Consider the following 56,040-nt stretch of genomic DNA (forward strand, 5'->3'; position numbering starts at 1 on the left):
TATCCGGCCATCGCCCAGAGCTGGCGACGGGCCTGGGGCGAGGTGGTCCCGTTCTACGCCTTCCCCGGCGAGGTGCGCCGGATCCTGTACACGACCAACGCCATCGAGGCCCTGAACGCCACGCTGCGCCGGGCCGTGCGCGCCCGCGGGCACTTCCCGACCGACGAGGCCGCGCTGAAGCTGCTCTACCTGGTCTTGAACCGCTCCGAGAAGGCGTGGAAGATGGGCCCGCGTGAGTGGGTCATGGCCAAGGCGCAGTTCGCCGTCATCTTCGGCGAGCGCTTCACCCGGGCCATGGCGGCCTGATGTTCAACCCGCCGCCCGCACACGGAATTCCTGACAGTCCCATCAGTCCTTCAGCAAGCCCGCTTGGCTCGGCGAGGAGGTGACCGGCGACCTGCGGTTCCGCCAGTCCACCCTGCTCCACCTCTGCCGCGAGGCCGGCCGGCCGATCACGATGGACGACGTGCTGCGGCTGCCGGTGGCCGCTTAGCGACGCAGCCGCGCTCAGCCCGTGCTGCGCAGGGTGCGGTCGAACAGGGCGCTCATCGCCGCCCAGCCGCGCTCCGCGCCTACGCGATCGTGGACGGGGAAATCCGGCATCATCCAGCCGTGCGCGGCGGGATAGGTCTCCGCTGCATACCGGACACCGGCTCGCGACAGCGCCGTCTCCAGCCGCTCGGCCATCGCGGACGGGTAGCTTCCGTCGTTCTCGGCTGCCGCGATATACACCTCGGCCCTCAGCGCGGGTGCCAGACGATGCGGGCTCGCGGGTTCCTCGGTCGCGAGATTGCCGCCGTGGAAGCTGGCGACGGCGGCGAACCGGTCCGGATACGTGCCGGCCGCCGTGATGGCCATGCGGCCGCCCATGCAGAAGCCCACCGCCCCGACCGCGCGCCCCGCGACGTCGTCGCGCGTGTCGAGATAGGCGAGGAGCGCCGCTGTATCGGTCGCGGCCTTGAGATTGTCCGTCGTCGCCATCAGCGGGCCGAGGATCGCTCGGAAATCGCCTTTGAACACGTCCGCGGGGACGAAGGGGCCATAGGGCCCGTAGCGGTAGAAGAGGTCCGGTAACAGAACGAGATAGCCGCCGGTCGCGAGCCGCCGCGCCATGTCGACGAGGGCCGGTCGGATACCGCCGGCATCCATGTACAGGATCACGGCCGGCCAGGGCCCCGCGCCGTCCGGCGCGACGACGTGCGTCCCGCATACGCCGTCCTCGGTCCGGATCGCGACGTGCTCGTTGACCATGCTCGGTTCCTCGACGGGGCGCCCACACGTTCTGCGCCCGCCTTCGGAAAATCGCCAGGCCGTCGACCGCACCCCACGTCTCGGGCCGCCGGTCGCCATGAGCGAGGTGAAGGCCCGTGACCTGATCCGGTCCGGTGGTGCTGCGGCGACGGTCCTCGCCTGCGACCGAGCTATCCCGGTCGCTCCGCCGCGAAGCCAGCGGTCTGACGCGTTCCCGGCGCGGTCCGGTTTCGGTTTGTGGGCCGGACGGTATACGGGTCGCCACGGCGGCCCGCGCGGTGACGGCCCCGTCGCCCGCGCCGGTCTCCGGTCTCCCGATTTCACGATCCGCCGGGGGCGCCGGCCTCCTCCGAGAAGGCTGCTCATGGACCAAGCGAAACCCCGGCGCGACACGACGATCGCGCGGGCGGGTGCGGGGCGGACGGGCTACGTCACGGTCCGGGGCGCGCGGGAGCACAACCTGCGCGACATCGACGTGGAGATGCCGCGCGACGCGCTCGTTGTGTTCACGGGCGTCTCCGGATCCGGCAAGTCCTCGCTGGCCTTCGGCACCCTCTACGCGGAGGCGCAGCGCCGCTACTTCGAATCGGTCGCGCCCTACGCGCGGCGGATGATCGACCAGGTCGGCGTCCCCGACGTCGACGCGATCGAGGGCCTCCCGCCCGCTGTCGCGCTCCAGCAGCAGCGCGGCACGCCGAGCGCGCGCTCGTCGGTCGGCAGCGTCACGACCCTGTCGAGCCTCGTGCGCCTGATGTACTCGCGCGCCGGCACCTACCCGCCCGGCCAGCCGATGCTCTACGCCGAGGATTTCTCGCCCAACACGCCGCAGGGCGCCTGCCCGTCCTGCGGCGGCCTCGGGCGGGTCTACCAGGCGACGGAAGCCTCGATGGTGCCGGACCCGTCCCTTACGATCCGCGAGCGGGCCGTCGCGGCCTGGCCGCAGGCCTGGGGCGGCCAGAACCTGCGGGACATCCTTGTCAGCCGGGGCGTCGACGTCGACACGCCCTGGAAAGCGCTGCCCCGGAGGCTCCGGGACTGGATCCTTTTCACGGACGAGCAGCCGCAGGAGCCGGTCTATGCCGGCCTCACCCCGGAGCAGACGCAGCTCGCCCGCCGCCGCGGCCTGGAGCCGAGTTACATGGGCACCTTCACCAGCGTCCGCCGCCACGTGCTCGGCACCTTCACCAACTCGCAGAGCGCGCTGATGCGCCGCCGCGCCGCGCGCTACCTCGTGAGCGAGGATTGCCCGGCCTGCCACGGCAAGCGGCTGAAGCCCGAGGCGCTTTCGGTCACGTTCGCCGGGCTGGATATCGGCGCGCTCTCGCGCATGCCGCTCTCGGCGCTCGCCGAGGCCCTGAGGCCGGCGGCCGAGGACCGGCAGCCCGAGGCCGACGCCGCACCCGCCACCCTCGACCGCGCGGTGGGCCGGAAGGACCGCGCCGAGCGTGCCGCGTCCGGTGGCTCGGCCCATGCGGGCGCGCCGGACGTGCGCGTCACGCCGAACCTGTCGATCGAGAAGCGCCTCGCCGCCCAGCGCCTGGCCTCGGACCTCATCGCGCGCATCGGGACGCTCGCGGATCTGGGCCTGGGCTACCTCTCGCTGGACCGTGTCACCACGACCCTGTCGTCGGGTGAGCTGCAGCGCCTCCGCATCGCGACCCAGCTGCGCTCGCAGCTGTTCGGCGTCGTCTACGTGCTCGACGAGCCCACGGCCGGTCTGCACCCCGCCGACGGGGATGCCATGCACGACGCGCTGGCCGGGCTGCTCGCCGCGGGCAATTCGCTCTTCGTCGTCGAGCACGACATCGGCACCATGCGCCGCGCCGACTGGCTGGTCGACGTCGGGCCGGAAGCGGGCGAGAACGGCGGCACGATCCTCTATAGCGGGCCGCCGGAGGGCCTGCGTGACGTCGCGGCGTCCCGGACGCGGCTCTACCTGTTCGGGCTGGTGGAGGCGCCCCCGCGGCCGTCGCGGGAGCCCGCGGGGTGGCTGCGCCTCGAAGGCATCGTTCGCAACAACCTGAAGGGCGTCTCGGTCCCCTTCCCGATCGGGTGTCTCACCACCGTGACCGGCGTCTCGGGCTCCGGGAAGTCGAGCTTGGTCAGTCAGGCCCTGCTCGAGCTGGTCGGCGAGCGTCTCGGCCGGCCGGTGAAGACCGAGGACGAGCCGGACGATCCCCTGGACGAGGTGCCGGGCCCGTCGGAGGGCCGCATCGCCGGCGGCATGGACGGGATCGGGCGCCTGGTGCAGGTCGACCAGAAGCCCATCGGGCGCACGCCGCGCTCGAACCTCGCCACCTACACGGGCCTGTTCGACGCCGTCCGCAAGCTGTTCGCCGCGACCCCGGAGGCTCGGCGGCGCCGCTACGATGCGGGCCGCTTCTCCTTCAATGTGGCCAAGGGGCGCTGCCCGGCCTGCGAGGGCGAGGGCTTCGTCAGCGTCGAGTTGCTCTTCATGCCGAGCGTCTACGCCCCCTGCCCGACCTGCCACGGCACGCGCTACGCGCCGGAGACGCTGGCGGTGACGTGGAACGGGCTGAGCATCGCGGACGTGCTCGCGCTGACCGTCGACCGGGCCTGCGCGGCCTTCGCGGACGAGCCGTCCGTGCTGCGGCCGCTCACCGTGCTGCGCGATCTCGGCCTCGGCTACCTGCGGCTCGGCCAGCCGGCGACCGAACTCTCCGGTGGAGAGGCCCAGCGCATCAAGCTCGCCACCGAGCTGCAGCGCGGGCAGCGCGGCGGCACGCTCTACGTCCTCGACGAGCCGACGACCGGCCTGCACCCGACCGACGTCGACCGCCTCATGGTCCAGCTCAACGGTCTGGTCGACGCGGGCAACACCGTCGTCATGGTCGAGCACGACATGCGCGTCGTCGCCCGGGCCGACCACGTGATCGACATGGGCCCCGGCGGCGGCGACCAGGGCGGCACCGTCGTGGCCGCCGGCCGGCCCGAGATCGTCGCCGCGGCCGCGGCCGGCCGCACGGCGCCCTATCTGCGCGAGGAATTCGCGACGGTCCGCACGCGGCCGCCGGGCTGAGGTCACCCACCGCGGCCGGCACAGGGCTCGGAGGACGAAGGCGTGCCGCGCGCACGCGTCACGCGCCGGGTTGCCGGCAGTGGTCCGACGGTCTGGCCGGTCGATCGTGTTCCGCGTCTTGCGCGCCGGAGAACGCGCTGCGGTGCAGTATCGATTAAAGTGAGGTTTGCGGGATCAGTACTGAGTCGCCGGAGTTTCCACCGTTACTGCTGAATTCTCCGGAGGATCGCCATGGGCCTCACCGCGTTCGCCGTGTTCGTCATTCCGTGGGTCCTGCTCGCGGTGTTCCTCACGCGGTCCCCTTCAACGCTTCGCCTGGGGACCGCTTCCGCGCCGTGGCGGTCCATCCCGACCCACAAGGAGATGGCCCGCGCCAACCGTCACGCGCTGCACCCGCATGGGCAGCGGGCGGGCGAGACGGACGGAGTCTCGGGCCGGGACCAGCGCGGTCGGACCGATCCGCCCGCGGGCGGTGCGCTGGGCACGAGCGTGGAGCCCACGGAGCCCGACGACAAGCTCAGCTAACAGATCCGCGCCGGGCATTCCGGCCGGACGTCACCGGCCGATCCAGCACCGTCGGCATGCCGCGCGGCGAGTGGATGATCATGCCCCGACCCGTACCGCGCTGCCGCGGACCCGACTTTCAGCGTGGCCCCCGTGCGGGCCACGGCACCCCGCCGAGCCCGGAGAAGCGCCGGTCACGCGCCCACGGTCGCGTGCGGCCTGCAGTAGCTGTCGCGCACCGCGGGAATGTCGTCGTAGCCGTCGACGGTGCAGAAATACGTGCACACCAACCAAGCGGCCAGGGCGAGGCAGAGAACGCCGTTGTAGACCCACAGGCCGATCACCCGCCGGCTCGGCAGGTTCGGCAATCCAACGACGGAGCCCGGTACCCAGTCGACCGCGAACACGATCGTGCAGAAGGCCCCCAGCACGCCGGCCATCATCACGGCGAGAGCGGTGGACGTCATGTCCCCTCCCGATCCCGCTCTCCGCCGGACATGCAGGGCGTTACGCCGACGCGACCGGCGCGGGCACGACACCTTGGGGCGGACACGCGCAGCCGAACTCCTGTCACAGCTCCCTCCTGACCCTCCGATCCGTGTCACACCAGCTAACCGGGACGGCGCCCCCACGTCGAGATCGGAAAACGCGCCGCACCTTCGTAGGACGCGCCGAAGGCAAGAAAGGTTGGCGGAGTACGCTGCCGAGCGGTTCGGCCATGGTCCTCGAAGGCTCGGTGGGCGCGCTGGGGTTCGAACTTCGGACCCGCTGCGTAAGAGGACGACGCTCCGGGCGCCGAGACACGCATGTTCTGCTTGCCGGCGTCGCCGACAGCTCGAGCGCGCTCTCGAAATCAATGGACCCGCCGATTGTCCAACGCTGGGCACTGTTGAAATCGCTCCGCCTGTGTGCCGGAATGCGCCTCGCCGATCAGACCGCTGCCGCCGCGAACTCTCGGTCGGAATAGAACGCTTGATCGTGTTCGATTTCCCTGGCTTCGGCCTGCGCGTCGGCGCGGGCGGCTCGCGGCAGCGGATCGTCCAATACCGCAACGCGATCGGTCAGACCAAGCGGGACACCCTCGGCCGGGTCGTGCTGCTCGACCGATGCCTGGCGAGCGGCGAGCGAGCGGCCGGCGCTGGCCAAGCTCGGGTCGGATTCGCCTGACGAGGAGCATTTCGCCGAGGCGCGGGCCACCGTGACGTTCGGATCGAAGACCGAGCAGCCACCGGGAAGCTGCGCGAGTCGCTTCACGCTGTGAGCCGGGCGACAGTCGCCGAGCGCCTCGGGGTGATCTTGAAGGAGAACGAGCCGGACGCGGCGAAAAGGGCGCGGGCCACGCTCTCAGCCATCTTTGGGTGGCTGATCGGGAACGGCAGGGCCGAGCCCAACCCAGTAGTCGGCACGATCGAGACGGCCCAGGAGGAGAAGCGCTGCCGGGTTGCTCGCGCCCGACGAGATCAAGGTTGCGTTGAAGGCTTGTCGGGATGACGACTTCGGCCGCATCGTCCGCTCGCGAACGCGGACCGGTCAGCGCCGCGAGGAGGTGGCGGGCATGACGCGGGCCGAGCTTGATTTGGCGAGCGGCATCTGGCGACTACCGGGCCAGCGGACCAAGAATAGTCTGCTGCTCGACGTGCCACTGTCCCGCGCCTCGACCTGCTCGCAAAGGTCCAGCCCAGTGCTGGCTGGCCGCTCCTGTTCGGTGGGGGCGCCGCCAGGTTCTCGGGATTCTTGAACGCGAAGGCCGCGACAAACAAGCGGTCTGGCGTCACGGAGTGGCGGTTGAACGATCTGCGGCGGACGGTGTCCACCGGCATGAACGAGCGGGGCGTGCTGCCTCACGGTGTCGATGCTTTGCTCGACCACATCTCGGGATCCCGAGATGTGGTCGATGTCTACAACCACACCCTCTATAATGTTGAAAGGAGGGTGGCGCTCGATCAGGAGTCGAATTTCTCTCGGCCACACAATCGTTGCGGACCGCTCAGTCGGTTATTTCGAAGCTCCATTGGCAAATGAGCACAGCACTGTTTCCGAAACTGGGGGCTATTACGGCTAGATTTAGAATCTTTGTCACGTAGAGCCGAACATTCGATGGCAATTGAAAAATAATGAAATAATTTTCCTACGCGGTGATGTGGGATTGAGCCGAAAATGGATAGCTGAGACCAAAAATTACTTTTCTTGATCTGAATTGGCCGCCAGCAAATCTTCAGTGAAATTCCCCGTATCCGTATGGGTGATATTTGCCGTATTTGCAGTCGAAGATAGATTCAGATGCGGATGATTCGCGGCTGGGCCCCCGGGGTTTCAGTGGCTGAACTGGGAGCCGACAGATGGGTGGCAAGAAGCTCGCGATCATTGTCAACTGTTATAATTACGAGAAATATATAGTCGAAGCGATCGAAAGTGTGAGTTTACAGCTCCTTGATGGCTGTGAACTGGTGGTCGTGGACGATGGATCGACAGATAATTCGTGGACTTTGATTCAGGGCACTGGGGTAAAATGTCTACGTAAGGAAAACGGTGGTCCTGTAAGCGCCTGCGTACTCGGCTTAGATAATACGACAGCGAGGCACGTTCTGTTCTTGGATGCTGACGATAAGCTTTCTTCAGGGTCTTTACGGAAAATTGTCGGTGCATTAGATGAAAAATACTCTAAGCTTCAGTTTCCCTTGTCAATAATCGATGAAAAAGGGGACGAACAAGGTAGAATTTTCCCTGATCTGAGCGCTCAAAAAACCAAAAATTCCTACATTCAGGACATATCTGAAACAGGAGCATATGTTTCGCCTCCGACCTCCGGGAATTTTTTTCGAAGAGATGTGTGCGATCTTCTTCGGGAGGCATCCTATGATACGGTGGACGGTGTAATCCTTATCGCGGCTCCGTTCATGGGCGAAATCTACACGTTCAATGAGGCGCTGGGCTACTATAGGGTTCACGATAAAAATATGTCCTCGACCGGGCGCTTGCCTTCAGTCGAGCGGCTTCAATACAGTCAAGAACGATTTTCCAATCGTTTGGAACATTTGAAGCACATACTTTCCGCTAGAAAAATTGACCATGACATTATTGGGAGTCGCAGAAATTATATATACTTGAGAGACCAGATATACATCAATATTGTCTCTGGGGAAAAGCTCACGTTGAAACAGGTAGTCGAGCTGGCGGAATATTTTCCGAAATGGTACGGTTCGGCGAGGAGATTGATGACCTTGAGCGCGGCGATCTCCATGATCTTCTTACCTAATCGTGTATCAAAACTGATACTTCGTGTCAGGTTGAATGGTAGAACACTGCTCGCCAGAACCGCAAAATCTATCCTCAGTTACGCCCGTGGCGCCATCATCAGGCCGGGGCGCAAGGCTCTCCATGAGTGAAACTGAGCTAAGGTTTCGGCCTTCGAGCGTCCTGTCGATATCGGCTGTGCATGGGTCTTCGACGTCGCAATCCAGGCGTCAAGGTTGCCGCGGCGGATGCCGGACCAGCGCACACTGAGCTGTCGCGGCGGTGGCGCATTGCCTGCCCGGCCGATCCGGCCGCGCTCAAGCCTGACTCCCGGCACAGGCGCTCTTGACGCCGATGGTCAGGATTATCATCGGCAATCGCACCGCGCCGAAGGATCCGCCCGCCCCCCCCGGCTGACAGGAGCCGCGCCGCCCGCGCGCAGACTATGCTCTCATCCCTGAGCCGACCTCAGCCCCGCCGGCATTCGTCGCGCGGGACTTCGCCGAATCCGTTCTGAGATATGTCACACTGCGGACGGACCACATCCGGATCGACCCCTGCGCTGGGGCGCATGAGTGGCGTGCGAACCAACCCGTCGACTTGTTGATAACTATTCTTCCCAGCAGAGGAGCATGAAAGGCCATCAAATCAGTTTCCGTGCCAGATCAGTCTGACCTCCTGTCGCGGAGAGAGCACAACGGATCAAAAAGCGCTGTCTCGAGCCCGGCGATCACCGATTAGGCGACGCTGCATCCTCGACTCCGAGGGCCTACAGGCGCCACGCTGACGGCAAGCACCCGCCCGCGCAAGATTGCGGATGACGGGTAGATGCGGATGGTTGGGAACGCGGCGATGTCGGGCGGTCAGGGCGGGAGCGGCGCAGATCCGGTCAACGGCACCGGCGGTTAGCCCGGGGCGGACGAGGTGGCGAACGGCACCGGCGCGGCCGGTGGAAACGGCGGCGCTTCTGCCCAGGGGAGCGGCGGAGGTGCGGGCGGTTCCGCAGGCTCGGTCGGAGGCGCCGGCGGTAACGGGGGCGCGGCGGCTGGTGGAACTGTCACCAACACGTCGGGAACGGGTGGCGCCTACTCGACCAACACGGGCTCCAGCTTTTTCGGGGGGGCTGGCGGGGCTGGCCTTGCCGGTCCGAATCCCGGCGACGGCGGCGGCGGCGGCGGCGGCGGCAGCCACGGCCAGTACCTCTCCAACACGGGGAATGGCGTAGGCTTCACCTTTTCCCGGACCGGCGGCACCGGTGGAACGGGCGGTGCCGGCAACTGGACGGGCGGAGGTGGCGGCGGCGGCAGCGGTGGTTACGGCTTCGTTGAGCCTGGCCCCGGATCCTTCATCGCCAGCGCTCAGATCACCGGCGGGAACGGCGGTGCCGGCGGTGCCGCCGGCGGTCCCGGCGCTTTCGGCGGTTCCGGCGGTGAGGGCGGCATCGGACTTTTCCTCTACGGGAGCACGGGCACCAACACCGGCCAGATCACGGGCGGAAACGGTGGTCTGGGCGGGGCCGCGAATGGTGGCACGGCGGGCATCGCGGGCCAGGGGGGAGCCGGTCTGTCCGGCGCGAACATCGCCATCACCAACACCGGCACGATCTCGGGCGGCTTCACCGGCGGCAGCACAACCGTCCGGGCCGTCGCTATCAACGTCACGGGCGGCACCAACAGCCTGACCCCCAGCACGGGAACGCTGAACGGCGGCCTCGGGATCGCCGGCGGCGCCACGACATTGCGCGTCCTCGGCAACGCTCCCAACAATCTCGGACCCGTAGCCAACGCCGGCACGTTCGACATCTCGGGGACGACGGCCGGTGCCTCGATCACCACGCTCTCGGGCACCGGCGGGACGACGCTCGGTGCGCAGGCCCTGACCATCACCAACGGTTCGACCAGCTACAGCGGCGCGATCTCCGGTACTGGCGGCGTGGCGGTCACCGGTGGCACGCAGACGCTGACAGGGGTCAGCACCTACTCCGGCGGCACCGCGATCGGTTCGAACGGCGGCGCTGTGTCGAGCACCCTTCAGCTCGGCGGTCCGACCTCGGCCGGCACGGGGACGATCACCTTCGGCACGATGTCGGGGACGGCGACAGCGCGCCTCGGGCTCAACGTGGCCGCTCAGCCGACCAATGGTGGCACCTTCGCCAACACCATCTCCAATTTCGGTTCGGGCAACGAGATCGCGCTCGCCGGGCTGACCAACTCCAGCGTCAGCTACAACAGTGCGAACAGCTCGATCACCATCACCGGCACCCGCTCCGGTGGCGGCCAGGTGAGCGAGAACTTCGTGCTGTCGGCCCCCCGCACGACCAGCTTCGCGGCGGTGTCGGACGGCCAGGGCGGCACGATCGTGCGCGCCGCTACGGCCCCGAACCCCACGAATCCCACGAACCCATCTCAGCCGGCCAACCCTGCACCCTGCTACGTGACCGGGACGCGGATCCGTGTCCTGCGCGATCGGGTCATCTCGGACGTGCCGGTGGAGCAGCTCGCGGTGGGCGATCTCGCCATCACGGTTGCCGGTACGCCGCGCCCGATCCGTTGGATCGGCACCCGCGCGTACCGGGGATCGATGGTTCCCCCGGCCGAGCGCCCCGTCCGCATCCGGGCCGACGCACTGAGCGAGGGCGTGCCCGCCCGCGACCTGCTTGTCTCTCCAGATCACTGCCTGTGGCTGGACGGGCTGCTCGCGGCCGCGGGACATCTGGTCAACGGCTCGAGCATCACGCGTGGCGAGGCGGTGGCGGATCTCACATACTGGCACGTCGAGTTGGACACCCACGACCTGCTGCTCGCGGAGAATGCTCCGGCGGAGAGCTTCCTGGCGGCGCCCGGCGTGCGCGGCGGCTTCGATGGCGTGCAGGCCCTCGACGTCGGCACCGGGCGCATGCCCTACGCTCCGCGCGCCGAACTCGGCCCCGACTTGGCCGCGCTGCGCGGGCGCTTAGCCCTCCGCGCTGTCTCGTTGGACGGTGCGGCAGAGCCGGGCTCGGTGCGAGCGTGGCTGGACCGATGCGTCGTGACGGGCGATGGCCTGCTGCACGTCGGGGGCTGGGCGCGCGACGAGGCGCATCCCGACACCCCGCTGTGCCTGGACGTGTTGGTAGACGGTGCCGTCGTCGCGTTCGCGGTGGCGGCCGAGTTCCGGTCGGACCTTGCTGCGGCCGGCTTCGGCGACGGGCGATGCGGCTTCGACCTCGGTGTGCATGTACGCCTCGCTCCACACGTGCATCATCGTGTCGAAGTGCGTCGGTCGGCCGATGGCCTCCTGATGTGCGCCAAGCGGATGGATGCGGCAGGGTCTTGGATCGCGCTGTTGGCAGCGTAGCGTCGATCGGGGCATCCGGCGCCGACCCTCAGCCCCGCCGGCACCGCCGCGTGGGGCTTTTTCGGCGGCTTGCGCGGACAGAGGGGAATGCGGGCGAGGCGCAATCGTGCGACGGTAACAATCGTGAGCCAGTCCCCTCCATCGACGCGTATTTTCGAAGCCGACCGTCAGAACTCAATCTCGAAGCGCTGCGATGGCTTGGCGAACCGAATCGTAGCCCTCGGCCATGAAGCGAGGCTTCCGCGGACTTGGCTCGCCCGTCGCAGTTCGGCGAACGGAGAGCGGCTCATCGCTGCAATGAAGATTGTTGATCGCTTCGCCTTCTTACCCTTCGCTCACCGGGATTGAGGTCCGGCTCGCAGGAAGTAGGCTAAGTCTTGGTGGGCGCACTAGGGTTCGAACCTAGGACCCGCTGATTAAGAGTCAGCTGCTCTACCAACTGAGCTATGCGCCCGATCGCTTCTGCGACCGCCCGGTGGCCACCAAGTCCGTCCGGGGTGGCGGGCTGATACCAACGCGGCCGGGGCCTGTCCACCCCCGGCCGCCGCTTTTTCTCATTCCGCCGCCGCATGCTGTGCATGCACGCGCACGGAATGGGCCGACAGCTTGTTCAGCGCCGAGAGATACGCCTTCGCGGACGCCACCAGCGTGTCCGGATCGGCGCCGCGCGCGGTGACGCTGCGCTCGCCGTCCCGCAGCCGCACCGAGACCTCCGCCTGCGCGTCCGTGCCGCCGGTCACGGCATGGACCTGATAGAGCTCCAGCTGCGCCTGATGCGGGACCAGCGCCGAGATCGCGTTGAACACCGCGTCGACCGGCCCGTTGCCGTCCGCCTCCTCGATCCGCGTGCCGGCCTCGTCGGCGATCCGCAGCGTCGCGCGCTGCGGTCCGCGGGTTCCGGCGATCACCGACAGGGAGACCAGCCGGATCCGGTCGTGGGCCGTGGCGAGGTTCTCGTCGACCAGCGCCTCGATGTCCTCGTCGTAGACGTGCTTTTTCCGGTCGGCCAAGGCCTTGAACCGGTCGAAGGCGTCCTGGAACTGGTTGTCGGACAGGTGCAGGCCGAGATCCTCCAGCTTGGAGCGGAACGCCGCCCGGCCGGAATGCTTGCCCATCACCAGGGAGGTCTTGGTCAGCCCGACCGAGGCCGGCGTCATGATCTCGTAGGTCTCGGCATTCTTGAGCATGCCGTCCTGGTGGATGCCGCTCTCGTGCGCGAAGGCGTTGCGGCCGACGATCGCCTTGTTGAACTGCACCGGGAAGTTCGTGGCGTGGCTCACGAGCTTCGAGGCGCGGGTCAGCATGGTCGATTCGACGCCGGTCTCGTAGGGCAGCACGTCGGCGCGCGTGCGCAGCGCCATCACGATCTCCTCGAGCGCGGCGTTGCCGGCCCGCTCGCCGATGCCGTTGATCGTGCACTCGACCTGCCGGGCGCCGCCCTCGATGCCAGCCAGGGAATTGGCGATCGCGAGGCCCAGGTCGTTGTGGCAATGGACCGAGAACACGGCCCTGTCGGCGTTCGGCACGCGCGCGCGGACGTTCGCGAACATGTCGCGGTACTCGGTCGGCGTGGCGTAGCCGACCGTATCGGGGAGGTTGATCGTCGTGGCGCCGGCCTTGATCGCCGCCTCGACGCAGCGGCACAGGTAGTCGAGCGGCGTGCGGGTCGCGTCCATGGCCGACCACTCCACGTCCTCGACGAGGTCGCGGGCCTGGGCCACGGTCTTCAGGATGATCTCGACGACCTCGTCCTGGCTCTTGCGCATCTGGTGCGCGAGATGGATCGGCGAGGTCGACACGAAGGTGTGGATCCGCGCGCGCTTGGCGTGGCGCACGGCCTCGCCGGCCCGGGCGATGTCGGCGGGGATCGCGCGGGCGAGTCCGGCGATGGTCGCGCGCTTGGTCCTCCGGGCGATCTCCGAGACCGCCTCGAAATCGCCGTTCGACGCGATGGGGAACCCGGCCTCAATGATGTCGACGCCCATCGTGTCGAGTAACTCGGCGACCGCGAGCTTCTCGTCGAAGGTCATGGTGGCGCCGGGGCACTGCTCGCCGTCGCGGAGCGTCGTGTCGAAGATCAGGATCCGGTCGCGGGCGGAAGCGGTGCTGGTCGCAGTCATGGCATTACCCTGTCGCGGGCCGCCCGGCACGTGATGGCGCGGCGCGGCGTGGTGCCCTCGCGGGCGGATTCGCGAATGAAAGAACTCCCCTGAAGGCCCAGGCGCGCGCCCGGACGGCCCTCAGGGGCGGGTAAGCAGAAGCGGAAGAAGGAGCCCGGAGCGGCGCGCACGGGACCGAAGCGCCGTAGAGGCGGCGCGGGCGGTCTCGATCGCTGAGCCGGCTCTGGCCAAGGCTCGTCTCTCCTGTCGGCGACCCGCGCGGGACGTTCTCACGGCGCGGTGCGGCCCGTAGGTATCCCCGGATCGACCGGAACACAAGCGAGACCGGCGCGTCCGGAGGCGCGGACCGGGGCTGTCGCGGCCGGCAGGTCCGCGAGGATCGCCGCCGCGAGATCGTCGTAGAACAGCATCTGCCCCGCGGCCCAGACCTCGAACTCCGCCAGCAGCGTCGGGTCGAAGGCGGTCAGGTGGCCGCCGGCGATCCGGATCCATCCCGCGGCCTCGGCCTCGCCGAGCAGGTTGCCGACATGGGCCCGCGACACGTCCAGCCGCTCGGCGAGGCTGCGCAGGCTGAGCGACACCGCCGCCGGCGCGCCGGGCACCGTGGCGGCATAGTGGGCCCCGACCAGGGCCGTGAGCAGCGGATAGCCGCAGTCCCGTCCGGCGAAATGGAGCACCCGCGGGAACGGCGCGATGAGCGTGCCGTGCCGCAGCACGTGGGCGGCCGAAAGGCGCACCAACTCCCCGAGCCGGTCGGGGCCGTCGAGCATCCCGGCGTGGCCCGGGTCGCGACGGGTCACCGCGTCCATGGCGGCGACGAACAGGCGCCCGCTCCGCGCGATCTCGGTCACCAGGGCCGGCGCCGCCTGCAGGCATTTCACGCGCCCGTCGCCCCGATCCGCCACCGCGGTGACGAAGCGCCCGGCCTTCAGGGCCGACACGAAGCCGGCCGTCTGCCTCGGGCTCGATCCCACCATCGCCTGGAGGACCGTCAGGGTGGGACGCGGGCCCCCGTGATGGCGCCACGCGTAGTCGTTGTGGATCAGCATGAACGAGACCACGTAGCGCCCGATCTGATTGAGCAGCTTGTGGCTCGGCCAAACAATCTGCGCCGGTTCGATCATGCCCTGGCAGTAACCGGCGACCGCCGGGCGGAAATCGCGCTCGGATCGAAGCAGAGTGATCCGCGCCCGGAAATGATCGTCCAACATCCGCGCCCCGACTCAGCCGGATCCCGACCGAAGGGATGCCGCGCGCCCGGCCTTCGGTCCAGGATTTCCTGCAAAGTTTGGACTCGGTGGTGAAGAACGCGCCGGGATACGACTCGCAGTGCTTGTCTCAGCGCTGCCGGAGCGAGCGGTCCGCCGGGCCTGGCCGGCGTCAGATCCGAAGGGGACCGTCCACCGTGTGCGATCTGCATCGACCCTCTCTCTCCCGGCGCGGCCTGCTGGCCGCGGCCGCGGCCGGTACCGTGATGGGGGCTTCCGCCGGGATCCGGCGGGCCGAGGCGGCCCCCGACGGCGCGCGATCGAACGCCATCACGCCCGAGGCGGCCCTCACGCGGCTGCGCGACGGCAACGGCCGCTACGTCGCCAACACGTCGACGAACCGAGACTTCTCGGCCGGTCGCGCCGCGCGGGCCGCGGCGCAGTATCCGATCGCCTGTATCGTCGGCTGCGCCGATGCCCGGGTCGCCCCGGATTTCATCTTCGACCAGGGACCGGGCGATCTGTTCGTCGTCCGCGTCGCCGGCAACTTCGTCACCACCGACGGTCTCGCCAGCCTCGAATACGGCGTGTCGGTCCTGGGCGCGCCGCTGATCCTCGTCCTCGGCCATTCCGATTGCGGGGCCGTGAAGGCGACGATCGACGTCATGAAGACCAACGCGTCGCTCCCCGGTCATCTCCCCGTGCTGATCGAGGCGATTCGCCCGGCGGTGGATCTGGCCGAAAAGGCGCGTGCGCAGGATCCCCTGGCCGAGGCCGTCGCCCAGAATGTCCGGCACAGCGTCCGGCGCCTCGAGCAGGCCGGCCCCATCATCGCGGAGGCCGTCGCCGCCGAGCGGGTGAAGGTCGTGGGCGGCTTCTACGACATCGGCACCGGCCGGGTCGTGATCCTCTGACCGCGGTGCCCGATCCGTCCCGGCCTGCGGGCCGGCGCTTTGCCGAAGCTTGCCAATGACGGTGCAGCCTCGATAAAGCCCGCCGGCACGTCGAGACCGAACCCGCGAGACCGTCATGGCCAGCTACAAGCTCCTGCTCCTCCCCGGCGACGGGATCGGCCCGGAGGTCGCCGGCGGCATGCAGGTGGTGCTCGACACCCTCAAGGAGACCGGTCTCGCGACCTTCGAGACCGAGACCGACCTCGTCGGCGGCAGCGCCCTCGACGCGCACGGCGTCCCGCTCGCGGACGCGACCCTGCAGCGCGCGAGTGACGCGGACGCCATCCTGCTCGGCGCGGTCGGCGGACCGAAATGGGCCGGTGTCGCCTACGAGAACCGCCCCGAAGCCGGCCTGCTGCGCCTGCGCAAGGAGCTGGACCTCTTCGCCAACCTGCGGCCCGCGATCTGCTACCCGGCGCTGGCCGAGGCCTCGGCGCTGAAGCGCGAACTCGTCGAGGGGCTCGACATCATGATCGTCCGGGAGCTCACCGGCGGCGTCTATTTCGGCGAGCCGAAGGAGATCACCACGCTGGAGGACGGCTCCAAGCGGGCGGTCGACACCCAGGTCTACACGACGGCTGAGATCGAGCGGATCGCCCACGTGGCCTTCGACCTCGCGGGCAAGCGCTCGGGCCGGGTCGCCTCGGCCGAGAAGCACAACGTGATGAAGTCGGGCGTTCTCTGGAAGGAGGTCGTCACCAAGGTGCACGCCGCGCACTACGCCGACCTGCAGCTCGAGCACATCCTCGCCGACAACTGCGCCATGCAGCTGGTGCGCCGGCCCAAGCAGTTCGACGTGCTGGTGACCGACAACCTGTTCGGCGACGTGCTCTCCGACATCGCCGCCATGCTCACCGGCTCGCTGGGCATGCTGCCGTCGGCCTCCCTCGGCGCGGTCGACGCGAGCGGCCTGCGCCGCGCGCTCTACGAGCCGGTCCACGGCTCGGCGCCCGACATCGCCGGCCAGGACAAGGCCAACCCGATCGCCATGATCGGCTCGCTCGCCATGTGCCTGCGCTACTCCTTCGGCCTCGGCGACGCGGCCGACGCCCTCGACGGCGCCATCACCGACGCCCTCGCGGGCGGCGCGCGCACCGCCGACATCGCCGGCGAGGGCACGAACCCGATGGGCACGCGCGCCATGGCCAGCGCGGTGGCGGACGCGCTCCGCACCCGGGTCGGCTGAGACACGTCTTCGGCGCGTCGCAGCACCGGGGTCGGTCCCCAGCCGCGTGTTTCGACGCATGGCGGTCGGGCGCGACCTTCGCTATGACGCGCCCATCGAGGATTGGGAGCGTCATGAAGGCCGGAGACGGGGCGTCTGAGCGCGCGAGCGCGGATTTCGGCTTCGAGCGCGTGGCGCTCGACGAGAAGCAGGGGCGCGTCGACAGCGTCTTCCACTCGGTCGCCCGCCGCTACGACATCATGAACGACCTGATGTCGGCGGGCCTGCACCGGGCCTGGAAGGCGCAGCTCGTCTCGATGCTGCGGCCGCCGCAGAACCGCGCCTTCGCGCATCTCGACGTCGCCGGCGGCACCGGCGACGTGGCCTTCCGGGTGCTGGCCGCGGGCGGTCCGCGCACCCGCGTCACCGTACTCGACATCAACGAGTCGATGCTGCGGGTCGGCGCCGAGCGGGCACGGGAGCGCAAGGTCGACGAGGCCGGCGACCGGATCGCCTTCGTGACCGGCAACGCCGAGGCGCTGCCGCTGCCGGACGCGTCCTTCGACGCCTACACGATCGCCTTCGGCATCCGGAACGTGCCGCGGATCGAGACGGCGCTGGCCGAGGCGCGGCGGGTGCTGAAGCCCGGCGGGCGCTTCCTCTGCCTGGAATTCTCCGCCGTCGACATCCCGCTGCTCGACCGCATCTACGACGCCTACTCGTTCAACGTGATCCCGCGCATCGGCGCCCGGGTGGCCGGGGACGCCGAGTCCTACCGCTACCTCGTGGAGTCGATCCGGAAGTTCCCGACCCGCGGCGCCTTCGCGGGCATGATCGAGCGCGCGGGCTTCCGGCACGTCACCGACCGGGCGCTCACGGGCGGGATCGTGGCGATCCATTCGGGCTGGAAGGTCTCTTGAGCGCCCCCGCGCGCGGCGGGAGCCAGCACCGGTGATCAGCGCCGCCGTCAACCTGTTCCGCGGCGCCCGGGTCGGCTTCGTGCTGGCCCGCGAGGGCGCCCTCGCCTTCGCCGATCCCTCCGAGCTGCCGCCGCACCTGCGGCTCGCCCTGCGGATCGGCCGCTCCCTCGAGCGGCCTGGCCTCGACGACGGGGCCGCCCGGCTGTCGGCGGCCATGACGCGCCTCGGCCCGTCCTACGTCAAGTTCGGCCAGTTCCTGGCGACGCGGCCCGACATCGTCGGGATGCGCGCGGCCTTCGACCTGGAGAAGCTGCAGGACCGGGTGCCGCCCTTCCCGCAGGCGGTCGCGCTCCGCACGGTCGAGGCCGCCCTCGGCAAGCCCGTGAGCGCGCTGTTCGTCTCGTTCAGCGAGCCGATCGCGGCCGCCTCGATCGCGCAGGTCCACAAGGCGATCGTGCAGGATCCCGACGGCACGCAGCGCGCCCTCGCCGTGAAGGTGATGCGGCCCGGCGTCCGCGAGCGCTTCATGCGCGACCTCGAGGTCATGCGCTTCATGGCCCGGGTGGTGCACGCCCTGTCCCCGCAGGCGGAGCGGCTGCGGCCGCGCGAGGTGGTGGAGATCCTCGCGCGCTCGGTGCTGATGGAGATGGATTTCCGCCTGGAGGCGGCGGCCGCCTCCGAACTCGCCGAGAACACCAAGGACGATCCCGACTTCCGCGTGCCGAAGCCGGAATGGGAGCTGACCGCCCGCGAGGTGCTGTCGGCCGAGTGGATCGAGGGGACCCGCCTGCACAGCGCCGCGGAGCTCGCCGCCCAAGGGCACGATCCGCAGACCATCGGGCGGACCGTCATCCAGAGCTTCCTGCGGCACGCGATCCGCGACGGCTTCTTCCACGCCGACATGCACCAGGGGAACCTGCTGGTCGACGCCGAGGGCCGTCTCGTGGCGGTCGATTTCGGCATCATGGGCCGCCTCGGCCCGAACGAGCGCCGCTTCCTCGCCGAGATCCTCCTGGGCTTCATCCTGCGCGACTATCGCCGGGTGGCGAAGGTCCACTTCGAGGCGGGCTACGTGCCGGCCCACCACTCCGTGGAGGATTTCGCGCAGGCGATCCGCGCGATCGGCGAGCCGATCCACCAGCGCCGGGCCGACGAGATCTCGATGGCCAAGGTCCTGACCCTGCTGTTCGACGTCACGGCCCTGTTCGACATGAGCACCCGCACCGAGCTGGTGATGCTCCAGAAGACCATGGTGGTGGTGGAGGGCGTCGCCCGCTCCCTCGACCCGCGTCTCGACATGTGGACCACGGCCGAGCCGGTCGTGCGCGCCTGGATCGCCCGGAACATGGGGCCGGTCGGCCGGGCGCAGAGCGGCCTGGAAGCCCTCAAGGTCGTCTCCGACGTCGTCGGTGACATTCCGGACCTCGCCATGCGGTTGAAGCGCGTGCTGGTCCGCCTCGACGAGGCCGGCACGGGCGACGCCCGCCGGCTGGAGCGCTTCGCCCGCAACGAACGCTACCGCGCGATCTGGTCGACGCTGGCCCTGTGGGGGATCGCCGTCGGCGCGCTGATGCTGGCGTTCCGGGGCCTCTGACGCGGCACCCGTCCCTGACCCGGGGCCGATACCGCCCGTCCTCCGCGGGCGCTCAGACGGGCAAGGGTCGCGGTCCGGCCGTGTCCTCGGTCGCCGGGATCAGGGCGCGCAGCTCGCGGGCGAGCTCGTTGAGGCCGGTCGAGCCCTTGGCGAGCACGCGGTCGGCCTGACCGGCCAGACGGCGGCGATCCTCGGCCGTGATGTCCTTGGCGGTGAGCACCACCACCGGCACGTCGCGGCTGTCCGGGCGGGCCCGGAGCGCCCGGAGAAACGCGAAGCCGTCCATCTCCGGCATCATCAGGTCGAGGAGGATGAGGGACGGCCGTTCGGCCTCCAGGGATTCGAGGGCGCGCAGACCGTTCTCCGCCTCGCGGACCGGGAAGCCCTCGCGCGCGAGATAGGCGCAGACGTGGTCGCGCACGTCGGCCTCGTCCTCGACCACGAGGATCGCGCCGTCGCCGGAGGCGGGCCGGAAGCGGTCGACGATCTGGCGCAGGCTGCCCCAGTCGAGCGGCTTCTGCAGGTAGTCGGTGGCGCCGAGGGAGAAGGCGAGATTCTGCTCGTCCAGAACCGTCACCATCACGATCGGCGTCGCGCCGATCTCGGGATCGGCCCGGATCGCCCGCAGCACCGCCCATCCGTCCATCTGCGGCATGGTGACGTCGAGGAGCACGGCCCGGGGATGCAGGCTGCGGGCGAGATCGAGCCCGCGCCGCCCGTCCTCGGCGACCGTCACCGCGAAGCCCTCGCGCTCCAGGAAGCGCGCCAGCAGATCGCGCGTCGCGGCGTCGTCGTCGACCACCAGGATCGTCCCCCGCTCTCCGGGATCCGAGGCGGCCGGGCCCGCGTCCTCGCCCGCGCCGGTCTCGAAGCGTGCCGGCAGCGTCAGCGTGAAGGTCGTGCCGGCCCCGTCCCGGCTCTCGACCGCGATCGCGCCGCCCAGCATCTCGGCGAAGGCCCGGGTGATCGCGAGCCCGAGCCCGGTGCCGCCGAACCGGCGCGTCGTGGAGGCGTCGGCCTGCGTGAACCGCTCGAACAGCTTGCCGAGCTGCTCCTGCGTCATGCCGATGCCGGTGTCGGTCACGGCGAAGCGCAGCGCGCCGTCGGCGCGGGTGACCGCCAGGGTGATGCGACCGTCCTCGGTGAACTTCGCCGCGTTGCTCAGGAGGTTGATCAGGCACTGGCGCAGCTTGGTGACGTCGGTGTGGGCGCTGCCCAGACCCGGCTCCAGCTCGAGCGCCAGCGTGTTGCCCTTCTTGGCGACGAGCCCCTCGACCGTCACCGCCACCTCCTGCACCACGGCGGCGACCTCGAAGTCCTCGGCGTAGATCTCGACCCGGTCGGCCTCGATCTTCGAGATGTCGAGCACGTCGTTGATCAGGCCGAGCAGGTGGCGGGCGTTGGTCTCGATCTTCTTCATGTCGGTGACGAGATCGGCCTCGCCGATATCCTCGAGCTCCTCCTGCACCATCTCGGAATAGCCGATCACCGCCGAGAGCGGGGTGCGCAACTCGTGGCTCATATTGGCCAGGAACTGGCTCTTGGCCGCGTTGGCGGCCTCGGCGGCCGCGCGCGCCGCCTCGATCGCGGCCTCGGCCTCCTTGCGCTCGGTGATGTCCGTGTGGGTCCCGACCCACTCCCGCAGGGTGCCGTCGGGTTCGAGGATCGGGACGGCCCGCACGCTCATGTGCCGGTAGGCGCCGGAGGCGGCGCGCATCCGGTGCTCGGTGGCGTAGGGTTCCAGGCTGGCGACCGCGCGGGTCCACGCGGCGCGGGTATGCGCACGGTCGTCCGGGTGAATCGCGTCGAGGAAGCCGAGCCCCGCGTAGGCGGCCTCGTCCTGGCCGGTGAAGCGCATCCAGGCGGTCTGGCGGCGGTGGAGGCTCCCTTCCGGGTTGGCGGTCCAGACGATGGCGGCGCTCGCCTCGATCAGCGAGCGGAAGCGCTCCTCGCTCCGCCGGAGCCGGGCCTCCGCGAGGTGGCGGATGGTCTCGTCGACCACCACGAGGCCGACGCCCTCGACACTCTGATCGGCCGCCGCGCTCTCCTCGCCCCGAAGCGGGTAGAAGCTCATCGAGAAGTGCCGCACGCCGCCCGGCGCCGAGGGGGTCGGCACCGCGACCGGCACGTTCGGCGAGACCAGGCCTTCCGTCAGGGCCGCGGCCAGCTTCGGCGCCAGCTCCTCCCGCAGCGTCGGAAGCATGGCCCAGATCGGCGCGCCGAGATCGGCCCCGAAGCCGCGCTCGCTCATCGTGGCGAGGGCCCGGTTCATGTGCCGGATCTTCAGGTCGCGGTCGAGGAAACCGAGCCCCACCGGCGCGTTGGCGAGCACGCCGTCGAGGAGGCGCGACATGCGCAGGGATTCCTGCCGTCGCACCAGGGCGAGGCGCGCGAGCAGCACGATCGCCCCGAGGGCCGCCGCGGCGGAGGTCAGGAAGAGCAGGAGCCCGCGCCAGCCCTCGCGCGCCTGCAGGGTGGCGAGCTGCTCAAGGGTCGCGGCCTGGCGGGCCGCCGCCTCGGCGCGGATCGCGTCCATCAGGCGCTTGCCCTCGCCGGTCCGGACGAGGTCGATGGCGGCGTCGAAGCCCTGGTTCCGCCGCGCCTCGACCACCCGGGCGGCGAAATCGCGCTTCTGCGCGATCAGCCCGGCCAGCGACGGACCGCCGGCCCGCACCGGGTCCTGCGCGGCCGCGCCGAGGCCGGTCAGCTCCGTGTCGATCTTGGTGAGGGCAGTTGTGTAGGGGCGGAGGTAATCCTCGCTGCCGACCAGCACGAAGCCGCGCTCGCCCGTCTCCAGGTCCTTGACCTCGGAGATCAGGCGCTCGATCCCGGCGATCGTCGCGTTCGCCCGGGCGGTCGCGGCCCGATCGGTCTCGCCGGTCACGTAGTTGGCCGTGCCGCTGCCCAGGGCGACGATCAGCAGGAGGAAGGCCGCCGGGGAGCCCAGGAGCCAGCCCAGCGGGCCGGCGCCGCGCCAGTTGCGCCGACGCAGCCCGAAGATCGATCCGGCACGCGACGGGGCGCTCACGTCTCCACCAGCCCGGTGCTGGCGCCCGACGCCTCGGAGTCCGGCCGGCCGTGCGGCTGGCCGAGATACTCCCGCGAGCGCATCTCGATCAGGCGCGAGACGGTCCGGTCGAACTCGAAGGCCTCGCGGCCGGTCTGGGCGGTGTAGAGGTCCTGCGCTTCCGCCGCCGCGGAGGCGACGAGCTTCACGTGCCGGTCGTAGAGCGTGTCGACCAGCGTGATGAAGCGCTTGGCCTCGTTCCGCTCCGCCTCCCCCATCACCGGGATCCCGTCCAGGATCACCGTGTGGTAGGCGCGGGCGAGCGCCATGTAGTCGGAGGCGCCGAGGGGCTGGCGGCACAGATCGTCGAAGCCGAACCGGGCTACCCCGGTCGCCTGCTCCGGAACCGCCACGGCCCGGCCGTGGACCGTGACCGTCGTCGGGAGGCCGCGGGCCTTTCCGGTCAGAGCCTTGAAGGCGGCATCGAGGGCCGCGCGCGCCGCCGCGTCGGCCGGCACATGGTAGACGGCCGCGCCGCCGAGCTTCTCGAGCCGGAAATCGGTCCGGGAATCGAGCCGGACGACGTCGACGCGCTCCTTGAGGGTCGCCACGAAGGGCAGGAACAGCGCCCGGTTGAGGCCGCCCTCGTAGAGCCGGTCCGGCTCGACGTTCGAGGTCGCGACGACGGTGACGCCGCGCCGGAACAGGTGGTTGAACAGGCGCCCCAGGATCATCGCGTCGGCGATGTCGGTGACGGTGAACTCGTCGAAGCACAGCAGGGTCGCCTCGTCGGCGAGCTGGTCGGCCACTGGGCCGATCGGATCGTCGCCCTTGACGGTGCCGGCCTTCAGCGCCTGCCGGTAGGCGTGGATGCGCTCGTGCGCGTCGGCGAGGAAGCCGTGGAAATGGACCCGTCTTTTCGGCTCCGGCGCCGCCTCGTGGAACAGGTCCATCAGCATGGTCTTCCCGCGCCCGACCGAGCCCCAGATGTATAGGCCCCTGATCGCCTCGGCCTCGTCCTTGCGCCGGAACAGCCATCCCAGGGCGCTCGTCTTGCTGGCCCGCTTGCGGCGCTGAAGGTCGAGGACCAGCCGGTCGAGGGCGCGCACCAAGTGCGCCTGGGCCGGATCGCGCTCGATGGCGCCGGTGCCGACCAGCGCCTCGTAGCGCTCGTGGACCGGGCCGGGCGAGACGGCGCCGGCGAGCGCCGCCGGCGACGGTGCGATGGACTTGCCGGATCTGTCGTTCACGCCGCCGGTTCCTCGCTGCTGATCGCGGCACCGGTTCGGCACCCCCTTGCGCCCGCGTCGGCGGTCAACGACCCGGGGCCCGTTCCAGTGCCGCGCAAGCTCGGCCTGAATCAAGCCCGCGGCCGAACAGCCGCAGGGAAGCGTCCCATCGAAGCGTCCCGTCGGCCCGCGCATGGCAGGCACGCGGACGGCCGGCCCCGCACTCTGCTGCATTGCACAATGGATACGGGGATGCGACACCCCGGCGGTCTTCTGGGAGGAGCGTCCGGACCACTTCGCGCGACAGCGCGCACGAACCGGAGCTTCATCATGGCGGTACAAGCCCTCGATGGGCCGGCCCACACCATCCGGCGTCTCTGGCCGGCGGATCGCGCGGCGGTCCTCGACTACTTCCTGCGGCTTGATCCGGAGACCCGGGCGAGCCGCTTCATGGGTAATGTCAGCGAGGCCGGAGTCCGGGCCTATGCCGCGCAGGCATTGACCGCGGAGGGCGTGATGTACGGCGCCTTCGTGGGCGGCGTGCTGCGCGGTCTCGGTGAACTCCGGCCCATGGGCCCGGGCGCGTCCCGCTACGCCCTGGGGCCGCACGCGGAGGCGGCCTTCGCGGTCGAGCAGACCTTCCGCCGGCAGGGGATCGGCGCCGCCCTCTTCGCCCGGATCGCCCGCTCGGCGCGGCATCGCGGCGTCCAGGACCTCCACGTCCGCTGCCTGTCGGGCAACGGGCCGATGCTGCGACTCGCGGCCAAGCACGGGGCGGCCCTCCAGCACGAGGGTCGCGAGATCGAGGGCGCCCTGCACCTCGCGCGTCCGACGCCGTTCTCGCTCTGGTACGAGGGGATCGCGGAGGCGTTCGACTTCACCCTGGCGGCGAGCTTTCCGGAGCGGATGCAGGCCGGGCGCTGAGGCCGGGCGTCGCGGCCGGGCGAGGAGGCCGGTCGCCGGTGCCGGGCCCGCGGCGGCCGGCCCCTCAGCCGGCGGGGTCGCCGACGAGGGCGAAGGTCAGGAGGTCCACGGACGTCGCCCCGCCGCGCAGGAGCGCCCGTGCGGCCGCGTTGCCGGTGGCGCCGGTGGTCATGACGTCGTCGACGAGGAGAACCCGGCGTCCGCGGATGCGGTGCTGTTCGGCGGCCGTCACCCGGAAGGCACCGCTCAGGTTCTCGGCCCGCGCCGCGCGGCTCAGGCCGACCTGGGATCGCGTGGCGCGCACGCGCACCAGGGCGGTGGCGACGCACGGCCGTCCCGCCGAAGCGGCGATCGCCCGCGCGAGCAGGGCCGACTGGTTGAAGCGCCGCCGCCACAGGCGACCGCGATGGAGCGGCACCGGAACGAGGCACTCGGCCTCGGCGATCAGGGTCCGGCCGCTCGCGGCCATCATCCGCGCCATGACGCCGGCGAGATCGAGCCGGTCCTCGTATTTCAGGCGATGGACGATCCGTCGCGCCACGGCATCGTAGAGGGCGACCGCCCGGGCGCGGCCGAAGACCGGCGGTTCCGCGATCGCCCGGGGCGACACCAGCGGGCCGACCCCGAGATCGAGCGCGAAGGGCGTGCCGTAGCGCTGGCAGACCGGTTCCTCGATCAGGCGCAGGCTCGACCAGCACGACGGGCAGAAGGCGCCCGGATCGGCGGTGGCGCCGCCGCAGCCCGCGCAGGTGGGCGGGTAGACCAGAGAGACGACCCCGCGCGGCAGACCGCGCAGGGCCGTGGCGACGGCCTGGAGGGCCGTCATGCGCGCAACGCGCGACCGGAGTTCCCGCCTACTGGGCCGAGACGGGCCGCGCCTGCGGCGCCATCTGCTGCTGCTCGACCTGACGGTCGCGCGCGTTGGCGCGGTGGCGGCCGATGGCGCAGCCGGCCGCGGCGCCGACGAGGCCGTGATGGCCGGCGTAGTGACCCGCGATGCCGCCGACAATGGCGCCCTTGATGCAGCCCTTCGCCTCGGCGCCGCCCGCGGCGGCCAGGGTGGTGAGGGCCACGGCGGCCCCGACGAGCATGCGCTTCATGATGTGTGCTCCCTGAGGAATCTCGGCCGTTGGGCCGGTTGCAGCAGGAACAGCGACGCTCCCGAGTCGTTCCAGCATCCTAGCGCAGCTCACGAGACCGTGCGCGGCGACGGTGGCGCGACGCGACCGCAGATGCCATCTGCCCCCCGATGGATGCTCCCGCCGCCCTGTTCGACACGCGCCTCGCCCGCCGCCGCCTCGCCCGTGCCGGGCGCCTCGGCTACCCGGGCTTCCTCCTCGACCGCCTCGCCGAGGATCTCGACGACCGGCTCGGCGCCGTCCTGCGCAGCTTCGTCTCTGTTCTCGACCTCGCCACGCCGCGTCCCGTGGCGACCCGGCTGCTCGCCGCCCGCTATCCGGCGGCGCGGCATGTCCGCCTCGCGGCCCTGCCAGAGCCGGGCGGCGACCTGATCGTCGGAGATCCCGAAGCGCTGCCGCTGGCGACCGGGAGCCTGGACCTCGCCGTGTCGCTGCTGGCCCTCCACGCCGTGAACGACCTCCCCGGCACGCTGATCCAGCTGCGCCGCGCCCTCCGTCCGGATGGGCTGTTCGTCGGCTGCCTGCTCGGCGGCGCGACGCTGACGGAGCTGCGCCAGAGCTTCGCCCAGGCCGAGAGCGAGGTCGAGGGTGGGGTCAGCCCCCGCGTGGCGCCCTTCGCGGCGGTGCGCGAGGCCGGCGGCCTGCTGCAGCGGGCGGGCTTCGCGCTGCCGGTGGCCGATACCGACACGCTGACGGTCCGCTACGCCGACCCGTTCGGCCTGATGCGCGACCTGCGGGCCATGGGCATGACCAACGTGCTCACCGAGCGGCGGCGGACTCCGCTGCGGCGGGCGACGTTGCTGCGCATGGCCGAGATCTACGCCGAGCGGTTCTCGGACCCGGACGGTCGCGTGCGGGCGACCTTCGAGGTGCTGTGGCTCTCGGGCTGGGTGCCGCACGAGACCCAGCAGAAGCCCCTGCGGCCCGGGACCGCGAAGACGCGCCTCGCCGACGCGCTCGGGACCGTCGAGTTGAAGCCCGAGGGAGGGAACACGCCATGAAGCTGCCCGGACCGGACCACCCGATCACCGTCGAGCCCGAGTCCCGCCGCGTCCGCGTCGTCGTGGCGGGCGCCGCGGTCGCCGAGACCCGGAACGCCCTGCGGCTGCAGGAGGCTCGGTACCCACCGGTCTTCTACGTGCCGCGAAGCGACATCCGCGCCGATTGTTTCGTCGCCTCGGCGCGGACGAGCCACTGCCCGTACAAGGGCGACGCCCACTATTTCGACCTCGTCGTCGACGGCGATCGGCGCCCCGACGCGGTCTGGAGCTACGGCGACCCGTACCCGGCCGTCGCGGCAATCCGCGACCACGTGGCTTTCTACCCGGACCGGGTCGACGCCATCGTGCTGGAGGACTGAGCCGGCCGCGCATCCGGTTCAGTCGCGCACGAGGCTCCAGAACCCGTGCTTGCGGCCGTGCGCCCGCCGCAGAGCAGCGCGGTAGGCCTGCGGATCCGGATCGACGTCGCCGGTCGCGAGGCGCCCCGCCAGGGCGTCGAGCTCCGCGAGGTAGCGCGCGCCGTGCGGGTAGGCGGCGCTGCGGCCGGTCTCGAGGATCGAGTTGAGGAGCCGGCGATACAGGATCGTCGCGGCCCGGGGGTGATCCTGCGCCAGCGCCTCGGCGACCGGCGCCAGCACCGCGTACTGGTCGCCCTGCCAGGTCTCAGGCCGCGCGACGACCAGCGCGGCCGCACGGCGCAGATCCGGCCAGGCCGCCAGGAAGGCGAGCGCCCGGTGCGGCTGCGGGAAGGCCTCGGCGTGGTCGAGGGCGCGCCGTAGCGCCTCCTCGTCCTCGAAATCCGGAAGCTTGGCGAGGAAGGTGCGCAGCATCGCCGCGTCGAGTTCGCGCTCGAACCGCCCCCAGCGCAGGGCCTGCGCCTCATCGCCCCGGCCGAGCGCGTCGAGGATCTCGATCTCCAGCGCCTGCCGTTCCCGCTCGGGTCCGCGCAGGTCGAAGCCGGCGATCAGGTCGGCCCGGGTGGCGATGCGCAGACCCGGATCCTGCATGCGTCGGATCCAGTCCAGCGCCTCGGCGGCGCGCCCCGCGCCGAGGAGCCGCCGGGCAATCGCGACGCGGTTCTCCCGCCCCGGCAAGGTCGCCCGCTCCAGGGCGATGAAGGTGTCGGTGTCGCCGCGCCGGTCGGCGACGGCCTGGCGCAGGCGCAGGATCTGGATCCGGGCCGCCTGCCGGTGGTGGGTCGCGTCGCGGCGGGGATCCCCGCCCTGCGGCAGGGCCGCCTCGGCGGCGGCGAGCCGGTCGTCGATCTCCGCGAGGGATGGCTCGGGCAGCGCCGGGATCATCTCGCCGAGGACGGTTCCGAGTGGGCCGAACGGATCCGCCGCGAACGGCTCGACGAGGCGCGCCGCTACCCGGGCAGCGTCCTCCGGCGGCAGGGCGCCGGCGATCTCCACGAACGCCGCGGCGGCGCGGTCGAACACGCCCTGCACGGCGCCGGTGCTGTCGTCGACGCGGTTCAGGACCGCGTCGGCGCCGTCGAGGAAGCGGCGGAGCCGGTCGAGCGCGGCCCCCGGATCGAGGGGCCGCAGCTCGTTGAGGATCACCGTCACGGTGGTGTTGAGGTCGGCCGCGAAGGTCCGGCGCTTCTGCCAGTCGATGTAGCCCTGGGCGCCCTCGAGGGCCGTCAGCCGCCGGTCGACGATCGCCGCGACGGCCTCGGGGCCCTGGAGCGAGGCGAGCGCGGCGCTCACCAGCTTCTTGAAGGCCGGGTTGCGCCCGGTCTCGCCGAGGATCAGCGCGATCAGCCGGTCCGGGCCGAGCGACGCCAGCGTCTCCGGCGACGGGGTCGTGCGGCGTGCGCCCTTCGGCAGGGCGGGCGCCCTGCGACCGGTCGGCGCCGCGGCCGGGGTTACGCGCCGCGCACGCGCCACGAGATTTCCCGCCGTTGCGGACGATCGCGCATGTCCGTCCCGTCCGCCGCGGCTACTCCACGACCCGGGCGCGGGGCCGGTCGCTGCCCTGCGCCGTCTCGTCGTGCCAGCCGCCGGCCTGATCCTGGTAGCGGATCCCCTCGGTCGACCCGGGGACCTGCTGCTCCGCCGCCGCGGCCTGCGCCGCCTGCAGCGCCTCCTCGCGGCTCGGGAACGTCTCGGAGAACACGTCGCCGACCTTATAGGCGAATCCGCCGTCGTGCTCGACGATGCGATAGGTAACCTCGGACATCACGCCTCCTGTACGCGCCCTCATCGTTGACCGCGAACCCGCCGGACGCGCCGGGGTTCCAGGCGACGGGGACTCGGCCTCCGATCCGCCGGAAAGTGGCCCTAACCCGGCACGGTCCCGGCACGCAGACGACGACGATGCAGCTTCGCCCGATCCTCGCCCTCGCCCTTCTCCTGGTCGCCCGACCCGCGAGCGCCGAGGAGGGCTTCCTCGACAAGCTGTTCGGCGGCTCCGGGCGCGGGGCGCCGCCCAACCCCTTCGCGTCGAACTATCCCTCGGCGCCGCCGACCGCGGAGGAGGCGCGCGCCGCCCGGGAGCGGCGCTCGGTCCGCGGCGAGCGCGGTTCGCCGGCCGGTCCCCTGCCCCCGGGGCGCATCCCGGAGGAGTGAGGCGCCTCAGGCGTCCCCGACGACGCCGGCCTCGTCCTGCGCCTGCAGCACGTCCGGGCGCGGCATCGAGATGATGTTGTAGCCGGCATCGACGAAGTGGACCTCGCCGGTGACGCCGCCCGAGAGCGGCGACAGCAGGTAGAGTGCCGAACCGCCGACATCCTCCAGGCTGACCGTGCGGCGCAGCGGTGCGTGTGCCCGCTGGTGGTTGAACATCAGCCGCGCGTCGGCGATCCCGGCGCCCGCCAGCGTCCGCATCGGGCCGGCGGAGAGCGCGTTCACCCGGATCCCGTCCGGGCCCAGGTCGCTCGCCAGGTAGCGCACCGAGGCCTCGAGCGCCGCCTTGGCGACGCCCATGACGTTGTAGTTCGGCATGACCCGGGTCGCGCCGCCGTAGGTCAGGGTCAGCAGCGAGCCGCCCTGGTGCATCCGCTTGGCCGCGCGCTGCGCGATCTCGGTGAACGAGAAGCACGAGATCGTCATCGTGCGCACGAAATTCTCGCGCGTCGTCACGTCGACGTAGCGGCCCTTGAGCTGCGCCTTGTCGGAGAAGCCGATGGCGTGGACCACGAAGTCGAGGCCGCCATCGAATCGGGCGTCCAGGGCCTCGAAGGTCGCGTCGACCGAGGCCAGATCCTCGACGTCGCAGGGCAGGACGATGTCCGAATCGAGCTTGGCGGCGAGGGGCGCCACCCGGCGGCCCAGGGCCTCGCCCTGGTACGTGAAGGCCAGTCGCGCGCCCTGGGCGTGCAGCGCCTTGGCGATCCCCCAGGCGATCGAGTGATCGTTCGCGACGCCCATGATCAGGCCGCGCTTGCCCGCCATCAAACCCGTCATGCCGACTCACATCCTGACCGAGCACGCCGGACCCGCGAAGCGGGCCCGGACCGGGGTCGCGACGAGCGAACCGCGGCAGGCTGCCTTAACGCGGCTCGCGCCGCGTTCCAAACGCAGCGGTGTCCTGCAACGGGCAAAAAAAAGCCCCGCCGGCGGGCGGGGCGATGGTGGCGCGGCGGCCGGGCTCAGAAATGCCCGTCCGTGTGGGAATCCGCTTCTTCCAGCGCGGCCTGCTTCGCGTAGATCGCCGCGACACCGGCGATCATGAGGCCACCCAATGTTCCGAAGATGAAAGTCCCCATCGCCACCACCAGATCTCAACAGCGGGTAAACGCCGGCCTGTGGCCGGCGGTTCCGCGCCGGGCGATCAGGCGTCGACGTGCTTCAGGACCAGGGTGGCGTTGGTGCCGCCGAAGCCGAAGGAATTGGTCAGCACGTGGCCGAGCTGCGCGTCGTCCCGGCGCTGTTGCAGGATCGGCATGTCGGCGAAGGCCGGGTCGAGCGTGTCGATGTGCGCGCTCTCGCAGATGAAGCCGTTGTTCATCATCAGCAGGCTGTAGATCGCCTCCTGCACGCCGGTGGCGCCCAGGGAATGGCCGGTCAGCGACTTGGTGGCCGAGATCGGCGGGCAATCCTCGCCGCGGCCGAACACCTCGCGGATCGCCTCGATCTCCTTGTCGTCGCCGACCGGCGTCGAGGTGGCGTGCGGGTTGATGTAGTCGATCCGCGCGCCCTTCAGCCCGTCCAGCGCCTGGCGCATGCAGCGCACGGCGCCCTCGCCCGACGGCGCGACCATGTCGTGGCCGTCCGAGGTGGCGCCGTAGCCCGCAACCTCGCCGTAGATCCGGGCGCCGCGCGCCTTGGCGTGCTCCAGCTCCTCGAGGACCAGCACGCCGGCGCCGCCCGCGATGACGAAACCGTCGCGGTTGGCGTCGTAGGCGCGGGAGGCACGGGACGGCGTGTCGTTGTACTTCGACGACATGGCGCCCATGGCGTCGAACAGCACCGAGAGCGTCCAGTCGAGATCCTCGCAGCCGCCCGCGAAGATGATGTCCTGCCGGCCGCCCTGGATGATCTCGGCGGCGTTGCCGATGCAGTGATTCGAGGTCGCGCAGGCGGAGGAAATCGAGTAGTTCACGCCGCGGATCTTGAACCACGTCGCGAGCGTTGCCGAGGCGGTCGACGACATCGCCTTCGGCACGGCGAACGGGCCGATGCGCTTGGGACCCTTGTCCCGCGCGATGCCGGCGGCCTCCACGATCACGCGGGTCGAGGGACCGCCCGAGCCCATGATGATGCCGGTGCGCTCGTTCGAGATGTCGCCCTGATCCAGGCCGGCATCCTGGATCGCCTGATCCATGGCGACGTGGTTCCAGGCGGTCCCGCCGCCGTGGAAGCGCATCGCGCGCCGGTCCACCACGCCCTCGGGATCGAGGGTGGGCGCGCCGGAGACCTGGCTGCGGAAGCCGTGCTCGGCGTAGCTGGCGTCGCGCGCGATGCCCGAGCGGGCCTCGCGCAGGGAGGCGAGCACCTCCTGCGTGTTGTTGCCGATGGACGAGACGATGCCCATCCCGGTGATGACGACACGGCGCATGATGGTGACACTACCTCCGTCGCGGTCCCGGTCGCCCGGGCCGCGTCACGGTCAGCTAAGGTGACGCGGACACAATCACAACCGCCGAGACCGTCCGGCGTTGCGGCCAAGCCGCGAACTGGACGCGCGGCGGCTGCGGCTCAGCTCTGGAACAGGCCGACCCGCATGTCCTGGACCTGATAGACGCGCTCGCCGTCGGCCTCGAGCCAGCCGTCGCCGATGCCGAGCACGAGCTTGCCCTGACGGACCCGCTTCACGTCGACATTGTAGACGACCTTCTTGATCGTCGGCAGCACCTGGCCCGCGAGCTTCACCTCGCCCACGCCCAGGGCGCGGCCGCGACCCGGCGAGCCGAGCCAGCCGAGATGGAAGCCCAGCATCTGCCACAGGGCGTCGAGGCCGAGGCAGCCCGGCATCACCGGGTCGCCCTGGAAATGGCAGGGGAAGAACCAGAGGTCCGGCCGGATATCGAGCTCGGCCGTCACGTGCCCCTTGCCGTGGGCGCCGCCCTCGGTCCCGATGGACGTGATCCGGTCGAACATCAGCATCGGCGGCAGCGGCAACTGCGCGTTGCCGGATCCGAAGAGTTCGCCGCGCCCGCAGGCCAGAAGATCCTCGTAGGAATAGTGCGACCGGCGGTTCGCACCCTGCGCTTGTGTCTCGGCGTCTGGCGGCATTGCGTTGGCTGTTTCCTCGGATGTGCGCGATCTTCGCGTCGCGGGCGACTATACTCGGCCCATCGGCTGGCGCGCGGGTTAGCACGGGGCGCCGCGCCTTCAAAGCCTGCAGCCGCGGGTATGCGGCAACGCTCGGGTTGCGACTGTCCGACCACTTCAATATACTGAGGAGACATCCGTTCCTTCAGGCCCCTCGTCGAGCGTTCAGTCCAGCGATGTCCGAACCGGTGCCATTCCAGGCCGTCTTCAACGGCCGGGTCCCCGCCCCCCAGTTGGAGGCCAACGGGACTCCGCGCCGCGGCTGTCCGCTGTCCGACCTGCGCGACCGTCTGCGTCGGGCCGGCCTGCGCCCGACGCGGCAGCGCCTGTCCCTGGGCTGGCTGCTCTTCGGCCGCGGCGACCGCCACCTGACGGCGGAGATGCTGTACGACGAGGCGATGCGCGCCAAGGTGCCGGTCTCGCTGGCGACCGTCTACAACACGCTGCACCAGTTCACCGAGGCCGGGCTCCTGCGCCAGCTCGCGCTCGACGGGTCGAAGGCCTATTTCGACACGAACCCGACCGAGCACCACCATTTCTACCTGGAGGACGAGAGCCAGGTGATCGACATGCCGGATTGCGGCATCACGGTCGATTCGCTGCCGGAGGCGCCTGAGGGCATGGAGATCGCCGGGGTCGAGGTGATCGTGCGCCTGCGCCGCAGCCGTCCGGCGGGCCGCCGTCAGGGCTGAGGCCCGCGTCCAACGCAGTACGCGAGCGACGCGAGGCCCGGCATCGTCCGGGCCTTCGCTTTTTCGGGCTGCCGGCGTGCCGGGAGCTGGCGCGCCGCCGCCGCCCGGAATGACGGACGGGCGCCGTCGGGGCGCCCGGACCGCTATTCCACGACCTCGTTCGGGTAGACGCCCCACAGGCGATTCTGGCGAATGTAGCCGTCGACGTCCCGCTTGTTGGGAAGCGCGACGATCATGCGGCACCACGTGCCGGTGCAGCTCTTGACGCTGCCGATCACGCCGGTCTGGAGCTTGGCCTCGTCGTCGGCGCCGTCGTCGGCCTTGGCCCGCAGCGACACGGCCGCCTTCTCGACACCCTTGTCGGGGCCGGCATTCACGATGGCGGTGCGGCGCCCGGACAGCAGCGAGTGCAGCACCCAGCCCTCGGTGCCCTCCGAATCGCGGATCCTGCGCCAGGTTTCGAACTCGCCCACGATCTCGACCGGCAGGCCGGCCCGCTGGAACACCCAGAGCGTCCTGTGATCCTTCGAGGGGCCTTCGCGGAGGTTGACGCGATCGGTCTTCAGGCTCGCGTAGCGCGGCAGCGGCAGCTTGGTCACCGGCCCGACCCCGGCCTCGGGGCCGGTCGGCGGCGCCGCGCGGGCACCGGTCGCGAGGCCGCCGGCCAGCACCGCCGCGACGGCGAGGCTGAGGCATGACACGCGCATGGTCGTCTCCCTATCCAGACGTGGCGTTGCTGGGCGCCGGACATGTCGAAAGCGGGGCCGGTTCGACACGCGGACCAGCCCGCATCCGATTGTGTTCCGGCCCACCTCTGGTAGAGAGGCCGATGGGTCGGAACGGGCTCCGGAACCGGCGCCCCGTGACCGATCCTGTCTGGCCGAGTTCGGTTAACGGACGCTTGCGGGACGCGGTCCGGGCGGGAGCCACCGGGCGCGAGCCGCTATCAAGGCCGCTGGGCTGACGGGGAGAGAGACGTGTCGAAGCGCAAGCCGCTGGTGGTCGTGACGCGGCGCCTGCCGGATGCCGTCGAGACGCGGATGCGCGAGCTGTTCGACGTCCGGCTCAATTCCGAGGACGCGCCGATGGCGCCGGACGCCATGGCGTCGGCCCTGCGCGAGGCCGACGTGCTCGTCCCCACCGTGACCGACGAGATCGATGCCGGGCTGATCGCCCAGGCCGGCCCGAACCTCCGCCTGATCGCCAATTTCGGCAACGGCGTCGACCATATCGACGTGGCGGCGGCGCTGGAGCGCGGCATCACGGTCACCAACACGCCCGGCGTGCTGACCGAGGACACCGCCGACATGACCATGGCGTTGATCCTCGCGGTGGCCCGCCGGGTCACCGAGGGCGCGCGGATCATCCCGGACGACGAGTGGACCACCGGCTGGTCGCCGACCTGGATGCTCGGCCGGCGCATCACCGGCAAGCGCCTCGGCATCGTCGGCATGGGCCGGATCGGCCAGGCGCTGGCCAAGCGCGCCCGCGCCTTCGGACTGCAGGTGCACTACCACAACCGCCGCCGGGTGCCGGCCGCCATCGAGAGCGCGCTGGACGCGACCTACTGGGAATCCCTCGACCAGATGCTGGCGCGCGTCGACATCGTGTCGGTGAACTGCCCGCACACGCCCGCCACGTATCATCTGCTCTCGGCCCGACGCCTCAAGCTGCTCAAGCCCGAGGCGATCGTGGTCAACACGGCCCGCGGCGAGGTGATCGACGAGAACGCCCTGGCGCGCCTGATCGAGGGCGGGGAGGTCTCGGCGGCCGGCCTCGACGTGTTCGAGCAGGAGCCCGCCGTCAGCCCGCGCCTCGTCAAGCTCGCCCGCCAGGGCAAGGTCGTCCTCCTGCCCCACATGGGCTCGGCGACCTACGAGAGCCGCACCGACATGGGCGAGAAGGTCATCATCAACATCAAGACCTTCATGGACGGACACCGGCCGCCGGACCGCATCCTGCCGAGCATGCTCTGAGCGGCAGACACTGAGCAGCGGACGGCGGCGCCTCACAGGGCGTCGCCGGCCACCGCCTGGGGCTTGGACATGCCCTGCACACCCTGGAAGAGCCGCTCACTGGTCAGCTTGAGGAAGTAGAACCCGAATTCGGGGTTCTGGTAGTAGAGCTGCTTCACGTCCGAGTAGGACACGCACAGCGCGTGTCCCGCCTCGACGCAGACCAGCGAGGCGGTGCGGGCGTTGCCGGGCGACAGGAGCCCGAGCTCGCCGACGATCCCGCCCTGGCGCACCTCGAGGTCGACCTCCGGGATCCGGAACACGCCGCTCTCGATGTAGTACATCTCGGCGGCGAGATCCCCCTTGCGGAACACCACCTCGCCGATGCCGAACGGGCGTCGGGAGCCGAAGGGTCGGAGCCATTCCAGGGACAGGTCGTTCTCGGCGGCCGTCTCCACGTCTCGAACGAGGCGCAGCATCTGCCAGAGCCGGTAGGCATTGAACGGCATCTGGATCAATTCGGTCAGCACCACCGGCATGCTGCCGATCATGATGCCGTAGGTGATCACGGCGCAGCTCGCGCAGAGCGAGATGATCCGCAGCGGGATCATCGTGCTCATGGCCGTCGCCGTGATGGTCAGCGCCGTCCCGAGATAGCCGATGCCCTCGACCCAATCCATCGCCGCCCCCTGTCGCGTTTCGGCCGGGGGATGCCTGTCTTGTCCGGCTGCGGCAAGCGTTCCGGCAGGTTCCGCGCCGCGCGCGCTTCAGCCTGTGCCCGCCCGGATACGCTCGCCGGCGCCCGTCTGTACGACGGCGGACACGGCCTCGGCGGCCCGGACGCCCTCCGCGTAGGCGCCCCCGACCGTGCCCCACTGCTCCCGGGACAGCGCCTCGCCGGCGAACCAGACGGTGTCGGCGACGGCGGCGCGGAGGGCCTGTCGCGCCGGCGCGTGGCCCGGCGGGACCACGGCCCACGAGCCGCGCGACCACCGGTCGTGGCGCCACGCGCTCACCGCGGGGATCGTCAGGTCGCGCAGCCGCGCCCGGCCGAAATGCTCGCCCAGGACCGCGCGGACATGGCGGCGCACGCCGTCCGCGCCGGATCCCGCGGCGTCGATCGCCGCCGCCTCGTGCAGGTCGAGCTCGTAGTAGTGGAAGGGCGTGTCGTCGATGCGGGTGAGGAGGCCCGGCGGGGCGCGCCGCCCGCCGTGGATCGCCGCCAGCCGGTCGCGGCCGCGGAACGGGCTCGATGGCCAGTGCAGCACCGCGTGCTCGTAGATGCCGGTGGTGAAGCCGTCGATGGCGGCGCGCACCGCGTTCGGCAGCGGCGGCGTGAAGGCCGGCCCGTCCCGGAGCACCATCATCGGAACCGTCACGATCACCGCGCGGGCGGCGTAGACCGTCCCGTCCGCGCCTGTCGCGCGGACGCGGCCATCCGACCAGTCGATCCGGGTCACCGGCGACGCGAGCGCCACCGGCAGGCCGTCCGCCAGTCGGGCGACGTAGCTGCCGTAGCCGTCGGCCAGGAAGTAGTTGTCGCCGTACTCCATGCTGGGGAAGTCGTGGAGCGAGACCGCCTCCAGCGGTCGGCCCGAGACGAGGCCGTGGACCTGCGCGACCCGGTCGCCCCAGGCACCGAGCCCGGGCGGCAGCGCGCTGGCGGCCGGCCGGTCGGGGCCGGGCTGCGCGGCGCCACGGGTCATGGCGCGGTCCGCGCGGTCGAAGGCGCGCGCGTTGGCCCGGACGTCGTCGGCGCGGCCCGGCCGGCCCCCGACCCAGACATGGCTCTCCTGCGCGGCCCGGCGGAGCCGCTCGCCGCGCGCCCGGCCGAGCGCCACCAGGGGGTTGATCGGCCCGGCATGGAGCCAGTGAGCCCCGAGATCGAGGGCGTGGCCGCGCAGGGTCACCGTCAGGGCGCGGCCGCCGACGCGCTCCCGCGCCTCCAGCACCGCGACGGACACGCCCCGGGCCGCGAGGTTGCGGGCCGCGCCGATGCCGGCGGCGCCCGCGCCGATCACCAGCACCTCGGGCTTCTCGGGTAGAGGCGCGAGGCGCGGCCTGTAGGTGGGCCGGACGACCGGGTCGCTCCACCGGTGATCGGGCGCCCGCGGCGCCGAGACCTGTCCTGTCGTGTCCTGCACGCGTGCTCCCCGCACCCTGCCGCCCCTGCGACGGAGCCCGATCTTGCACCGGTCGCCGCACCGCTCCACAACGCGCCAGCGCCGCTTCCGGCGCAGGCCGGAATTCTCGCCCGATGCTCGTCGAGTCCGCCGCGGCGGCTTTGCGCCAGACCTTCTCGCCGCCGCTGCGCGCGATCCTGTGGAAGTCCCTCGGCCTGACGGTCGGGCTCCTGCTCCTGATCTGGCTCGGCCTGACCCGGCTGATCCAGGCCTTCCAGGCGAGCCACCACATTTCCGCCCAGTACCCGATCCTCGACAGCCTCGCCTACTACCTCGCGGGTTTCGGTCTGGTCGTGGCCCTCGCCTACCTGATGCCGGCGGTCTCGATCCTGGTGGCGGGCTTCTTCCTCGACGACGCGGCCGAGATCGTCGAGCGTACCGATTTCCCGAACGAGCCGCCCGGACGCGCCATGCCGTTCGGGACCGCCATGCTCTACGCCCTGCGCTTCGCCGGTGTGACGCTGCTGGTGAACCTCGCGGCCCTAGTGATCTTCTTCGTTCCCGTCATCGGGATCGCGGCTTTCTTCGCCGCCAACGCCTACCTGCTGTCCCGCGAGTACTTCGAGATGGCGGCGGCCCGGTTCCGCCCCCTTCCCGAGGCCGCCGAGATGCGCCGCGCCTTCTCGGTCCGGACGCTCGGCGCCGGGTGCCTCCTGGCCGGCCTGATGATCGTCCCGGTCCTCAACCTGCTGACGCCCCTCTTCGGTATCGCCCTGATGGTCCACCTGCACAAGCGCCTCAGCCGGCGCCCGCTGGTGGCCGGGCCAGCGCGTTAGGCCGACGCGCCGATGCGGCCAATGCACACGCTGGCCGGCCGGCCCGCCGGGCGCTACCCTCACCGTGACTTGGCCGGATGTCCGGGGCGGAGAGCCGATCGATGAAGCCGCACGACGCGGGCTCGGACGTCCCTCCGCCGCCCGGCAAGGCCCCGTTCCTGCTGGTCGGCCTCGCCGGACTCGGCCTGCTCGCCTGGGGTGCCTACGGTCACTGGCAGCGCGACGTGGAGGCGACCGCGACGCTGGAGCGGATCAAGACCCTCGTGCCGCAGGTGCGCACCGTGGCCGCCGAGCGGGCCGAGGGCCCCCTCGATCTCGTGCTTCCCGGCGAGATCCAGGCCTTCACCACGGCGGCGATCGCCGCGCGCGCCACTGGCTACATCGCGGAGCGCCGGGTTGATATCGGATCCCGGGTCAAGGCGGGCGGCCTCCTTCTGCGCATCGCCGCACCGGATCTCGACCAGCAGCTCTCGCAGGCCGAGGCGCAGGTCGGCCAGCTGAAGGCGCAGCTGCTCCAGGCGCAGGCGCAGGTCGAGCAGGCCCGCGCGAATGTGAACCTCGCCAACCTCACCAACAACCGCACCAGCACCCTGGCCGTGCAGGGCTGGGCCTCGCGGCAGAACGCCGACAACACCAAGGCGGGCGTGCTGAGCCAAGCTGCCGCGCTCGCCGCCGCCGAGGCCGGCGTGAAGGTCGCCACCGCCAACATCAAGGCGCAGGAGGCCGTGGTCGACCGCCTGAAGGCGCTCACCGCCTTCGAGCGTGTCGTGGCGCCGTTCGACGGGGTCGTGACCGTGCGCAACGTCGATGTCGGCGACCTCGTCCGCGCCGACAACGGGGGCACGCCGCTGCTGACCATGGATCAGGACAGCCTGCTGCGCATCACCGTCAACGTGCCGCAGAAGGATGCCGTCGGCGTCAAACCCGGGGTGCGGGCCGAGATCACTGTGCCGCAGATGCCGGGGCGGCGCTTCGAAGGCTACGTGGAGCGCAGCTCCGTCGCGCTGAACGCGGCGTCGCGCACGCTGACCACCCAGGTGGACGTCCCCAACGCCGACCGGGCGCTGCGGGCCGGGCTGTACGCCTACGTCACCCTCAAGATCCCCCGGGCCGAGCCCGGCGTGTCGATCCCCGCCGAGGCGACGGTGTTCGACGGCAACGACCTCAGGGTCGCCACCCTCAGCGACGACGACCGGGTGACGTGGCGGACGATCCGCGTCCGGCGCGATCTCGGGCGCACGCTGGAGCTCGACTCGGGGCTGCCCGCCGACAGCCGGATCATCTACAGCCCCGCCCCGGATCTGCGGGACGGCCAGTCGGTCGAGCCCCTGAAGTCACCGCCTCCGCCCGGGCCGCTCCGCTCGGCGCAGCGGTGAACGCGGGAAACACTCGACCGCGGGAATCATTCGGGCGCGCCGGCCGCGGACCGCGTCGCGACGGCGGGCCGGCGCGCGGATACGGCCTCTGAGCTGTCGGAAACCGGTCGGTATATCGGTGCCGAGCTGGCGACATGAGCATCGCGCCGGTCGGCTCCGTTGCTCAAATGCGCGCCACTCGTAATGAAAGGTTGCGTTCAATCGACGGGATCCGCTCGCCGGCAGAAGCGCGGTGCCGAAGATTTCACCGATCGTGCGGTCGACTGTGCACGATCCGCCGATTGCTCCGTGACGGTCGCGCGCAGCTGATCCGTGATCTGAGACAAGCCAGCTAATTGCCTCTTAACAAGTGACATTTATCGCTGGCCGGACGTGTGACCCAGCGACCTGTGCGATGCGAGATCCCGAGACACCGACGGCGTGCGCGGACCGAGCCGGGCACACCCGCGCGGCCGCGACGCGGACGGGCCGTATCACGTCGATTCGCGCCGCGGTCAGCGTCGCCTTCCTCTGTGTCGGTCTTCTCCTGGGCGCGCTCGCGCTCTCGGCTGGCTTGGCGATCACGCAGGTCGGGACGCTCGTCACACGGACCTACGACGAATCCCTGACCTCGATCAGCTTCGCCCGCGCGGTGGCGGCCGACTTCGCGAAGATGCGCGCTGCCCTCGTCCGGCGGATGCAGACCGGCGACGCTGCCGAGGTGGCGAAGCGGGATGCGGACATCACCGACCTCTCGGCGATCCTGGCCGAGGATCTCACCATCGCGGCCGAGCGGGCCCAGTCCGAGCGGGCGGCGCGGACGGCCGAGGCCGTCCAGACCAGCGTGGCGTCCTGGGAGAGCCTGCGCCGCGCTTTCGATCCCGTGACGGTGCGGCCGGATCAGAAGGCGTCTCTCGAACGGCAGGCCGACGCCGTCGAAGGCCAGATCGATCTCCTGATCAACGTCATGGCCGGCGACGGCTTCACCTTCCGGCAGGCTGCGCGGCAGCGCGTGCGGGACGTCGTTCGGTGGCACGCCATCGCGGCGGCCCTCGTGATCATCGCCTGCGGGCTGATCGCCTGGCTGCTCACCCGTCACATCGGCGGATCGGTCGGCGCGGCGGCCGAGGCGGCCGAACGGATCGCGGTCAGCCAGCGCGACGATCGAATCCCAACCGGCGGCCGCGACGGCTTGAGCCGGCTGCTGAACGCCGTCGCGGCGATGCGATCGACCATCCGGGCTCTCACGCTCCGCGAGGGCAGCCAGCGCCGGGGCACCGAGACGCAGGTGACGGACGCGCTGCAGACAGCACGGGAAGGCGTCGTCGTGGTCGATGCCGACGGCCGGATCACCCTGGCCAACGCGCAGGCCCTGGGCTTCTTCGACGGGCTCGACGCTGCCATCGAGGCCGGTCTGTCGCTGACGAAGGTTGCGCACGAGCCGCAGGACTACCGCTCGGATGTCCCGGAGGATCGCTTCGGAGCCCTGGCCCGGGACGGCGACGTCCGGTTGGCCGACGGCCGCTGGCTGCGGGTGAGCCGCACCGCGACCCGGCAGGGCGGCTTCATCGCGGTGTGCAGCGATATCAGCCTACTCAAGGAGCAGGCGCATTTCCTGACCCGGACCAACCTGCGCCTCGATGCGGCCCTCGACACCATGTCCCAGGGGCTCTGCCTGTACGACGCGCAGCATCGGTTGATGGTGGTCAACCGGCGCTACGGCGAGATCTACGGCCTGCCGCCCGGCACGGTCGTACCCGGCATGACGGCCCTCGAGGTCCTGAGCGCCAGTCTCGCGGCCGGCAACCATCCCGGCTGCGATCTCGAAGCGCTGCTGCGCCAGCAGCGGGACGCCTTCAGCAACGGCGTTTGGCAGACGCATTTCCAGGAGCTGAGCAACGGCCGCATCGTCGCCATCGACCGGCGCGAGGCCGCCGATGGCGGCTTCGTGGCCACCTACGAGGACGTCACGGAGCGCCGCCGGGCCGAGGCTCGCATCGCCTTCCTGGCGCATCACGACCTGCTGACCGGCCTGCCCAACCGGGTGGCTGTGGGGCAGCAGATCGACGTGGCCGTGGCGCAGGCCGGGCGCGACCAGGGCTTCGCGGTCTTCGCCATCGACCTCGACGACTTCCGGCCGGTCAACGAGACCCTGGGCCACGGGATCGGCGACGAGCTGCTCGTCGCGGTCGCGAATCGGCTCACCGCCTGCGTGCGCGAGATCGACTGCGTCGCGCGCCTCGGAGCCGACGAGTTCATCGTGGTCCAGCGCGGCGTCGACCGGCCCGAGGACGCCGCCATCCTCGCCCGGCGCATCATCGAGGTCGTCGGCGCGCCCTACAGCCTGACCCATCACACGATCTGCGTCGGGCTCACCATCGGCATCACCCTCGCGCCGAGCGACGGGTCCGACGCGGACAAGCTCCTGAAGAACGCCGAAGTCGCCCTCGACCGGGGCAAGGCCGAGGCGCGCGGAGCGTTCCGCTTCTTCGAACCGGCCATGGATGCCCGCCTCATGGCCCGGCGGATCATGGAGCGCGACCTGCGTGACGCCCTCGCCCGGGAGGCGTTCGAGGTCTACTACCAGCCGATCTACAGCCTCGAGACGGACCGGATCTGCGGCTTCGAGGCGCTGCTGCGCTGGAACCACGCGGTCCGCGGCTCCGTCTCGCCGGCCGAATTCATCCCGATCGCCGAGGAGCTCGGGCTGATCGTGCCGCTCGGCGAGTGGGTGCTGCGCCGCGCCTGCGAGGAGGCCGCCCGTTGGCCGGACGAGCTCAAGGTCGCCGTCAACGTCTCGGCCGTGCAGTTCACCTCGGCGAGTCTCGTCACCGCCGTGCGCGAGGCGCTGCGGCGGACCGGGTTGCCGGGCCGGCGCCTGGAGCTGGAGATCACCGAGACGGTCCTGGTGGCCAATCCCGGTGCGACGACGGCGATCCTGCATAGCCTGCGCGCGCTGGGCGTGCGCGTGGCGATGGACGATTTCGGCACCGGCTACTCGTCGCTCAGCTACCTGCGCTCCTTCCCGTTCGACAAGATCAAGATCGACCAGTCCTTCGTGCGCGACCTGTGCGTGAAGGACGGGACCGATTTCATCGTTCGGGCGGTGATCGGGCTCGGTGCCAGCCTCGGCATGACGACGACCGCCGAGGGCGTCGAGACGGAGGCGCAACTCGCGCATCTGCGCGCCGAGGGCTGCGACGAGGTCCAGGGCTACCTGTTCAGCCGCGCCGTCCCCGTCTCGGAGGTCGCCTCGGTCATCCGCCGCTGGAACGGCACGCTCCGGGCGATCGCCTGACCATCGTGGCGTCCGGCGGTGCGCGCCGCCTCCGCGAGGGGACAGCGCGCGTCGTTGGCCGATCGGATGACCGGTCGGAGATCCGTCCTACTCGGCCGCGTCGAGGCGCGGGCGCTCGATGTGGCTGCGCTCGGCCTTGACCAGCTCGGCCGTGCGGAACGCCACCTCCAGCGCCTGCTCCGCGTTGAGACGCGGGTCGCAGTAGGTGTGGTAGCGGTCCTGCAGGTCGTCTGCCGTCAGGGCCCGGGCGCCGCCCGTGCACTCGGTCACGTCCTTGCCGGTCATCTCCAGGTGGATGCCGCCCGCGAAGGTGCCCTCGGCGCGGTGGACGCCGAAGAAGCCCTCGATCTCCTGCATCACCCGCTCGAACGGCCGGGTCTTGTAGCGGCCGGCCGGGATCGTGTTGCCGTGCATCGGATCGCAGATCCACACGACCGAGCGCCCTTCCCGCTCGACCGCCCGAATCAGCGCCGGCAGGTGGTCGCCGACCTTGTCGGCGCCGAAGCGGCAGATCAGGCTGAGGCGCCCCGGCTCGTTCTCCGGGTTGAGCAGGTCGATGAGCCGGATCAGGCCCTCCGCCTTCATGGACGGGCCGCACTTGAGGCCGATCGGGTTCTTGATGCCGCGGGCGTACTCGACGTGGGCGTGGTCCGGCTGCCGGGTCCGGTCGCCGATCCACAGCATGTGGCCGGAGGTCGCGTACCAGTCGCCGGTCGTCGAATCGACGCGGGTCAGCGCCTCCTCGTAGCCGAGCAGCAGGGCCTCGTGACTGGTGTAGAAGTCGGTGGTCCGCACCTCCGGATGGGTCTCCGGATTGATGCCGATCGCCCGCATGAAGTCGAGCGCGTCGGTCATGCGGCCGGCCACGTCCTGATAACGCGAGGATTGCGGCGAATCCTTCACGAAGCCCAGCATCCAGCGATGCGCATTCTCGAGGTTCGCGTAACCGCCGGTTGCGAAGGCGCGCAGCAGGTTCAGCGTCGCGGCCGATTGCCGGTACGCCTCGAGCTGGCGGCGCGGATCCGGCACCCGCGACTCCTCGGTGAAGCCGATGCCGTTGATGATGTCGCCCCGGTAGCTCGGCAGGCTCACGCCCTCGAGGGTCTCGGTCGGCGACGAGCGCGGCTTGGCGAACTGCCCGGCGATGCGCCCGACCTTCACCACGGGCGAACCGCCCGCGAAGGTCAGCACCATCGCCATCTGCAGGAACACCCGGAAGAAGTCGCGGATGTTGTCGGCAGAGTGCTCGTCGAAGCTCTCGGCGCAGTCGCCGCCCTGGAGCAGGAAGGCTTGGCCCGCGGCGACGCGCCCGAGCGCGGCCTTCAGCTTGCGGGCCTCACCGGCAAAGACCAGCGGCGGAAAGCTCGCGATCTGCGACTCGACGGCACCGAGGCTGGCGGCGTCCGGATAGGTGGGGACCTGCTCGATCGGCAGATGTCTCCAGCTCTTCGGTGTCCAACGCTCGCCCATGGTCTCTCTCCGCGCACCTCTTCGTGCGATCGCGCCTACGCGCGAAGCGCGGCTTATAGAGAGGTTCCTCTACACTGGCGAGTGCCGTGAACCGGGGGGCAGGCGCGTCCCGGATTCAGGTCTCGGATCAGGCCTCGCCGTCCTCGACCTCGATCCCGTGCTCGGCCAGAATCCAGAAGATCGCCTCCAGATCCTCGGCCGAGACGTCCCGGGGCGGCAGCGCCTCCTCCAGGTCGTCGTAGGTCAGGTTGCGGCTGCGCTGCGCCTCAGCTTTGGCCAGGAGGCGGTCGATCGCATGCCGGATGTCCGGGGAGAGGGCCTCGTGGCTCGGCGGCCGGTGGAAGGCCGGCCGCAGGGCGTCCTCCAGCAGGCCGTCGATGATCGCCTGCCGCCGCGCGTGCGCGTCGTCCTCGCGTCGTCCCTTGCCGGTGCCCTGCTTGCCCATGACCCTGATATGGCTCGGTCGCGCACCGCGTCGAGCCCCGGCCGCGGCGCAGGTCTCAGCCGACGCCGACCGGGTGCTTGGTGACCTCCGGGACGCGCATGGTCACCAGCTCCTCGGCGGCTGTCGGGTGGACCGCGATGGTCCGGTCGAAATCGGCCTTCGTGGCGCCCATGGTCACGGCGATGCCCACCGCCTGGATCACCTCCCCGGCATCGTGGCCGAAGATGTGGACGCCGACCACGCGGTCGCTGGCGCAGTCGACCAGCACCTTCATGAAGATCCGCTCCTCGCGGCCGGACAGGGTCGCCTTCATCGGGCGGAAGCGCGCCTTGTAGACGTCGATCTTGCCGTAGATCGCCCGGGCGGCCGCCTCGTTGTGGCCGACGACGCCGATCTCGGGGGTCGAGAACACCGCGGTCGGGATCAGGCGATGGTCGACGCAGGCCGGCTTGCCGCCGTAGACCGTGTCGGCGAAGGCGTGACCCTCGCGGATCGCCACCGGCGTCAGGTTGGCGCGGTTGGTCACGTCGCCCACCGCGTAGATCGACGGCACCTTGGTCTGCGAGTAGGCGTCGACCGGGATCGCACCGGCGGCGTCGGTCTCTATGCCGACCCGGTCGAGGCCGAGGCCCTCGACGTTCGGCCGCCGCCCCGTGGCGACGAGCACCTCGTCCACCAGGATCTCGCCGCCGTCGTCGAGCTGCGCGCAGAGGCCGCCGTCCCGGCGCTCGATGCGCCGCAGCGTGCGCCCGAGCCGCAGGTCCATGCGCTGGGCGTAGGCTTCGGCCAGAGCGTCGCGGATCTCGTCGTCGAACCCGCGCAGCAACCTGTCGCCCCGGTGCAGCAGCGTCGTGCGGCTGCCGAGCGCCGCGAAGACGCCCGCGAACTCCACCGCGATGTAGCCGCCGCCGATCACCAGGATCCGGTCCGGCAGGCGCTCCAGCTCGAACACCTCGTTGGAGGTGATCGCCAGGTCGATGCCCGGCACCGCCGGCTCTTTCACGGGGTGCGCGCCGACCGCCACCAGGATCCGCTCGGCCCGGATGGTGCGGCCGGACGCGACGAGGCGGATCGTGTGGGGATCCTCGATCACCGCCCGCTCTGGCACAATCTCGACGCCGGCGCGGATCAGGTTGGTGTCGTAGATGCCTTCGAGCCGGGTCACCTCCGCGTCGCGCCGCGTCTTGAGCGTGCCCCAGTCGAAGCGGGGCTTATCCACCGTCCACCCGAAGCCCGCGGCGTCCTCGAACTCGTCGGCGAAGCGGCCGGCATAGACCATCAGCTTCTTCGGGACGCAGCCGCGGATCACGCAGGTTCCGCCGACCCGGTACTCCTCGGCCAGCATCACCCGCGCGCCGTACCCGGCCGCGATCCGCGCCGCGCGGACACCACCGGACCCGCCGCCGATGACGAAGAGGTCGACGTCGAACGCGCTCATGCCGGACCGTCCCGCTCGGATCTCACGATCGCGCCGCCCCGAGGGGCCGCGCGCATCCAGGTGATGGCAGCGCCGAGCCCCGCCGTCCACCACGCGGCCCAGCCGTTGTGCTCGACGAAGGCGATCGAAGCCGCGCAGGCCACGAGGCCGAGCGCCGCCGCGCGGTCCGGCCGCGGCAGCCGCGCGATCCGGGCGAGCATCAGCATCGCGGTCAGCGCAGCGAGGATCGCGCCGGGCAGGCCGAGTTCGGCCCAGACCTGCAGGAAGCTGTTGTGCGGGTGCCCGACCCCGAGGAGAACGCGCATCTCCGGCGGCACCGTCTGCGCGACGGCTGTCTCGGCGAAGCGCGCGCTGGTGCCGACGCCCGCGCCGCGCCAGGGATCGGCCGCCACCGCGGCCCCGAAGCTGCGCGCGATCGCGACTCGGGCCCGGGACGAGGACTGGACGAGGCGCTCGTGGGCGGCCTCCGGCATGGCGCGGGCGAGGAGGTCACCCTCGACCGGGGCGAGGACCAGCGCGAGGCCGAGACCGAGTCCGGCGAGGCCTATGCCGACCCGCCTGGGCAGCGAAAGCGCGAGGGTCGCCATCGCGGCGCCCGCCAGGAGACCGAGCTGGGCGGCGCCGCTGATCGAGCGGACCACGCCGAGGCTCGCGAAGGCGAGCGTCGCGGCGGCGAGGCCGCGGGCGCGGTCCTTCCAGAGGACGAGGGCCAGCGGGCCGGCCACGAGGTCGAGGGTCAGGGCCGGCCGGTTGTGCACGAAGGCCGCGACCCGGCGCCCGAGGGCTCGCTCCAGGGCCAGATCCGAGGCGAGATCCACCGCGATCAGGAGTCCCGCCAGCGCGATCGCGATCGCGCCGAGCCGCGGCGCGAAGGCCGGGATCCGGCCGGGCGCGAGGCAGGCCAGCAGGTAGGCGGCAAGCAGCGTCGGGATGAATTCGCCCAGCACCCGCAGGGAGGCCGCCTCGAACGGGCTCCAGGCCAGCGAGACCAGCGCCCAGGCCAGGAAGGCGAGCGCCGCCCCGGCGAGCGGCGTCCGCAGCGGGGACAGCAGCGCGCGGCGCAGGGCGGACGCGTCCTCCGCCCATCGTCCGGCCAGGAAGGCGAGCGCCGCCAGCCCGACGACCAGCGGGCTCGACCGGTTGGCCAGCACCATGGCGAGCGGCATGGCCGCGAGGAGCGCGCCGCCCGCCGCGTACATGCGGCCGGCCGCTCTCATGGACGACCTCTCACGGCGATCCGCCCCCGGGAGCGGCTGCCCTCACTGCATCTGGTGTCCGCGCTTGCCCATCTCGGCACGGACGCGGACCATGACGTATTCGGAGACGTCCTGCGTCCAGTCCTGCATCTCCTGCACCATCTCGTCGAGGAGCTGCGGCTGCGCCTCGACGTAGTGCTTGCCGGCGGGCGAGCGGAAGAAGGTTGCGATCTCCTTCAACTCGGTTTCCGAGAACTTCGACGCGTAGGTGCGCGCCGCGATGTCGATCATGCGCTGCTTCTGCAGTTCCATCTCCGGCTGCAGGGAGGCCAGGACCTCCTCGAGGTCCTTGGACAGCTCGGGACGGGTGACCGCCTGCTTGCGGATCTGGTCGGCGAAGGCCGGCAGCACCGAGTCGAACGACCGGGCGATGCCGGAGCTGAGCATCACCTCGCGGGCCAGGGCGAGGTGGGCCGGCGTGTAGGTGGCCGCGGCCGGGCTGTTGGCCGCGGGGGCGCCGGCGGCCGGCTGTGCCGCCGGCTTGGCCTGCGCGGCCTTCTGCGGCTGCGCGACCGCCGCGTGGGGGAGCGCCGGGAGCGCGAGGCCGAGCGCGAGGCTGAGCGCGAGGCCTGGCACGGCGGTGAGGCGACGGGACATGCTGGACTTTCTTGCGAGGATGGCCGGCGATGGAGGGCGGCGCCTCAGGTGAGGCTGCCGAGAACGGTGACCTCGGCCTGCCCGTCCCGCGCCGCCGCCAGGATCGCGGCGTCGGCGATGCCGAGGAACAGACCGTGCTCGACGACGCCCGGCACGGCCCAGAGGGCGGCGCCGAGGGCCTCCGGATCAGGAATCGCTCCGAGGCGCGCGTCGAGGATGTAATGGCCTCCGTCGGTGACCAGGGGCTTGCCATCCGTCAGGGCGCGCAGCCGGACCTCGCCGGAGCAGCCGGTCCCGGCGATTGCGGCCTCGACGGCCCGGTGCGTGGCCTTGAGGCCGAAGGGATTGACCTCGATCGGGAGCGGGAAGGCGCCCAGCCGCGCCACGTGCTTGGCCGCGTCGGCGATCACCACCATGCGATGGCTCGCGCAGGCGACGATCTTCTCGCGCAGGAGTGCCGCGCCGCCGCCCTTGATCAGGCGCAGCCGGTCGTCGACCTCGTCGGCGCCGTCGATGGTCAGGTCGAGCTCGGGCTGCTCGTCCAGGGTCGCGAGGCGGATGCCCAGGCCCTCGGCCTGCGCGCGCGTGGCCTCGGAGGTCGGGACGCCGACGATGTCGAGGCCGGCGCGGACGCGCTCGCCGAGGAGCGCCACGAAGGCCGCCGCCGTGGAGCCCGTGCCGAGGCCGAGCCGCATGCCCGGTTCGACGAGGTCGAGGGCGCGGGCGGCCGCGGCCCGCCGCAGGTCCGGCCCACTCACCGGGACACGGCCCGGTCGGCGAGGGGGAGCGAGGGAGCGCGGGTCATGGGCAGCCGGTCTTTCCGTGGGCGTCGGGCGGCCCCTAGCACGGGACCGGGCCGACCGGAACGCCCCGCCCGCACGGCCGCGTCACGGACGGCCGCCCTGTGTCGGGGTGGCGCTGGCGCCCGCGCGACCCGGGGCCGGACCGGTCAGCGGCGCGTCGGACGCGCCCTCGGCGCCCGGCTTGCCCTGCTGGGTGCAGACGACCTGCTCCTTCTTCACCAGCACGAAACAGATGCTCATCTCGCCGGTGCGGTAGTTCACCCGGAAGACGCCGGCCTCGCGGGTATGCCGGCTCGCCACCAGCCCGTATTCGGACGGGGTCTGCGGCCCGGCGCCCTCTCCCGATCCGAAGCAGACCGTCTGGCCGATGCCGCCCGCCGATTCCTGGAGGCCGTATTGGCAAGAGGTCACCTCGCCGGTCACCTTGTCGACTCGGTACATCCGGTTCAGGTCGGTCTGCGGGGCGGGCACGAACTCGAAGGAGGTCGCCGCCGCCGGCAGGGCTTGCAGCGCGGCGCAGGCGGCCAGGAGGGGCAGGAAGAGTTTCATCGCGGGTCCCGGGGCTGGTACGCGCTGCCTTTCGCTGCGCTTTCGGGCGAGTCTGGGGCGCCCGGTGAGACGATCCGCGCATCCGCCGTGCTGCGCCGGTCGGCTTGCCCCGGGTGCCCGGCCCCGATAGCGACGCCGTTCGAGATCCCGCCGAGCACGGAACCGCCCAGGCATGTCTACCGAATCGACGCGCAAGCCCCCGATCGCCGTTTTCGACCTGGACGGGACGCTCGCTGAGACCGCGGGCGACCTTATCGGCACCCTCAACGTGCTGATGAAGCGCGAGGGATTGGCCGAGCTGCCCCTCTCGCAGGCGCGCGGGCTGATCGGCGCCGGCGCCCGGGCGCTGATCCGGCGGGGTTTCGAGGCCGAGGGCCGGCCACTCTCGCCGGAGGACCACGACCGGCTGTTCGACGCCTTCATTGCCCATTACGGGGCGCACCTCGCCGACACGTCCCACCTCTTCCCGGGCGTCGTCGAGGCGCTCGACGCCCTCGAGGCGGCGGGTTTCCGGCTCGCGGTCTGCACCAACAAGTACGAGGGGCAGTCGGTCGAGCTGCTGCGCCTCCTCGGCATCGGCCACCGCTTCGCGGCGATCTGCGGTCGGGACACCTTCCCGCAGTCGAAGCCCGACCCCCGCCACCTGACCGGCACCATCGCCCGCGCCGACGGCGATCCGGCCCGCGCCGTGATGGTGGGCGATTCCCGCACCGACATCGACACCGCCAAGGCCGCCGGGATCCCGGTGGTGGCGGTCACCTTCGGCTACACCGACCGCCCGGTCGCCGAGCTCGGGCCCGACCGGGTGATCGAGCACTTCTCGGAGCTGGTCGAGGCGGTCGGCGCGCTCGTGCCGGTGGCCTGACCTGTCAGCGCAGCCACGCCTTCAGGCGCCGCGCCGCCTCGCGGCACTCGGTCTCCGAGCCCGCGAAGGAGAAGCGGACGTGATGGTTGCCCACGTCCGGATCGAAATCGAGGCCCGGCGTCGCCGCGACGTGCGCCTCGTCGAGCATGCGCCGGCAGAAGTCCGAGGCGTCGTTGGTGAGGTTCGAGACGTCCGCGTAGAGGTAGAAGGCGCCGTCGGCCGGGTGGACGCGGCCGAGGCCGAGGGCCGGCAGCGCGTCCAGGAGGATCGCGCGGTTGCGTGCGTAGCCGTCGCGAACGGCGTCGAGTTCGTCCGTCGCATCGAAGGCCGCCAGGGCGCCGACCTGCGACAGGTACGGCGCCGAGATGTAGAGGTTCTGGGCCAGCCGCTCGATCGGGCGGACCAGCGCCTCCGGCACGACCATCCAGCCGACGCGCCAGCCGGTCATGCAGTGGTACTTCGAGAACGAGTTGATCACGACCGCGTCGGGGTCGAAGCGCAGGGCCGTGACGGTGGGCTCGCCGTAGCTGAGGCCGTGATAGATCTCGTCGGAGATCAGCGGCAGGCCGAGGCCGCGCGCCGCCGCGCAGAGATCCTGCAGGGCGCCCTCCGTAATGACTGTGCCGGAGGGGTTCGCCGGGCTCATCACCAGTGCCCCGGAGACTGGCGCGCGGGCGTGGGTCTCGCGCAGCAGGGCGGCGGTCGGCGCGAAGCGGTCCTCGGCGCGCAGCACCATCGGCGCCGGCACGAGGTCGAGGGCGGCCAGGATGCTGCGATAGGCGGGATAGCCGGGCTGCGGGACGGCGACCCGGGCGCCGGAGTCGAACAGGCTCATGAAGGCGAGGATGAAGCCGGCCGAGGATCCGGTGGTGATCACCACGCGCTCCGGGCTCACCGCGACGCCGTGCCGCTCCGCGTAGTCCCGGGCGATGCGGGCGCGCAGGGACGGCAGGCCCAGGGCCTCGGTGTAGGGCACGCGGCCGGTCGCGAGCGCCCCCTGCGCGGCCGCGATGACCGCCCGGGGCGCCGGCGCCGACGGCTGGCCGACCTCCATCCGCACCACGTCGCTGCCGGCCCGCGCCTTGGCGGCGGCGGCGGCCATGACATCCATCGCGAGGAACGGCTGGACGGCGGCGGCGCGCCGGGAGATCGGGATCATGGGGTCTGCTCTGAGCCGGACGACGCTGGAGCCTCCGGGGGTTAGACGCTCCCCCTTCCCGCCTCAAGCCGGCGGCGCACGCCGCCCTCGCCGCGGGAATTGACCGGACGCCGCGAAAACGCCTAACCCAGCCCCTACCGCTCGCGCCACGCGCGGGCCGCCCCGCCGCGCAAGCGAGGATCTATGCCCTTCATCCGCCCCCTGCCCGCGCTGGTCCTGGCGCTCGGCCTCGTCGCCGTCCCGGCCCTCGCGCAGACCGCGACGCCCCCCGCCGCGCCGTTCACCGACGCGCAGCGCGCCGGCATCGAGGCGATCGTCAAGGACTACCTGATCAAGCATCCCGAGGTGCTCCAGGAGGCCCTCGCCGAGGCCGAGAAGCAGCAGGCCGAGACGCAGCGCCTGGCCCAGGCCGCCGCCCTCAAGGAGTCGCGCGAGGCTCTCCACAACGGTCCCCACGACGTCGTTGCCGGCAACCCGTCGGGCGACGTCACGCTGGTCGAGTTCTTCGATTACAATTGCGGCTACTGCCGCAAGGCCCTGGGCGACATCCAGGCGCTGATCAAATCCGACCCGAAGCTGCGGGTGGTCATCAAGGACTTCCCGGTCCTCGGCCCGGAATCGCTGGAGGCCAGCCAGGTCGCCGTCGCGGTGCGCCAGCAGCTGAAGGGCGACAAGCTGTTCGAGTTTCATCAGAAGCTTCTGGAGACCAAGGGCCGGGTGAACGGCGCCCGCGCGATCCAGGTCGCCAAGGACATGGGCGTCGACACGGCCAAGCTGCAGAAGGACATGGCCTCCCCCGAGGTGAAGGCCGCGCTCAGCGAGAACCGCGGCCTCGGCGACCGCCTGGGCCTGTCGGGCACGCCGGCTTTCATCATCGGCGACGAGGTGATCCCGGGCGCCGTCGGCGTCGAGCCGATGCGCAAGACCATCGCCGACGTGCGCCAGTGCGGCCACGCCTCCTGCTGAGCTGACGGATCGGGCCGAGGAACCCCGAAGGCGGTGCGCGCAGCCTTGTCGCGCCGGGGCGCCTTCGTCTAAGAGCCGCCAGCCGCAGGGCCGCGGTGGGGTCCAGGGCCGAGCCCGGATGTACGCACCGACGTGCCGCGAGACGAAGTAGGCCGGATGCCAAAGAACGACGCCATCGATCCCGAGCTCGTGCGCGAGCTCGCCAACCTCGTGACCGAGACCGGCCTGTCCGAGATCGAGGTCGAGAAGGGCGACCTGCGCATCCGCGTGGCGCGGCGGCTCGAGCCCGTGAGCGTGCAGGTCGCGGCGCCCGCGCCGCTCGCGGCCGTCGCCCCGCCTCCGGTTTCCGCGCCCGCCGCGTCGTCTCCCCTCGCCCCGGCCGAGCCGGCCCGCGCGCAGCCCGGCACCGTGCCCTCGCCGATGGTCGGGACCGCCTATCTCCGCCCCTCGCCCGACGCCAAGGCCTTCGTGGATGTCGGCTCGACGGTCGCGGTCGGCGACAAGCTGCTGCTGATCGAGGCGATGAAGACCTTCAACGAGATCGTGGCGCCCCGCGCCGGCACGATCAGCGCCATCTTCGTCGAGGACGGTCAGCCGGTCGAGTTCGGCGAGGCCCTGCTCGTCATCACCTAGGACGTCCGCCGGGCGCCCGCCGCCCAGTCCCGGACGACGCCGCAACACGAGAGGATAGAGCATCCTGCGCGGTCCGGGATCGCCAGGACGCCCTAACGGGTCCGATGTTCGACAAGATCCTGATCGCGAACCGCGGCGAGATCGCCCTGCGCATCCTGCGGGCGGCGAAGGAGCTCGGGATCGCTACCGTGGCGGTCCACTCCACCGCCGACGCGGACGCGATGCACGTGCGCCTCGCCGACGAGAGCGTCTGCATCGGGCCACCGGCCGCCCGCGACAGCTACCTCAACATCCCGTCGATCATCGCGGCCTGCGAGATCACCGGGGCCGATGCCGTGCATCCCGGCTACGGCTTCCTGTCGGAGAATGCCCGCTTCGCCGAGGTTCTGGCCCATCACCAGATCGGCTTCATCGGACCCAAGGCGCAGCACATCCGCACCATGGGCGACAAGATCGAGGCCAAGCGCACGGCGCTGAAGCTCGGCATCCCGTGCGTGCCGGGCTCCGAGGGTGGCGTCGACGACATCGACACGGCCAAGCGCGTGGCTGCCGGGATCGGCTACCCGGTGCTCGTCAAGGCGGCGGCTGGCGGCGGCGGCCGCGGCATGAAGGTCGCGCGCTCCGAGGCCGACCTCGAGCAGGCGATCGGCATGGCCAAGTCCGAGGCCAAGGCCGCCTTCGGCGACGACGCGGTCTATCTCGAGAAATACCTGGAGAAGCCCCGGCACATCGAGGTGCAGGTGCTCGGCGACGGCCGCGGCGGCGCCGTGCACCTCGCCGAGCGCGACTGCTCCCTCCAGCGCCGACACCAGAAGGTCTGGGAGGAAGGCGGCTCGCCGGCCCTCAACGAGTCGATGCGCGCCGAGATCGGCGGCATCTGCGCCAACGCCATGAAGGAGCTCGGCTACCTCGGCGCCGGAACCATCGAGTTCCTCTACGAGGACGGACGCTTCTACTTCATCGAGATGAACACCCGCATCCAGGTCGAGCATCCGGTCACCGAGATGATCACCGGGATCGACCTCGTCATCGAGCAGATCCAGGTCGCCTCGGGCGGCCCGCTGTCGGTGAGCCAGGCGGACATCAAGGTCGAGGGCCACGCCATCGAGTGCCGGATCAACGCCGAGCACCCGGAGACCTTCCGGCCGTCGCCCGGCGAGATCACCCACTACCACACGCCCGGCGGCCTCGGCGTCCGGGTCGATTCGGCCGCGTTCCAGGGCTATCGCATCCCGCCGAACTACGATTCGCTGATCGGCAAGCTGATCGTCCACGGCCGGACCCGCAACGAGTGCCTGATGCGCCTGCGGCGCGCCCTGGACGAGTTCGTCATCGACGGGATCGACACGACGCTGCCGCTGTTCCGGACGCTGGTCCGCAACCCGGACGTGCAAAACGGCCTTTACGACATTCACTGGCTGGAGCATTTCCTGGAAGACGGCGGCATGAAAGCCTGACCGGACCTGGGCGGGGCTGCGGCGAGCGCGGCGCGCGCGGGATCTGGTCTTCGCGCCGTCCGCGCGCGACATTCACGGCATGCACGACACCGCCCGCGTGGACATCACCCCTGAGATCCTGCTGAAGGCCTACGCGGCGGGCATCTTCCCGATGGCGGAGGATGCCGACGATCCCACGCTCTACTGGGTCGAACCCAAGGCGCGCGGCGTTCTGCCCCTCGACACGTTCCGCGTTCCCCGGCGCCTCGCCCGGACGGTGCGGTCCGACCAGTTCGTGGTCCGCTGCGACACCGATTTCGACGGGGTGATCGACGGCTGCGCTGCGCCCCGGCGGGACAGCGAGCGCACCTGGATCAACGGGCGGATCCGCGAGCTCTACGGCGCCCTGTTCGACATCGGCCACGTCCACACGGTCGAGGTCTACGCGGGCGCGGACGGCCGGCTCGTCGGCGGCCTGTACGGCGTCTCGCTGGGGGCGGCCTTCTTCGGCGAGAGCATGTTCCACGAGGTCCGCGACGCCTCGAAGGTCGCCCTCGTCCACCTGATGGCCCGCCTGCGCGCCGGGCGCTACCGGCTCGCCGATACCCAATTCGTCACCGACCACCTGTCGCAGTTCGGTGCCGAGGAGGTGCCGCGCCACGTCTACAAGCGCCGCCTTGCCGAGGCCCTCGATCAGGTCGCCGACTGGAACGTCTGGCCCGGCGACGGTTCGGTTCCGGGTACGCGGGTCCTCGAGGCGCTCGAAGCTCCGGATCGCCGTTAGTGCAGTGACGCGGGCCGGTGGCCGCTAGCGCCGACGCCGGTGGCGATAGCCGGTCGAGAACGAGGCGTATTGACGGCCGCGCACGGACCGGTAGCGTCGACGCCGGCTGGTGCTGGCCTCGACCGTCTCCTCCACCTGCGGGATCGGCTCGGCCATGGCCGCCGCGGGCGTTGCCGCCATGGCGACCGCCGTATCGGCCGAGGCGTAGCCCCCGGCGACGTTCTTGGCCGCCGGTCCGAACATCGCGAGACACTGGTTGTAGGCGAGGTCGTTCTTGAGACGCTCGCATTCACCGATGGAGCGCGGTGTCCCCTGCGCCAGGGCCGGCAGGGGCGCGAGCAGCACGACGAGAGCGGCCAGCGGCTTGAGGCAGAGAGTCGGGCGGTGCACGGAGGGGGTCTCGAGCGGCGACGGCAGGCTTGTGATCCCCGAGTGCGGCGAAATCGAGGGTTGGCCTCAGCGATCGGGTCGCTCCATCCACCGGATCAGCGGCATCAGTGGGAAGATCCACGCGATGCCGAGGATCGAGTAGATCACCGCCTGCACCGCCGCCGGCGTCTCCGAGATGCGGCTATCGGCCAGGGTCATCGCCAGCGGCCCGTAGAGGCAGACGAAGACCAGGATGGCGAGAGTGCCGATCAGGGTCCGGGTGCGGCGGCGCATTGCTGTGTTCCTGGACCGTGCCTTCGGACTGTGCTCCTGGTCCCGCGGGCGGCGCCGCGGGCTCGGACGGGCGACGGCTACCTTCCCGGAACCCGGTTGGCAACGCGCCCGCTGACGCGGGCTGCGGCGCCGGCGCCGTTGATGGGCGACCGGACATCCCCTAACCCGGGCACTGCGGGGGGCATCCCGGCATCCGCGGAAGGGACGTGCATGGACATGAGCGGCGCGGGCGACCGGCGGTCGGGGGCGGTGCGAACCTGGCTCTACGTGGTCGCGGCCCTGGTGGTCGCCATGGTGGCGGTCGGCGGTGCGACGCGGCTGACCGGGTCCGGCCTGTCGATCACCGAGTGGCGCCCCGTCACGGGCGCGATCCCG

52 protein-coding genes, 1 tRNA gene and 1 pseudogene (1 of these 54 only partly in view) are annotated in these 56,040 nt (G+C 71.0%); 26 read left to right on the top strand and 28 right to left on the bottom strand.

From position 1 onward, the window contains the following. Together C4T42_RS04150 and C4T42_RS04155 are read left to right on the top strand one after the other, a co-directional pair. Window positions 1-306 (top strand): transposase (locus tag C4T42_RS04150; RefSeq protein WP_181049143.1); only part of this gene is annotated, 306 nt, incomplete at its 5' end. Window positions 307-349: 43 nt separating this feature from the next. Beyond that, window positions 350-493 (top strand): annotated as a pseudogene (locus tag C4T42_RS04155) (adenylate cyclase); the annotation flags it as partial. A 14-nt stretch (window positions 494-507) separates the two neighbouring features. Here the strand turns inward: C4T42_RS04155 and C4T42_RS04160 are convergent. After that, window positions 508-1,251 carry a dienelactone hydrolase family protein gene (locus C4T42_RS04160; RefSeq protein WP_020092142.1) on the bottom strand — a complete coding sequence of 248 codons (744 nt, stop codon included), beginning with the start codon at window positions 1,249-1,251 and terminating at the stop codon, window positions 508-510. A 364-nt stretch (window positions 1,252-1,615) separates the two neighbouring features. On the opposite strand from C4T42_RS04160, the gene C4T42_RS04165 reads away from it, so the two are divergent. Both C4T42_RS04165 and C4T42_RS04170 read left to right on the top strand, forming a co-directional pair. Further along, window positions 1,616-4,291 (top strand): excinuclease ABC subunit UvrA, encoded by a 2,676-nt coding sequence (locus C4T42_RS04165; protein ID WP_103984749.1) that lies wholly within the window; start codon window positions 1,616-1,618, stop codon window positions 4,289-4,291. Between the two features lie 231 nt (window positions 4,292-4,522). Beyond that, window positions 4,523-4,816, top strand: a complete 294-nt coding sequence (locus tag C4T42_RS04170) for a hypothetical protein (RefSeq protein WP_020092140.1) — start codon at window positions 4,523-4,525, stop codon at window positions 4,814-4,816. Window positions 4,817-4,989: 173 nt separating this feature from the next. On the opposite strand, the gene C4T42_RS04175 is transcribed toward C4T42_RS04170, so the two are convergent. After that, window positions 4,990-5,262 carry a hypothetical protein gene (locus C4T42_RS04175; protein WP_020092139.1) on the bottom strand — a complete coding sequence of 91 codons (273 nt, stop codon included), beginning with the start codon at window positions 5,260-5,262 and terminating at the stop codon, window positions 4,990-4,992. A gap of 463 nt (window positions 5,263-5,725) precedes the next feature. After that, entirely contained in the window at window positions 5,726-6,049 is a 324-nt protein-coding gene (locus C4T42_RS31435) for a hypothetical protein (protein ID WP_128083306.1), read from the bottom strand. Between the two features lie 531 nt (window positions 6,050-6,580). On the opposite strand from C4T42_RS31435, the gene C4T42_RS31440 reads away from it, so the two are divergent. The 3 genes from C4T42_RS31440 to C4T42_RS04200 all read left to right on the top strand — a co-directional run bounded on the left by C4T42_RS31440 (window position 6,581) and on the right by C4T42_RS04200 (window position 11,365). Next, window positions 6,581-6,817, top strand: a complete 237-nt coding sequence (locus C4T42_RS31440) for a hypothetical protein (RefSeq protein ID WP_128083307.1) — start codon at window positions 6,581-6,583, stop codon at window positions 6,815-6,817. Window positions 6,818-7,134: 317 nt separating this feature from the next. Continuing rightward, window positions 7,135-8,181, top strand: a complete 1,047-nt coding sequence (locus C4T42_RS04185; RefSeq protein ID WP_103984750.1) for a glycosyltransferase family 2 protein — start codon at window positions 7,135-7,137, stop codon at window positions 8,179-8,181. Between the two features lie 772 nt (window positions 8,182-8,953). Beyond that, window positions 8,954-11,365 carry a Hint domain-containing protein gene (locus tag C4T42_RS04200; RefSeq protein ID WP_280177377.1) on the top strand — a complete coding sequence of 804 codons (2,412 nt, stop codon included), beginning with the start codon at window positions 8,954-8,956 and terminating at the stop codon, window positions 11,363-11,365. Window positions 11,366-11,743: 378 nt separating this feature from the next. Here the strand turns inward: C4T42_RS04200 and C4T42_RS04205 are convergent. The 3 genes from C4T42_RS04205 to C4T42_RS04215 form a co-directional block, all read right to left on the bottom strand. After that, window positions 11,744-11,819 (bottom strand) — tRNA-Lys (locus tag C4T42_RS04205). A gap of 100 nt (window positions 11,820-11,919) precedes the next feature. Next, window positions 11,920-13,485: a 2-isopropylmalate synthase gene (locus tag C4T42_RS04210; protein ID WP_103984751.1), complete on the bottom strand. Its 1,566-nt coding sequence runs from the start codon at window positions 13,483-13,485 to the stop codon at window positions 11,920-11,922. A gap of 269 nt (window positions 13,486-13,754) precedes the next feature. After that, complete coding sequence (locus C4T42_RS04215; protein WP_020092135.1) at window positions 13,755-14,696, bottom strand: hypothetical protein; 942 nt, start codon at window positions 14,694-14,696, stop codon at window positions 13,755-13,757. Window positions 14,697-14,890: 194 nt separating this feature from the next. On the opposite strand from C4T42_RS04215, the gene C4T42_RS04220 reads away from it, so the two are divergent. The 4 genes from C4T42_RS04220 (at window position 14,891) to ubiB (ending at window position 19,325) form a co-directional block, all read left to right on the top strand. Next, complete coding sequence (locus C4T42_RS04220; RefSeq protein WP_020092134.1) at window positions 14,891-15,607, top strand: carbonic anhydrase; 717 nt, start codon at window positions 14,891-14,893, stop codon at window positions 15,605-15,607. A 115-nt stretch (window positions 15,608-15,722) separates the two neighbouring features. Next, complete coding sequence (gene leuB / locus C4T42_RS04225) at window positions 15,723-16,832, top strand: 3-isopropylmalate dehydrogenase (protein WP_020092133.1); 1,110 nt, start codon at window positions 15,723-15,725, stop codon at window positions 16,830-16,832. A gap of 113 nt (window positions 16,833-16,945) precedes the next feature. Then, a complete protein-coding gene (ubiE, locus tag C4T42_RS04230) occupies window positions 16,946-17,731 on the top strand; it encodes a bifunctional demethylmenaquinone methyltransferase/2-methoxy-6-polyprenyl-1,4-benzoquinol methylase UbiE (RefSeq protein WP_020092132.1) in 786 nt (261 codons plus the stop codon). Window positions 17,732-17,762: 31 nt separating this feature from the next. Beyond that, window positions 17,763-19,325, top strand: a complete 1,563-nt coding sequence (gene ubiB, locus C4T42_RS04235; RefSeq protein WP_012319624.1) for a 2-polyprenylphenol 6-hydroxylase — start codon at window positions 17,763-17,765, stop codon at window positions 19,323-19,325. A gap of 52 nt (window positions 19,326-19,377) precedes the next feature. On the opposite strand, the gene C4T42_RS04240 is transcribed toward ubiB, so the two are convergent. Together C4T42_RS04240 and zapE are read right to left on the bottom strand one after the other, a co-directional pair. After that, on the bottom strand, window positions 19,378-22,353 hold the full coding sequence (locus C4T42_RS04240; protein WP_181049144.1) for a response regulator: 2,976 nt from the start codon (window positions 22,351-22,353) through the stop codon (window positions 19,378-19,380). Continuing rightward, a complete protein-coding gene (gene zapE, locus C4T42_RS04245) occupies window positions 22,350-23,582 on the bottom strand; it encodes a cell division protein ZapE (protein ID WP_024829764.1) in 1,233 nt (410 codons plus the stop codon). The genes C4T42_RS04240 and zapE overlap by 4 nt, the downstream gene beginning before the upstream one ends. Window positions 23,583-23,891: 309 nt before the next feature. Here zapE and C4T42_RS04250 point away from each other — a divergent pair, with 309 nt between their 5' ends. After that, window positions 23,892-24,485 (top strand): GNAT family N-acetyltransferase, encoded by a 594-nt coding sequence (locus tag C4T42_RS04250; protein ID WP_012319627.1) that lies wholly within the window; start codon window positions 23,892-23,894, stop codon window positions 24,483-24,485. 64 nt (window positions 24,486-24,549) lie between these two features. Here C4T42_RS04250 and C4T42_RS04255 read toward each other — a convergent pair whose 3' ends face one another. Both C4T42_RS04255 and C4T42_RS04260 read right to left on the bottom strand, forming a co-directional pair. Next, complete coding sequence (locus tag C4T42_RS04255) at window positions 24,550-25,311, bottom strand: ComF family protein (RefSeq protein ID WP_053622116.1); 762 nt, start codon at window positions 25,309-25,311, stop codon at window positions 24,550-24,552. Window positions 25,312-25,339: 28 nt separating this feature from the next. Continuing rightward, complete coding sequence (locus C4T42_RS04260; RefSeq protein ID WP_012319629.1) at window positions 25,340-25,585, bottom strand: hypothetical protein; 246 nt, start codon at window positions 25,583-25,585, stop codon at window positions 25,340-25,342. A gap of 149 nt (window positions 25,586-25,734) precedes the next feature. On the opposite strand from C4T42_RS04260, the gene C4T42_RS04265 reads away from it, so the two are divergent. Then, window positions 25,735-26,625, top strand: coding sequence for a methyltransferase domain-containing protein (locus C4T42_RS04265; protein WP_020092125.1), 891 nt, complete (start codon window positions 25,735-25,737; stop codon window positions 26,623-26,625). Further along, window positions 26,622-26,984 carry a DUF427 domain-containing protein gene (locus C4T42_RS04270; protein ID WP_020092124.1) on the top strand — a complete coding sequence of 121 codons (363 nt, stop codon included), beginning with the start codon at window positions 26,622-26,624 and terminating at the stop codon, window positions 26,982-26,984. The genes C4T42_RS04265 and C4T42_RS04270 overlap by 4 nt, the downstream gene beginning before the upstream one ends. Window positions 26,985-27,002: 18 nt before the next feature. Here the strand turns inward: C4T42_RS04270 and C4T42_RS04275 are convergent, their stop codons facing one another. Together C4T42_RS04275 and C4T42_RS04280 are read right to left on the bottom strand one after the other, a co-directional pair. After that, on the bottom strand, window positions 27,003-28,514 hold the full coding sequence (locus C4T42_RS04275; RefSeq protein WP_020092123.1) for a DUF6880 family protein: 1,512 nt from the start codon (window positions 28,512-28,514) through the stop codon (window positions 27,003-27,005). Window positions 28,515-28,566: 52 nt separating this feature from the next. Next, the gene (locus C4T42_RS04280) at window positions 28,567-28,806 is read right to left on the bottom strand and encodes a hypothetical protein (protein ID WP_020092122.1); all 240 of its coding nucleotides are present in this window, start codon (window positions 28,804-28,806) and stop codon (window positions 28,567-28,569) included. 137 nt (window positions 28,807-28,943) lie between these two features. Between C4T42_RS04280 and C4T42_RS04285 the strand changes: the two genes are divergently transcribed. Further along, a complete protein-coding gene (locus C4T42_RS04285; RefSeq protein WP_042672450.1) occupies window positions 28,944-29,195 on the top strand; it encodes a hypothetical protein in 252 nt (83 codons plus the stop codon). Window positions 29,196-29,201: 6 nt separating this feature from the next. Here C4T42_RS04285 and fabI read toward each other — a convergent pair whose 3' ends face one another. From fabI to fabA, 3 genes are all read right to left on the bottom strand, one after another. After that, complete coding sequence (gene fabI, locus C4T42_RS04290) at window positions 29,202-30,032, bottom strand: enoyl-ACP reductase FabI (RefSeq protein ID WP_026604772.1); 831 nt, start codon at window positions 30,030-30,032, stop codon at window positions 29,202-29,204. A 367-nt stretch (window positions 30,033-30,399) separates the two neighbouring features. Further along, entirely contained in the window at window positions 30,400-31,626 is a 1,227-nt protein-coding gene (fabB, locus tag C4T42_RS04300) for a beta-ketoacyl-ACP synthase I (RefSeq protein WP_020092119.1), read from the bottom strand. A 140-nt stretch (window positions 31,627-31,766) separates the two neighbouring features. Beyond that, window positions 31,767-32,303, bottom strand: coding sequence for a 3-hydroxyacyl-[acyl-carrier-protein] dehydratase FabA (gene fabA, locus C4T42_RS04305; RefSeq protein ID WP_020092118.1), 537 nt, complete (start codon window positions 32,301-32,303; stop codon window positions 31,767-31,769). 215 nt (window positions 32,304-32,518) lie between these two features. Between fabA and irr the strand changes: the two genes are divergently transcribed. After that, a complete protein-coding gene (gene irr, locus C4T42_RS04310; protein WP_012319639.1) occupies window positions 32,519-33,034 on the top strand; it encodes a Fur family transcriptional regulator Irr in 516 nt (171 codons plus the stop codon). Window positions 33,035-33,177: 143 nt separating this feature from the next. On the opposite strand, the gene C4T42_RS04315 is transcribed toward irr, so the two are convergent. Beyond that, entirely contained in the window at window positions 33,178-33,741 is a 564-nt protein-coding gene (locus C4T42_RS04315) for an SH3 domain-containing protein (protein WP_020092117.1), read from the bottom strand. A 270-nt stretch (window positions 33,742-34,011) separates the two neighbouring features. On the opposite strand from C4T42_RS04315, the gene C4T42_RS04320 reads away from it, so the two are divergent. Beyond that, window positions 34,012-35,010 carry a D-glycerate dehydrogenase gene (locus C4T42_RS04320; RefSeq protein WP_020092116.1) on the top strand — a complete coding sequence of 333 codons (999 nt, stop codon included), beginning with the start codon at window positions 34,012-34,014 and terminating at the stop codon, window positions 35,008-35,010. Window positions 35,011-35,042: 32 nt separating this feature from the next. On the opposite strand, the gene C4T42_RS04325 is transcribed toward C4T42_RS04320, so the two are convergent. Together C4T42_RS04325 and C4T42_RS04330 are read right to left on the bottom strand one after the other, a co-directional pair. Continuing rightward, on the bottom strand, window positions 35,043-35,669 hold the full coding sequence (locus C4T42_RS04325) for a cyclic nucleotide-binding domain-containing protein (protein ID WP_020092115.1): 627 nt from the start codon (window positions 35,667-35,669) through the stop codon (window positions 35,043-35,045). A gap of 87 nt (window positions 35,670-35,756) precedes the next feature. Further along, window positions 35,757-37,133, bottom strand: coding sequence for an NAD(P)/FAD-dependent oxidoreductase (locus C4T42_RS04330; protein WP_026604771.1), 1,377 nt, complete (start codon window positions 37,131-37,133; stop codon window positions 35,757-35,759). A gap of 113 nt (window positions 37,134-37,246) precedes the next feature. Here C4T42_RS04330 and C4T42_RS04335 point away from each other — a divergent pair, with 113 nt between their 5' ends. The 3 genes from C4T42_RS04335 (at window position 37,247) to C4T42_RS04345 (ending at window position 42,601) form a co-directional block, all read left to right on the top strand. Next, entirely contained in the window at window positions 37,247-37,948 is a 702-nt protein-coding gene (locus C4T42_RS04335) for a sulfate transporter family protein (RefSeq protein ID WP_020092113.1), read from the top strand. Between the two features lie 101 nt (window positions 37,949-38,049). Then, complete coding sequence (locus tag C4T42_RS04340; RefSeq protein WP_103984752.1) at window positions 38,050-39,324, top strand: efflux RND transporter periplasmic adaptor subunit; 1,275 nt, start codon at window positions 38,050-38,052, stop codon at window positions 39,322-39,324. Between the two features lie 553 nt (window positions 39,325-39,877). Next, window positions 39,878-42,601, top strand: a complete 2,724-nt coding sequence (locus C4T42_RS04345; protein WP_244603165.1) for an EAL domain-containing protein — start codon at window positions 39,878-39,880, stop codon at window positions 42,599-42,601. A gap of 87 nt (window positions 42,602-42,688) precedes the next feature. Here the strand turns inward: C4T42_RS04345 and C4T42_RS04350 are convergent, their stop codons facing one another. From C4T42_RS04350 to C4T42_RS04380, 7 genes are all read right to left on the bottom strand, one after another. Next, the gene (locus C4T42_RS04350) at window positions 42,689-44,071 is read right to left on the bottom strand and encodes a 3-deoxy-7-phosphoheptulonate synthase class II (protein WP_020092110.1); all 1,383 of its coding nucleotides are present in this window, start codon (window positions 44,069-44,071) and stop codon (window positions 42,689-42,691) included. A gap of 127 nt (window positions 44,072-44,198) precedes the next feature. Further along, a complete protein-coding gene (locus C4T42_RS04355; protein WP_020092109.1) occupies window positions 44,199-44,516 on the bottom strand; it encodes an RNA polymerase sigma factor region1.1 domain-containing protein in 318 nt (105 codons plus the stop codon). Between the two features lie 55 nt (window positions 44,517-44,571). After that, on the bottom strand, window positions 44,572-45,954 hold the full coding sequence (gene gor / locus C4T42_RS04360) for a glutathione-disulfide reductase (RefSeq protein WP_103984754.1): 1,383 nt from the start codon (window positions 45,952-45,954) through the stop codon (window positions 44,572-44,574). After that, entirely contained in the window at window positions 45,951-47,171 is a 1,221-nt protein-coding gene (locus C4T42_RS04365) for an O-antigen ligase family protein (RefSeq protein WP_026604770.1), read from the bottom strand. The genes gor and C4T42_RS04365 overlap by 4 nt, the downstream gene beginning before the upstream one ends. Before the next feature lie 42 nt (window positions 47,172-47,213). After that, window positions 47,214-47,807, bottom strand: a complete 594-nt coding sequence (locus tag C4T42_RS04370; protein ID WP_020092106.1) for a DUF2059 domain-containing protein — start codon at window positions 47,805-47,807, stop codon at window positions 47,214-47,216. A 44-nt stretch (window positions 47,808-47,851) separates the two neighbouring features. Next, window positions 47,852-48,565 (bottom strand): ribose-5-phosphate isomerase RpiA, encoded by a 714-nt coding sequence (gene rpiA, locus C4T42_RS04375; protein ID WP_020092105.1) that lies wholly within the window; start codon window positions 48,563-48,565, stop codon window positions 47,852-47,854. Window positions 48,566-48,694: 129 nt separating this feature from the next. Next, window positions 48,695-49,159, bottom strand: a complete 465-nt coding sequence (locus C4T42_RS04380; protein ID WP_020092104.1) for a hypothetical protein — start codon at window positions 49,157-49,159, stop codon at window positions 48,695-48,697. A 172-nt stretch (window positions 49,160-49,331) separates the two neighbouring features. Here C4T42_RS04380 and gph point away from each other — a divergent pair, with 172 nt between their 5' ends. Next, complete coding sequence (gene gph, locus C4T42_RS04385) at window positions 49,332-50,024, top strand: phosphoglycolate phosphatase (RefSeq protein ID WP_020092103.1); 693 nt, start codon at window positions 49,332-49,334, stop codon at window positions 50,022-50,024. Window positions 50,025-50,028: 4 nt separating this feature from the next. Here gph and C4T42_RS04390 read toward each other — a convergent pair whose 3' ends face one another. Then, window positions 50,029-51,183, bottom strand: coding sequence for an aminotransferase class I/II-fold pyridoxal phosphate-dependent enzyme (locus C4T42_RS04390; RefSeq protein ID WP_103984755.1), 1,155 nt, complete (start codon window positions 51,181-51,183; stop codon window positions 50,029-50,031). Window positions 51,184-51,366: 183 nt separating this feature from the next. On the opposite strand from C4T42_RS04390, the gene C4T42_RS04395 reads away from it, so the two are divergent. The 4 genes from C4T42_RS04395 to aat all read left to right on the top strand — a co-directional run bounded on the left by C4T42_RS04395 (window position 51,367) and on the right by aat (window position 55,002). Next, the gene (locus tag C4T42_RS04395; protein ID WP_020092101.1) at window positions 51,367-52,149 is read left to right on the top strand and encodes a DsbA family protein; all 783 of its coding nucleotides are present in this window, start codon (window positions 51,367-51,369) and stop codon (window positions 52,147-52,149) included. A gap of 156 nt (window positions 52,150-52,305) precedes the next feature. After that, a complete protein-coding gene (accB, locus tag C4T42_RS04400; protein WP_020092100.1) occupies window positions 52,306-52,782 on the top strand; it encodes an acetyl-CoA carboxylase biotin carboxyl carrier protein in 477 nt (158 codons plus the stop codon). A gap of 104 nt (window positions 52,783-52,886) precedes the next feature. Beyond that, window positions 52,887-54,239: an acetyl-CoA carboxylase biotin carboxylase subunit gene (gene accC, locus C4T42_RS04405; RefSeq protein WP_020092099.1), complete on the top strand. Its 1,353-nt coding sequence runs from the start codon at window positions 52,887-52,889 to the stop codon at window positions 54,237-54,239. Between the two features lie 79 nt (window positions 54,240-54,318). Then, window positions 54,319-55,002, top strand: coding sequence for a leucyl/phenylalanyl-tRNA--protein transferase (aat, locus tag C4T42_RS04410; protein WP_020092098.1), 684 nt, complete (start codon window positions 54,319-54,321; stop codon window positions 55,000-55,002). Window positions 55,003-55,026: 24 nt separating this feature from the next. Here the strand turns inward: aat and C4T42_RS04415 are convergent, their stop codons facing one another. Further along, the gene (locus C4T42_RS04415) at window positions 55,027-55,392 is read right to left on the bottom strand and encodes a hypothetical protein (RefSeq protein WP_020092097.1); all 366 of its coding nucleotides are present in this window, start codon (window positions 55,390-55,392) and stop codon (window positions 55,027-55,029) included. 66 nt (window positions 55,393-55,458) lie between these two features. Then, window positions 55,459-55,665 (bottom strand): DUF2842 domain-containing protein, encoded by a 207-nt coding sequence (locus C4T42_RS04420; protein WP_012319661.1) that lies wholly within the window; start codon window positions 55,663-55,665, stop codon window positions 55,459-55,461. Between the two features lie 210 nt (window positions 55,666-55,875). Between C4T42_RS04420 and C4T42_RS04425 the strand changes: the two genes are divergently transcribed. Beyond that, window positions 55,876-56,040, top strand: the 5' end (the start) of a protein-coding gene (locus tag C4T42_RS04425) for a COX15/CtaA family protein (RefSeq protein WP_020092096.1). Its footprint extends 939 nt past the window's final position; 165 of the gene's 1,104 nt are visible here — the first part of the coding sequence; the start codon lies at window positions 55,876-55,878; its stop codon lies off the right edge, out of view.

The sequence above is a fragment of the Methylobacterium sp. 190mf genome (assembly GCF_900107945.1).
GTDB lineage: Bacteria > Pseudomonadota > Alphaproteobacteria > Rhizobiales > Beijerinckiaceae > Methylobacterium.

What these genes read in the sequence shown, in the direction of transcription:
- C4T42_RS04335 (WP_020092113.1), top strand. Translation starts at nt 37,247, where the DNA reads ATGCTCGTCGAGTCCGCCGCGGCGGCTTTGCGCCAGACCTTCTCGCCG.
- accC (WP_020092099.1), top strand. Translation starts at nt 52,887, where the DNA reads ATGTTCGACAAGATCCTGATCGCGAACCGCGGCGAGATCGCCCTGCGC.
- gph (WP_020092103.1), top strand. Translation starts at nt 49,332, where the DNA reads ATGTCTACCGAATCGACGCGCAAGCCCCCGATCGCCGTTTTCGACCTG.
- C4T42_RS04215 (WP_020092135.1), bottom strand. Translation starts at nt 14,696, where the DNA reads ATGTTGGACGATCATTTCCGGGCGCGGATCACTCTGCTTCGATCCGAG.
- C4T42_RS04395 (WP_020092101.1), top strand. Translation starts at nt 51,367, where the DNA reads ATGCCCTTCATCCGCCCCCTGCCCGCGCTGGTCCTGGCGCTCGGCCTC.
- C4T42_RS04380 (WP_020092104.1), bottom strand. Translation starts at nt 49,159, where the DNA reads ATGAAACTCTTCCTGCCCCTCCTGGCCGCCTGCGCCGCGCTGCAAGCC.
- C4T42_RS04170 (WP_020092140.1), top strand. Translation starts at nt 4,523, where the DNA reads ATGGGCCTCACCGCGTTCGCCGTGTTCGTCATTCCGTGGGTCCTGCTC.
- C4T42_RS04210 (WP_103984751.1), bottom strand. Translation starts at nt 13,485, where the DNA reads ATGACTGCGACCAGCACCGCTTCCGCCCGCGACCGGATCCTGATCTTC.
- C4T42_RS04280 (WP_020092122.1), bottom strand. Translation starts at nt 28,806, where the DNA reads ATGTCCGAGGTTACCTATCGCATCGTCGAGCACGACGGCGGATTCGCC.
- irr (WP_012319639.1), top strand. Translation starts at nt 32,519, where the DNA reads ATGTCCGAACCGGTGCCATTCCAGGCCGTCTTCAACGGCCGGGTCCCC.
- accB (WP_020092100.1), top strand. Translation starts at nt 52,306, where the DNA reads ATGCCAAAGAACGACGCCATCGATCCCGAGCTCGTGCGCGAGCTCGCC.
- fabA (WP_020092118.1), bottom strand. Translation starts at nt 32,303, where the DNA reads ATGCCGCCAGACGCCGAGACACAAGCGCAGGGTGCGAACCGCCGGTCG.
- C4T42_RS04255 (WP_053622116.1), bottom strand. Translation starts at nt 25,311, where the DNA reads ATGACGGCCCTCCAGGCCGTCGCCACGGCCCTGCGCGGTCTGCCGCGC.
- leuB (WP_020092133.1), top strand. Translation starts at nt 15,723, where the DNA reads ATGGCCAGCTACAAGCTCCTGCTCCTCCCCGGCGACGGGATCGGCCCG.
- C4T42_RS04250 (WP_012319627.1), top strand. Translation starts at nt 23,892, where the DNA reads ATGGCGGTACAAGCCCTCGATGGGCCGGCCCACACCATCCGGCGTCTC.
- C4T42_RS04260 (WP_012319629.1), bottom strand. Translation starts at nt 25,585, where the DNA reads ATGAAGCGCATGCTCGTCGGGGCCGCCGTGGCCCTCACCACCCTGGCC.
- C4T42_RS04390 (WP_103984755.1), bottom strand. Translation starts at nt 51,183, where the DNA reads ATGATCCCGATCTCCCGGCGCGCCGCCGCCGTCCAGCCGTTCCTCGCG.
- aat (WP_020092098.1), top strand. Translation starts at nt 54,319, where the DNA reads ATGCACGACACCGCCCGCGTGGACATCACCCCTGAGATCCTGCTGAAG.
- C4T42_RS04285 (WP_042672450.1), top strand. Translation starts at nt 28,944, where the DNA reads ATGCAGCTTCGCCCGATCCTCGCCCTCGCCCTTCTCCTGGTCGCCCGA.
- C4T42_RS04160 (WP_020092142.1), bottom strand. Translation starts at nt 1,251, where the DNA reads ATGGTCAACGAGCACGTCGCGATCCGGACCGAGGACGGCGTATGCGGG.
- ubiE (WP_020092132.1), top strand. Translation starts at nt 16,946, where the DNA reads ATGAAGGCCGGAGACGGGGCGTCTGAGCGCGCGAGCGCGGATTTCGGC.
- fabB (WP_020092119.1), bottom strand. Translation starts at nt 31,626, where the DNA reads ATGCGCCGTGTCGTCATCACCGGGATGGGCATCGTCTCGTCCATCGGC.
- C4T42_RS04265 (WP_020092125.1), top strand. Translation starts at nt 25,735, where the DNA reads ATGGATGCTCCCGCCGCCCTGTTCGACACGCGCCTCGCCCGCCGCCGC.
- C4T42_RS04270 (WP_020092124.1), top strand. Translation starts at nt 26,622, where the DNA reads ATGAAGCTGCCCGGACCGGACCACCCGATCACCGTCGAGCCCGAGTCC.
- C4T42_RS04165 (WP_103984749.1), top strand. Translation starts at nt 1,616, where the DNA reads ATGGACCAAGCGAAACCCCGGCGCGACACGACGATCGCGCGGGCGGGT.
- fabI (WP_026604772.1), bottom strand. Translation starts at nt 30,032, where the DNA reads ATGACGGGTTTGATGGCGGGCAAGCGCGGCCTGATCATGGGCGTCGCG.
- C4T42_RS04175 (WP_020092139.1), bottom strand. Translation starts at nt 5,262, where the DNA reads ATGACGTCCACCGCTCTCGCCGTGATGATGGCCGGCGTGCTGGGGGCC.
- C4T42_RS04185 (WP_103984750.1), top strand. Translation starts at nt 7,135, where the DNA reads ATGGGTGGCAAGAAGCTCGCGATCATTGTCAACTGTTATAATTACGAG.
- C4T42_RS04325 (WP_020092115.1), bottom strand. Translation starts at nt 35,669, where the DNA reads ATGGATTGGGTCGAGGGCATCGGCTATCTCGGGACGGCGCTGACCATC.
- C4T42_RS04365 (WP_026604770.1), bottom strand. Translation starts at nt 47,171, where the DNA reads ATGAGAGCGGCCGGCCGCATGTACGCGGCGGGCGGCGCGCTCCTCGCG.
- C4T42_RS04350 (WP_020092110.1), bottom strand. Translation starts at nt 44,071, where the DNA reads ATGGGCGAGCGTTGGACACCGAAGAGCTGGAGACATCTGCCGATCGAG.
- C4T42_RS04420 (WP_012319661.1), bottom strand. Translation starts at nt 55,665, where the DNA reads ATGCGCCGCCGCACCCGGACCCTGATCGGCACTCTCGCCATCCTGGTC.
- C4T42_RS04370 (WP_020092106.1), bottom strand. Translation starts at nt 47,807, where the DNA reads ATGTCCCGTCGCCTCACCGCCGTGCCAGGCCTCGCGCTCAGCCTCGCG.
- gor (WP_103984754.1), bottom strand. Translation starts at nt 45,954, where the DNA reads ATGAGCGCGTTCGACGTCGACCTCTTCGTCATCGGCGGCGGGTCCGGT.
- C4T42_RS04340 (WP_103984752.1), top strand. Translation starts at nt 38,050, where the DNA reads ATGAAGCCGCACGACGCGGGCTCGGACGTCCCTCCGCCGCCCGGCAAG.
- C4T42_RS04315 (WP_020092117.1), bottom strand. Translation starts at nt 33,741, where the DNA reads ATGCGCGTGTCATGCCTCAGCCTCGCCGTCGCGGCGGTGCTGGCCGGC.
- C4T42_RS04355 (WP_020092109.1), bottom strand. Translation starts at nt 44,516, where the DNA reads ATGGGCAAGCAGGGCACCGGCAAGGGACGACGCGAGGACGACGCGCAC.